Source organism: Spartinivicinus ruber (genome assembly GCF_011009015.1).
GTDB classification, from domain to species: domain Bacteria; phylum Pseudomonadota; class Gammaproteobacteria; order Pseudomonadales; family Zooshikellaceae; genus Spartinivicinus; species Spartinivicinus ruber.
Genome location: NZ_CP048880.1, coordinates 1 through 52,994, shown reverse-complemented (window position 1 = coordinate 52,994; position 52,994 = coordinate 1). Strand labels below are relative to the sequence as shown.

The 52,994-nt window shown below is 39.8% G+C and carries 67 protein-coding genes and 3 pseudogenes (1 of these 70 running past the window's edge); 35 read left to right on the top strand and 35 right to left on the bottom strand.

Going from position 1 to position 52,994, the window contains the following annotated elements; all coding sequences use genetic code 11:
• The 3 genes in view from G4Y78_RS29760 to G4Y78_RS29750 are tightly spaced (at most 4 nt apart) and all read right to left on the bottom strand, a layout consistent with a single transcriptional unit that may run on beyond the window.
• On the bottom strand, positions 1–292 hold the 5' portion of the coding sequence (locus G4Y78_RS29760) for a hypothetical protein (RefSeq protein WP_163836853.1). 29 nt of this gene lie to the left of the window's left edge; 292 of the gene's 321 nt are visible here — the first part of the coding sequence; it begins with the start codon at positions 290–292; its stop codon lies off the left edge, out of view.
• Positions 293–296: 4 nt separating this feature from the next.
• The gene (locus G4Y78_RS29755; RefSeq protein WP_163836852.1) at positions 297–605 is read right to left on the bottom strand and encodes a hypothetical protein; all 309 of its coding nucleotides are present in this window, start codon (positions 603–605) and stop codon (positions 297–299) included.
• Positions 605–820, bottom strand: coding sequence for a hypothetical protein (locus G4Y78_RS29750; RefSeq protein WP_163836851.1), 216 nt, complete (start codon positions 818–820; stop codon positions 605–607). The genes G4Y78_RS29755 and G4Y78_RS29750 overlap by 1 nt, the downstream gene beginning before the upstream one ends.
• Positions 821–999: 179 nt before the next feature.
• Here G4Y78_RS29750 and G4Y78_RS29745 point away from each other — a divergent pair, with 179 nt between their 5' ends.
• From G4Y78_RS29745 to G4Y78_RS29735, 3 genes are all read left to right on the top strand, one after another.
• Positions 1,000–1,185 carry a hypothetical protein gene (locus G4Y78_RS29745; RefSeq protein WP_163836850.1) on the top strand — a complete coding sequence of 62 codons (186 nt, stop codon included), beginning with the start codon at positions 1,000–1,002 and terminating at the stop codon, positions 1,183–1,185.
• Positions 1,186–1,257: 72 nt separating this feature from the next.
• Positions 1,258–1,446, top strand: coding sequence for a hypothetical protein (locus G4Y78_RS29740; protein ID WP_163836849.1), 189 nt, complete (start codon positions 1,258–1,260; stop codon positions 1,444–1,446).
• Between the two features lie 217 nt (positions 1,447–1,663).
• Complete coding sequence (locus tag G4Y78_RS29735; RefSeq protein WP_163836800.1) at positions 1,664–1,825, top strand: hypothetical protein; 162 nt, start codon at positions 1,664–1,666, stop codon at positions 1,823–1,825.
• A 559-nt stretch (positions 1,826–2,384) separates the two neighbouring features.
• Here the strand turns inward: G4Y78_RS29735 and G4Y78_RS29730 are convergent.
• Entirely contained in the window at positions 2,385–3,083 is a 699-nt protein-coding gene (locus tag G4Y78_RS29730) for a substrate-binding periplasmic protein (protein ID WP_163836848.1), read from the bottom strand.
• 187 nt (positions 3,084–3,270) lie between these two features.
• Positions 3,271–3,882 (bottom strand): annotated as a pseudogene (locus tag G4Y78_RS29725) (replication protein P); the annotation flags it as partial.
• A 249-nt stretch (positions 3,883–4,131) separates the two neighbouring features.
• Between G4Y78_RS29725 and G4Y78_RS29720 the strand changes: the two are divergent.
• Positions 4,132–4,485, top strand: a complete 354-nt coding sequence (locus G4Y78_RS29720) for a hypothetical protein (protein WP_163836847.1) — start codon at positions 4,132–4,134, stop codon at positions 4,483–4,485.
• 164 nt (positions 4,486–4,649) lie between these two features.
• Here G4Y78_RS29720 and G4Y78_RS29715 read toward each other — a convergent pair whose 3' ends face one another.
• Entirely contained in the window at positions 4,650–4,814 is a 165-nt protein-coding gene (locus G4Y78_RS29715) for a hypothetical protein (protein WP_163836846.1), read from the bottom strand.
• Between the two features lie 22 nt (positions 4,815–4,836).
• Between G4Y78_RS29715 and G4Y78_RS31840 the strand changes: the two are divergent.
• Positions 4,837–4,953 (top strand): annotated as a pseudogene (locus tag G4Y78_RS31840) (hypothetical protein); the annotation flags it as partial.
• A 60-nt stretch (positions 4,954–5,013) separates the two neighbouring features.
• Here the strand turns inward: G4Y78_RS31840 and G4Y78_RS29710 are convergent.
• From G4Y78_RS29710 to G4Y78_RS29680, 7 genes are all read right to left on the bottom strand, one after another.
• Positions 5,014–5,886 carry a HEPN domain-containing protein gene (locus tag G4Y78_RS29710; RefSeq protein ID WP_163836845.1) on the bottom strand — a complete coding sequence of 291 codons (873 nt, stop codon included), beginning with the start codon at positions 5,884–5,886 and terminating at the stop codon, positions 5,014–5,016.
• A gap of 156 nt (positions 5,887–6,042) precedes the next feature.
• Complete coding sequence (locus tag G4Y78_RS29705; protein WP_163836844.1) at positions 6,043–7,167, bottom strand: helix-turn-helix domain-containing protein; 1,125 nt, start codon at positions 7,165–7,167, stop codon at positions 6,043–6,045.
• Positions 7,154–7,756 carry a hypothetical protein gene (locus G4Y78_RS29700; protein ID WP_163836843.1) on the bottom strand — a complete coding sequence of 201 codons (603 nt, stop codon included), beginning with the start codon at positions 7,754–7,756 and terminating at the stop codon, positions 7,154–7,156. Before G4Y78_RS29700 ends, G4Y78_RS29705 begins: the two co-directional genes overlap by 14 nt.
• 120 nt (positions 7,757–7,876) lie before the next feature.
• Positions 7,877–8,599 (bottom strand): replication protein P, encoded by a 723-nt coding sequence (locus tag G4Y78_RS29695; RefSeq protein ID WP_163836842.1) that lies wholly within the window; start codon positions 8,597–8,599, stop codon positions 7,877–7,879.
• Positions 8,600–8,602: 3 nt separating this feature from the next.
• The gene (locus G4Y78_RS29690) at positions 8,603–9,466 is read right to left on the bottom strand and encodes a replication protein (RefSeq protein ID WP_163836841.1); all 864 of its coding nucleotides are present in this window, start codon (positions 9,464–9,466) and stop codon (positions 8,603–8,605) included.
• Positions 9,467–9,886: 420 nt separating this feature from the next.
• Positions 9,887–10,510, bottom strand: coding sequence for a toxin YdaT domain-containing protein (locus G4Y78_RS29685; protein ID WP_163836840.1), 624 nt, complete (start codon positions 10,508–10,510; stop codon positions 9,887–9,889).
• A complete protein-coding gene (locus G4Y78_RS29680; RefSeq protein WP_163836839.1) occupies positions 10,488–10,712 on the bottom strand; it encodes a Cro/CI family transcriptional regulator in 225 nt (74 codons plus the stop codon). Before G4Y78_RS29680 ends, G4Y78_RS29685 begins: the two co-directional genes overlap by 23 nt.
• Before the next feature lie 76 nt (positions 10,713–10,788).
• Between G4Y78_RS29680 and G4Y78_RS29675 the strand changes: the two genes are divergently transcribed.
• Positions 10,789–11,406, top strand: coding sequence for a helix-turn-helix domain-containing protein (locus tag G4Y78_RS29675; protein WP_163836838.1), 618 nt, complete (start codon positions 10,789–10,791; stop codon positions 11,404–11,406).
• On the opposite strand, the gene G4Y78_RS29670 is transcribed toward G4Y78_RS29675, so the two are convergent.
• The gene (locus G4Y78_RS29670) at positions 11,403–12,161 is read right to left on the bottom strand and encodes an NYN domain-containing protein (RefSeq protein ID WP_163836837.1); all 759 of its coding nucleotides are present in this window, start codon (positions 12,159–12,161) and stop codon (positions 11,403–11,405) included. The genes G4Y78_RS29675 and G4Y78_RS29670 overlap by 4 nt on opposite strands.
• Before the next feature lie 232 nt (positions 12,162–12,393).
• Here G4Y78_RS29670 and G4Y78_RS29665 point away from each other — a divergent pair, with 232 nt between their 5' ends.
• From G4Y78_RS29665 to G4Y78_RS29610, 12 genes are all read left to right on the top strand, one after another.
• Positions 12,394–12,954, top strand: coding sequence for a hypothetical protein (locus G4Y78_RS29665; RefSeq protein WP_222937786.1), 561 nt, complete (start codon positions 12,394–12,396; stop codon positions 12,952–12,954).
• A gap of 139 nt (positions 12,955–13,093) precedes the next feature.
• Complete coding sequence (locus G4Y78_RS29660) at positions 13,094–13,408, top strand: hypothetical protein (protein ID WP_163836835.1); 315 nt, start codon at positions 13,094–13,096, stop codon at positions 13,406–13,408.
• Positions 13,409–13,411: 3 nt separating this feature from the next.
• Complete coding sequence (locus G4Y78_RS29655) at positions 13,412–14,455, top strand: YqaJ viral recombinase family nuclease (protein ID WP_163836834.1); 1,044 nt, start codon at positions 13,412–13,414, stop codon at positions 14,453–14,455.
• Between the two features lie 61 nt (positions 14,456–14,516).
• Entirely contained in the window at positions 14,517–15,323 is an 807-nt protein-coding gene (locus G4Y78_RS29650) for a recombinase RecT (protein WP_163836833.1), read from the top strand.
• A gap of 859 nt (positions 15,324–16,182) precedes the next feature.
• Positions 16,183–16,344: a hypothetical protein gene (locus G4Y78_RS29645; protein ID WP_163836832.1), complete on the top strand. Its 162-nt coding sequence runs from the start codon at positions 16,183–16,185 to the stop codon at positions 16,342–16,344.
• 2 nt (positions 16,345–16,346) lie between these two features.
• Positions 16,347–16,640 (top strand): hypothetical protein, encoded by a 294-nt coding sequence (locus tag G4Y78_RS29640; RefSeq protein WP_163836831.1) that lies wholly within the window; start codon positions 16,347–16,349, stop codon positions 16,638–16,640.
• Positions 16,640–17,038, top strand: a complete 399-nt coding sequence (locus tag G4Y78_RS29635) for a zinc-finger-containing protein (protein WP_163836830.1) — start codon at positions 16,640–16,642, stop codon at positions 17,036–17,038. Before G4Y78_RS29640 ends, G4Y78_RS29635 begins: the two co-directional genes overlap by 1 nt.
• Positions 17,035–17,394, top strand: a complete 360-nt coding sequence (locus G4Y78_RS29630; RefSeq protein ID WP_163836829.1) for a hypothetical protein — start codon at positions 17,035–17,037, stop codon at positions 17,392–17,394. Before G4Y78_RS29635 ends, G4Y78_RS29630 begins: the two co-directional genes overlap by 4 nt.
• A complete protein-coding gene (locus G4Y78_RS29625) occupies positions 17,391–17,768 on the top strand; it encodes a hypothetical protein (RefSeq protein WP_163836828.1) in 378 nt (125 codons plus the stop codon). The genes G4Y78_RS29630 and G4Y78_RS29625 overlap by 4 nt, the downstream gene beginning before the upstream one ends.
• A gap of 85 nt (positions 17,769–17,853) precedes the next feature.
• Complete coding sequence (locus tag G4Y78_RS29620) at positions 17,854–18,393, top strand: hypothetical protein (RefSeq protein ID WP_163836827.1); 540 nt, start codon at positions 17,854–17,856, stop codon at positions 18,391–18,393.
• A 150-nt stretch (positions 18,394–18,543) separates the two neighbouring features.
• Positions 18,544–19,374, top strand: coding sequence for a TIR domain-containing protein (locus G4Y78_RS29615; protein WP_163836826.1), 831 nt, complete (start codon positions 18,544–18,546; stop codon positions 19,372–19,374).
• A gap of 5 nt (positions 19,375–19,379) precedes the next feature.
• The gene (locus G4Y78_RS29610) at positions 19,380–20,048 is read left to right on the top strand and encodes a DUF4145 domain-containing protein (protein WP_230425793.1); all 669 of its coding nucleotides are present in this window, start codon (positions 19,380–19,382) and stop codon (positions 20,046–20,048) included.
• Positions 20,049–20,064: 16 nt separating this feature from the next.
• On the opposite strand, the gene G4Y78_RS29605 is transcribed toward G4Y78_RS29610, so the two are convergent.
• Entirely contained in the window at positions 20,065–20,757 is a 693-nt protein-coding gene (locus tag G4Y78_RS29605; protein WP_163836825.1) for an SOS response-associated peptidase family protein, read from the bottom strand.
• A gap of 42 nt (positions 20,758–20,799) precedes the next feature.
• Entirely contained in the window at positions 20,800–20,907 is a 108-nt protein-coding gene (locus G4Y78_RS31835) for a DUF4113 domain-containing protein (protein WP_163836914.1), read from the bottom strand.
• 21 nt (positions 20,908–20,928) lie between these two features.
• Between G4Y78_RS31835 and G4Y78_RS29595 the strand changes: the two genes are divergently transcribed.
• The 4 genes from G4Y78_RS29595 to G4Y78_RS29580 all read left to right on the top strand — a co-directional run bounded on the left by G4Y78_RS29595 (position 20,929) and on the right by G4Y78_RS29580 (position 23,342).
• The gene (locus G4Y78_RS29595; protein ID WP_163836824.1) at positions 20,929–21,771 is read left to right on the top strand and encodes a substrate-binding periplasmic protein; all 843 of its coding nucleotides are present in this window, start codon (positions 20,929–20,931) and stop codon (positions 21,769–21,771) included.
• 88 nt (positions 21,772–21,859) lie between these two features.
• Positions 21,860–22,621: a hypothetical protein gene (locus G4Y78_RS29590; RefSeq protein WP_163836823.1), complete on the top strand. Its 762-nt coding sequence runs from the start codon at positions 21,860–21,862 to the stop codon at positions 22,619–22,621.
• Positions 22,622–22,718: 97 nt separating this feature from the next.
• On the top strand, positions 22,719–23,033 hold the full coding sequence (locus G4Y78_RS29585; RefSeq protein ID WP_163836822.1) for a type II toxin-antitoxin system RelE/ParE family toxin: 315 nt from the start codon (positions 22,719–22,721) through the stop codon (positions 23,031–23,033).
• 36 nt (positions 23,034–23,069) lie between these two features.
• Positions 23,070–23,342: a helix-turn-helix domain-containing protein gene (locus G4Y78_RS29580; protein ID WP_163836821.1), complete on the top strand. Its 273-nt coding sequence runs from the start codon at positions 23,070–23,072 to the stop codon at positions 23,340–23,342.
• 278 nt (positions 23,343–23,620) lie between these two features.
• Here the strand turns inward: G4Y78_RS29580 and G4Y78_RS29575 are convergent, their stop codons facing one another.
• The 4 genes from G4Y78_RS29575 to G4Y78_RS29560 form a co-directional block, all read right to left on the bottom strand.
• Positions 23,621–24,133 (bottom strand): hypothetical protein, encoded by a 513-nt coding sequence (locus tag G4Y78_RS29575; RefSeq protein WP_163836820.1) that lies wholly within the window; start codon positions 24,131–24,133, stop codon positions 23,621–23,623.
• A gap of 13 nt (positions 24,134–24,146) precedes the next feature.
• On the bottom strand, positions 24,147–26,927 hold the full coding sequence (locus G4Y78_RS29570) for an RHS repeat protein (RefSeq protein ID WP_163836819.1): 2,781 nt from the start codon (positions 26,925–26,927) through the stop codon (positions 24,147–24,149).
• Positions 26,928–27,028: 101 nt separating this feature from the next.
• On the bottom strand, positions 27,029–28,573 hold the full coding sequence (locus G4Y78_RS29565; RefSeq protein WP_163836818.1) for an RHS repeat protein: 1,545 nt from the start codon (positions 28,571–28,573) through the stop codon (positions 27,029–27,031).
• 271 nt (positions 28,574–28,844) lie between these two features.
• Positions 28,845–29,078 (bottom strand): hypothetical protein, encoded by a 234-nt coding sequence (locus tag G4Y78_RS29560; protein WP_163836817.1) that lies wholly within the window; start codon positions 29,076–29,078, stop codon positions 28,845–28,847.
• Between the two features lie 270 nt (positions 29,079–29,348).
• On the opposite strand from G4Y78_RS29560, the gene G4Y78_RS29555 reads away from it, so the two are divergent.
• A complete protein-coding gene (locus tag G4Y78_RS29555) occupies positions 29,349–29,855 on the top strand; it encodes a GNAT family N-acetyltransferase (RefSeq protein WP_163836816.1) in 507 nt (168 codons plus the stop codon).
• A 215-nt stretch (positions 29,856–30,070) separates the two neighbouring features.
• On the opposite strand, the gene G4Y78_RS29550 is transcribed toward G4Y78_RS29555, so the two are convergent.
• The 4 genes from G4Y78_RS29550 to G4Y78_RS29535 form a co-directional block, all read right to left on the bottom strand.
• A complete protein-coding gene (locus G4Y78_RS29550) occupies positions 30,071–30,451 on the bottom strand; it encodes a type II toxin-antitoxin system VapC family toxin (RefSeq protein WP_163836098.1) in 381 nt (126 codons plus the stop codon).
• The gene (locus G4Y78_RS29545) at positions 30,441–30,707 is read right to left on the bottom strand and encodes a hypothetical protein (protein WP_163836099.1); all 267 of its coding nucleotides are present in this window, start codon (positions 30,705–30,707) and stop codon (positions 30,441–30,443) included. The genes G4Y78_RS29550 and G4Y78_RS29545 overlap by 11 nt, the downstream gene beginning before the upstream one ends.
• Before the next feature lie 438 nt (positions 30,708–31,145).
• Positions 31,146–31,400 carry a Txe/YoeB family addiction module toxin gene (locus G4Y78_RS29540; RefSeq protein WP_163836100.1) on the bottom strand — a complete coding sequence of 85 codons (255 nt, stop codon included), beginning with the start codon at positions 31,398–31,400 and terminating at the stop codon, positions 31,146–31,148.
• A complete protein-coding gene (locus G4Y78_RS29535) occupies positions 31,397–31,651 on the bottom strand; it encodes a type II toxin-antitoxin system Phd/YefM family antitoxin (protein WP_163836097.1) in 255 nt (84 codons plus the stop codon). The genes G4Y78_RS29540 and G4Y78_RS29535 overlap by 4 nt, the downstream gene beginning before the upstream one ends.
• 110 nt (positions 31,652–31,761) lie before the next feature.
• Between G4Y78_RS29535 and G4Y78_RS29530 the strand changes: the two genes are divergently transcribed.
• Positions 31,762–32,418, top strand: a complete 657-nt coding sequence (locus tag G4Y78_RS29530) for a type II toxin-antitoxin system HicB family antitoxin (RefSeq protein ID WP_163836101.1) — start codon at positions 31,762–31,764, stop codon at positions 32,416–32,418.
• Positions 32,419–32,445: 27 nt separating this feature from the next.
• Here the strand turns inward: G4Y78_RS29530 and G4Y78_RS29525 are convergent, their stop codons facing one another.
• From G4Y78_RS29525 to vapB, 3 genes are read right to left on the bottom strand one after another with little or no spacing between them, the layout of a single operon-like run.
• Complete coding sequence (locus tag G4Y78_RS29525) at positions 32,446–32,628, bottom strand: hypothetical protein (RefSeq protein WP_163836815.1); 183 nt, start codon at positions 32,626–32,628, stop codon at positions 32,446–32,448.
• Positions 32,629–32,657: 29 nt separating this feature from the next.
• A complete protein-coding gene (locus G4Y78_RS29520; protein ID WP_163836103.1) occupies positions 32,658–33,071 on the bottom strand; it encodes a type II toxin-antitoxin system VapC family toxin in 414 nt (137 codons plus the stop codon).
• A complete protein-coding gene (vapB, locus tag G4Y78_RS29515; protein WP_163836104.1) occupies positions 33,071–33,304 on the bottom strand; it encodes a type II toxin-antitoxin system VapB family antitoxin in 234 nt (77 codons plus the stop codon). The genes G4Y78_RS29520 and vapB overlap by 1 nt, the downstream gene beginning before the upstream one ends.
• A 113-nt stretch (positions 33,305–33,417) precedes the next feature.
• On the opposite strand from vapB, the gene G4Y78_RS29510 reads away from it, so the two are divergent.
• A complete protein-coding gene (locus G4Y78_RS29510; RefSeq protein WP_163836814.1) occupies positions 33,418–33,717 on the top strand; it encodes a helix-turn-helix domain-containing protein in 300 nt (99 codons plus the stop codon).
• A 47-nt stretch (positions 33,718–33,764) separates the two neighbouring features.
• Here the strand turns inward: G4Y78_RS29510 and G4Y78_RS29505 are convergent, their stop codons facing one another.
• Entirely contained in the window at positions 33,765–33,974 is a 210-nt protein-coding gene (locus G4Y78_RS29505) for a cold-shock protein (RefSeq protein ID WP_163836913.1), read from the bottom strand.
• A gap of 610 nt (positions 33,975–34,584) precedes the next feature.
• On the opposite strand from G4Y78_RS29505, the gene G4Y78_RS29500 reads away from it, so the two are divergent.
• Positions 34,585–35,823 carry an ATP-binding protein gene (locus G4Y78_RS29500; RefSeq protein ID WP_163836813.1) on the top strand — a complete coding sequence of 413 codons (1,239 nt, stop codon included), beginning with the start codon at positions 34,585–34,587 and terminating at the stop codon, positions 35,821–35,823.
• Positions 35,824–35,982: 159 nt separating this feature from the next.
• On the opposite strand, the gene G4Y78_RS31230 is transcribed toward G4Y78_RS29500, so the two are convergent.
• On the bottom strand, positions 35,983–37,305 hold the full coding sequence (locus G4Y78_RS31230) for a hypothetical protein (RefSeq protein WP_163836812.1): 1,323 nt from the start codon (positions 37,303–37,305) through the stop codon (positions 35,983–35,985).
• A 1,057-nt stretch (positions 37,306–38,362) separates the two neighbouring features.
• Here G4Y78_RS31230 and G4Y78_RS29490 point away from each other — a divergent pair.
• From G4Y78_RS29490 to G4Y78_RS29480, 3 genes are all read left to right on the top strand, one after another.
• Entirely contained in the window at positions 38,363–38,710 is a 348-nt protein-coding gene (locus G4Y78_RS29490) for a hypothetical protein (protein WP_163836811.1), read from the top strand.
• Positions 38,711–38,943: 233 nt separating this feature from the next.
• Positions 38,944–39,477 carry a hypothetical protein gene (locus G4Y78_RS29485; protein ID WP_163836810.1) on the top strand — a complete coding sequence of 178 codons (534 nt, stop codon included), beginning with the start codon at positions 38,944–38,946 and terminating at the stop codon, positions 39,475–39,477.
• Positions 39,478–39,934: 457 nt separating this feature from the next.
• Entirely contained in the window at positions 39,935–40,228 is a 294-nt protein-coding gene (locus G4Y78_RS29480) for a hypothetical protein (protein WP_163836809.1), read from the top strand.
• 153 nt (positions 40,229–40,381) lie between these two features.
• Here the strand turns inward: G4Y78_RS29480 and G4Y78_RS29475 are convergent, their stop codons facing one another.
• A complete protein-coding gene (locus G4Y78_RS29475; RefSeq protein WP_163836912.1) occupies positions 40,382–40,609 on the bottom strand; it encodes a DDE-type integrase/transposase/recombinase in 228 nt (75 codons plus the stop codon).
• Between the two features lie 55 nt (positions 40,610–40,664).
• Between G4Y78_RS29475 and G4Y78_RS29470 the strand changes: the two are divergent.
• The 3 genes and pseudogenes from G4Y78_RS29470 to G4Y78_RS29460 form a co-directional block, all read left to right on the top strand.
• Positions 40,665–41,051: pseudogene (locus G4Y78_RS29470) on the top strand (IS6 family transposase); the annotation flags it as partial.
• An 87-nt stretch (positions 41,052–41,138) separates the two neighbouring features.
• Complete coding sequence (locus G4Y78_RS29465; RefSeq protein WP_163836808.1) at positions 41,139–45,461, top strand: hypothetical protein; 4,323 nt, start codon at positions 41,139–41,141, stop codon at positions 45,459–45,461.
• Between the two features lie 179 nt (positions 45,462–45,640).
• On the top strand, positions 45,641–48,238 hold the full coding sequence (locus tag G4Y78_RS29460) for a proprotein convertase P-domain-containing protein (RefSeq protein ID WP_163836807.1): 2,598 nt from the start codon (positions 45,641–45,643) through the stop codon (positions 48,236–48,238).
• A 448-nt stretch (positions 48,239–48,686) separates the two neighbouring features.
• Here G4Y78_RS29460 and G4Y78_RS29455 read toward each other — a convergent pair whose 3' ends face one another.
• The 4 genes from G4Y78_RS29455 to G4Y78_RS29440 form a co-directional block, all read right to left on the bottom strand.
• A complete protein-coding gene (locus tag G4Y78_RS29455) occupies positions 48,687–49,067 on the bottom strand; it encodes a type II toxin-antitoxin system VapC family toxin (protein WP_163836806.1) in 381 nt (126 codons plus the stop codon).
• The gene (locus G4Y78_RS29450) at positions 49,067–49,261 is read right to left on the bottom strand and encodes a type II toxin-antitoxin system VapB family antitoxin (RefSeq protein ID WP_163836805.1); all 195 of its coding nucleotides are present in this window, start codon (positions 49,259–49,261) and stop codon (positions 49,067–49,069) included. Before G4Y78_RS29450 ends, G4Y78_RS29455 begins: the two co-directional genes overlap by 1 nt.
• A 211-nt stretch (positions 49,262–49,472) precedes the next feature.
• Complete coding sequence (locus G4Y78_RS29445; RefSeq protein WP_163836804.1) at positions 49,473–50,135, bottom strand: Bax inhibitor-1/YccA family protein; 663 nt, start codon at positions 50,133–50,135, stop codon at positions 49,473–49,475.
• A 46-nt stretch (positions 50,136–50,181) separates the two neighbouring features.
• The gene (locus tag G4Y78_RS29440) at positions 50,182–50,529 is read right to left on the bottom strand and encodes an HPF/RaiA family ribosome-associated protein (RefSeq protein ID WP_163836803.1); all 348 of its coding nucleotides are present in this window, start codon (positions 50,527–50,529) and stop codon (positions 50,182–50,184) included.
• A 199-nt stretch (positions 50,530–50,728) separates the two neighbouring features.
• Here G4Y78_RS29440 and nhaR point away from each other — a divergent pair, with 199 nt between their 5' ends.
• Positions 50,729–51,640: a transcriptional activator NhaR gene (gene nhaR, locus G4Y78_RS29435; RefSeq protein WP_163836802.1), complete on the top strand. Its 912-nt coding sequence runs from the start codon at positions 50,729–50,731 to the stop codon at positions 51,638–51,640.
• Here nhaR and G4Y78_RS29430 read toward each other — a convergent pair.
• A complete protein-coding gene (locus tag G4Y78_RS29430) occupies positions 51,610–51,789 on the bottom strand; it encodes a hypothetical protein (RefSeq protein WP_163836801.1) in 180 nt (59 codons plus the stop codon). The genes nhaR and G4Y78_RS29430 overlap by 31 nt on opposite strands.
• A gap of 219 nt (positions 51,790–52,008) precedes the next feature.
• Between G4Y78_RS29430 and G4Y78_RS30700 the strand changes: the two genes are divergently transcribed.
• Both G4Y78_RS30700 and vapC read left to right on the top strand, forming a co-directional pair.
• A complete protein-coding gene (locus tag G4Y78_RS30700) occupies positions 52,009–52,311 on the top strand; it encodes an antitoxin (protein ID WP_329604990.1) in 303 nt (100 codons plus the stop codon).
• On the top strand, positions 52,312–52,713 hold the full coding sequence (gene vapC, locus G4Y78_RS30695; RefSeq protein ID WP_178124488.1) for a type II toxin-antitoxin system tRNA(fMet)-specific endonuclease VapC: 402 nt from the start codon (positions 52,312–52,314) through the stop codon (positions 52,711–52,713).
• Positions 52,714–52,994 lie beyond the last annotated feature (281 nt).

Genomic DNA, 52,994 nt, shown 5'->3' with positions numbered 1-52,994 from the left:
TGTCAGCAACTTGATCTAAGATGCTTAAAGCCTTTTTAACTTTCAGGCTATCAAGGTTATTGTTCTCCTTCCATTCCCCTCTCATTTGCTCTTGATACTCAATTCCATCTGTAGTTTGCTTGTTTCCCTTACATAAGCCAAACTCTTTACCTAACTTGTCGTACTCTTCTTTAACTTCAGGGTTCTTAAAGAGCCGCTTTTTAAATTCATCTAGTTTTGAATCACTCATTAAACCAGCCCTATGTAAGTCTTCTGCTCCTTCGATTACTACTTCCATGATTGACTTGTTCATAAGCTCACTTCGTACCATTACTACTAGGAAAGTAGAAAGAAATGACCAAAGTAACCAGTGGTAAAGCTCCTATCTTCACCAGCTCAAATACACCTTGTAAAGCTGCATTCTCTGGATAACAGGCATAACCAATAAATACGCCAATACAAATAACAGCTAGCCAGCAAAGAACTTGCTTACCAAATCGAAGGCGTTCCCCTTCGTCAATTGTTACACCGCCTCCAAACCTATCCCTAACATCAAACACGCTGACCGAATTACTAACAGCGCTAAGGTCAATATCATTATTTTGATTATTCTCAGAGACAGCCATTAAACCCCCACAACTTTACCAATGGCTTTAAGGCCGTCTTTTCCAGCGTCTTCAATGATTCCCAAGCAACGCCCCTTGCTTTTTTCTTCCTGAGCAATAGAAAGCAAAGCGAAAGCCCTGCGCATTACTTCAGCCTTAGATATACAGTTAGCCTTAGCGATGGCGTCTAACTCGCTGTTTACCTCATTTGATAGATCAAGTGTTACTCGTGGCATGGTCTGCACTCCTCATTAGATATGCTGCATACTTACTGAAAATTTACTGCATATATGATGAGATAGCAATGATGTTGTTTTGTTCCTTTTCCCCACCCCCTGCCACAAAACCTTAAACCTCTCCATTTCCCCCTAACCTATACTGAAACCCGCTAACACTCACAAAGGACAGCCCAGCTATGCCAGGCAAGGAACACCAGCCGACACCCAAAGAACTAAGAAGCAGAAAAATAGCAGAGCAAACCGCCGCATTCTTGAAGGCTGGCGGTAAGATAAAGGAAGTATCACCAGGGGCAAGCGGGCTGCCCAGTATCAAGGACGTTAAGCGGTCTTATCAGGTGAGTATTAGAGGGTTTCTTTCCTAGCTCGCTTATAGTTAACAGTCAATCCTCCACTGCTTGATGTATAATACCTGGCTAACCAAAGCAGGAGCGCTCATGGCACGTAAAAAGCAAGACGAACTATCAAGTGAAACCCGCCAGAAAAATATTGACGATCAAGTGGCGGCCTTCCTCAAAGCGGGTGGAGAAATCCAAGAAATACCCAAAGGTAAAAGCGGCATAGCAAAAGGCAATAACACTCGCATAGGCATAGTGCTTGGCAGCCCTTCTGCACAGAAAAAATAGCTAGGTGCTATAATTAACAGTGCAAAGGCAATTAAGCCTTAAGCAGCTAGCGGCCTGCTTTATCACTCATATACTTTTCGCAGGCCGCTCAGCCAATCTTGTTCAACTCCAATAAGTCCCTAACCAGCATCTTAGTCAACTCCTATTTAAACTAAGAGAGCATCGTCAACTGAACTAAAATTAGTATATAGAGCACTATAAATTTATGAGTTTGGTTATGCCTACTAGAAAAGAAGTTCCCCGAGAAACCCATCAGAGCATTGAAGAACAAACCGCTGAATTCCTTAAATCCGGTGGTGAAATTACAGAAGTACCAACAGGTACGAGCGGCAAGAAAAGTATTGCTGATCGCAATCGTGAAAAAGAATCAAGTTCGTAATTTGTCACTATTCAAATTCTAGCCAACACATCCTGCTAATCGCTATAACAACAACGCTTTACCTACTCGAAACAAAACCATCTAACAAAGTTCTTTTGTCTTGTAGGCAATGTTGATTCAGGATTAATTAATGGCTTTTTGATCGATGTAGATTAGATTCGCACAAAAGTGAAATGGACTACTTAGTTCCAGTAAAGTAGCTTTTTTTGTCAGAAACTCTTAAATGACACAGGAAATTTGACTTGATTTATTTGTATTGGCTCTTATCTGATCTGACATTACCCGATTTTTCAGGTGCCCTGTCAGGTTAGATTTGGGTTGAATTTTTCTCAGCAACAATCTATTTATCATCAAATTTTAAATAATTACCATAAACTTTTTACGTCTGTTAAAGAAAAATCGCCCCTGCGCTATGTATGGATGTGAGATGCTATTGCTAATTTCACAAAATGTAAAAAAAGTGAAAGAAAATGGTGTCTCATCGGTAAGTATGTGGAACCAGAAATATTAAGCGATAAGCAATTACTAAGGGGACGCATATTTACCAGCAGTGTACTTCTTATTTACAACTGCTGGTTGCTGTATTATTGAATTTTTCCAAAAAGCCATTATTTTTGGATAGGTAATTTTTTGATATATACATCCCCATGGGCTTGTGAATACCTTTAACTATTTTAATCTTATCTAATATTTTTAGTTTTTTTAGATCGGCTTCAATAGCGAAATTGCTGCCAAAAATGGCATCCATCCGCTTGGATTCTAGCATTTTACTTAGTTGTTCAGTGGTCCTTGCATTGTATTTGGCATTGTATCCGTTTTTCTTTAGCCACTTTAGTGAGTTTGAGCCAGACCAACTTCCTGTGATTGCTTTTGATTTGAAACCCTCATCATTTGGGTCTAACTGGCTGTCTTTTGAAAGGTACCAGTTCCAATATTGGTCCGCTATTGTGGCTGTAAGTACCGCGTATTCATCGCGAGAGGAGTTCTTAGACGCAGCGAAAAAAGCATCAGCATTGCCTTCTTTGGTCTCAGCTTGTGCTCTTTTCCATGGTGTTATTTCTAGGCTGAAGTTAGCATTCATTGCATTTAAGATGCATTTGACCTTGTCTGCTGCTACTCCTACGATTTCCCCGTTGTCATTTTTAAATTCAAATGGTGGTCTGTGGTCAGTTAGTATGCTTATTTTTTCAAATGCTTGGGTTTGCTGGCTTGTTGCGGTAATACTAAGGATGTAGGTTAGAGTGACAATATGTTTCATTTCTTAATACTTCTGCTTGTTGAGTTATTGGGTGTCATAAAACCCATGAAAAGGGTATGGTTTACACCTGAAATTTGTATGATGCTTTATGAATAATTATAGAATATGCTTAGGCTCATTGTTTGAGTAGTTACATTAGATATTACTGCCATCTAAGTGCTTTCAAACTAAGTCTAACTTACCCTGTTCAAACCACACCCCCAACCATCGCCCGCATTTTAGCCAATGCATCCCGCCCATTAGTCAAATGCCCTAACCCTGCCTGTTTAATCTGCTCCTTCTGTCGTGCATCATGATAGGCCTGATTCCTCTCTGCCGCCGTTTTCTGCACTTCCCCCGGCAAAGCCTTTGGCACATTCGAAAGCGGCTCACCAGCCATCACACGCCGTGTAATGATCTCGTAGTTACGCTCAAACAACGGCAGTATCCGCTTTTCCTCCATGGTCTTGAGTTCAAACCATCCTGTTGCCTTAGCTGCTTCGTATACTGCTTCATGCGACCAGCTAGCCCCAGTTGGGTTATGGCTATGGCTGCAAGCTTCCCGGTAGGCTATTTCAACCTCTGGCAGCCCAAAGTCTTCGGGTTGCGGCTTGCAGTACTTAACGAACTCCCCAGGCGTTGGCACATATGCGCTGCCTAGCTCGCGCACCTTAGCCATGCCAATATTAATTTGCTGGTCTGAGCTGATACCTTGCTCGATAAACGTTTTAACCCATTGCAGTTTGGCTGCCTTGATCTTGTCATCATCTGAAAACGTGTAAGCCCATGCGGTGCAGCAGCCTGCAAGCTCTTTGAAAAGCCCGTTAAAAAGAGTGGAAGTTGAGTTTTAAAAATAAACATCAAGTAAAGTATAAATTAATAATCATATAACCTCTGCACTATAAATATGTATCAGAGGTTGTAGTTAATATTTGCAAGCATATTTAAACTTGGCAACAGAACTAGTTGTTGAGTGTTAACTGAATATTAACATTGTTTCTCTTGTGGAAAGTTATAATTAATCTGACTGGTTTTTTTAAAATTATTATAAATAATTAAGGGAATAATTATGTATATGTTCAGTATTTTTCGCAAAGAATGTGCCTTCATGTTAGGCATGTTACTATGCTTAACTATTGTCCAAGTTACGGCTCAAGAGGCTAACCGTGGTATCACCCCAAGTATACTGATGGAGGCTAACCATGGTATCGCCCCAAGTATACTGAGTGACAAGCCATGCAAGCTCGACCCAAATGTTACTGTTGCGCTTCGAACGTCCTGTACCGACGACTGTGATGAAAACTGTGGTGGGTCATGTGTAAATGAGTGCTATGCCTCTTGTGACTGTGGCAACTGTCCATTAGGGCAAGGTGTTTGCTGTGGTTTCCCAGCGACTGGATGCAGTAGTTGGTCATGCCCTTAACGAATAGAATAATAGTGAACACATGGGGAGTGGATCAAACCTGTGTTCATCAAATGTTTCGCCCAAATTCATAGCGATTAATATAAAGACCTATAACAATGTCATGCATTTGGTTCTGTTGCAAAAATTCTGTTAATTCGAAAAGTACTTTTCCTTGGGCACAATTATCCTGTTAATGCATAAAATTTTTCATCTGGTGATAAATTGCCACGATAGTGTTTTTTCATTTGCCATTTTTTAATCATATGAATCAATTCAATACCCGCTAAGGTTTTCTGCGCTGAATGAAAATTATAAAACTCCATCGCCGGTCGGGTAACCTGCTTCATACCACGATGATCTTGCTTAGCTGCATTCCTGAAGGCTGGCGGTAAGATACAAGAAGTTCCACCCGGAACTAGTGGGCTACCAAGTATCAAGGACGTTAAGCGGTCTTATCAGGTGAGTATTAGAGGGTTTCTTTCTTAGTTGGTAGTTGTTGCCACCTTTTTTGAAAGCTTTCTCTTTCTACCTGGCCATACGTACATACTAGAAAGACTCCTTCATCGATTCTGAATTGTGAATATGCTCTACAAGAGTAAGTATCTGGTCCATTAAGTCATTAATTTGGTTTATTGTTAGATTAATTATATTTCCTTCCTTATCTTTTCCATTCCTATGTACTAGGTCATGCCGTATATGCATAGCCTCTTTAAGAGGGCCTGCTTTTTCTTTAAACTCTATTTCGAGAACTTCTTTAAACAATGCTTGGACCATTGGTATGTTGTGCCAAAGTATGCGAGAAAGGTCTTGTTTGACCTTGTTTTTTAATTTTTCTTGCTTTTCAAAAATTATAGATAAACTAATTTTTTCAGTCTTATAAGGCTTATAGCTTTCTATAAATCGACGGAAGTAATATTCATCATTTTCAACTTTTGAAGTGAATACCTCAAAAAGGTAAGCTTCTAATGAAGTTACAAGGTTCACATAGGCCATTTTGAGTAATAGCTCTTTGCTAGCTGCATCAGTATTGATATTCAACAAGTTTTGTAGATTTTTTATAAACACCTGAAAGTCAAGATAGGGATTTGAAAGGCTTCCAATATCTTCAAAGAAGTAAGGGTCATCGTAGTAATCAGGTTTTTTGTAATCTCGCCCAGACCACTCTATGCAGTCTTCTTCTACTTCTGCAACAAGAAACTCTATTAATTTGTCATCCACACTTCCACCAAACTTGCTACCCAGCTCATCCGCTGCATCATACGGTCCACCATATATATACTGATACCCACCTTCTTTTGATATATAAGGACAGCTATGAACTGGGTTTTCATAGTTTTCAAAAAACCATGACCTCATTTCTTCTAGTTGTTTTTCTTGCTCTTCAGTTAAATCATCAATGTCGAGGGTATAATCATCCATAACTAGTTACCGTATTTTTGGTTGCTTCTTAAAAAAAGCTAAATATAGTGTATGAGGCTTCGCCGACTAAGCATAGCCTACATACAGCTAATAGCGTCTTGTTTGATAGCTATTTTCATTAAGAAGATATAGGCCGGAGTTAGCCAGCCTTAGAGGCTAAGCTGTAGCCACGATGTTCTGACCGTCGATACTAGCAAGCTGCATTGGAGATTGAATGGGCCGCAACCCATATCTTTCGGTTAGTATCTTTGAGGTTAATCCTGCATTACTGACAACATCTTTCCAAGTTCGGAAATCAAGCAGGTCAATAGCTCTTTGTATTAAACTCGGGTATTCCTGAGGCACAAGCTCATCGAATTTTTCAGTTTTTGTTTGCCCATGTCGAGCAAGTGTAGTAAATCCAGTTCTAGCTTGATCGTTGGTGATAATGCCTAGTGTCTTTGCTCGATAGATGATTGCTTTTAAGCTAACTTTCCATCTAACTTTGCAATCTCCAAGAGCATCCCAATTCAGCCTAGACCCTCTCATACGTGGAAACTCTGCGGGAAAACTAGTTCTAGGCATTAATAAGGCACTAGCAAATTGGTTAGCTTGGTCTTCTGTTCTCTTACAGCCAGTTTCAACGCCGTTATGCATCACCAAGTGACCTATTTCATGTGCAATATCAAACCTTAACCTACATGGGCTTTCCTTTGCTGTATTTCTGATAATCATAGGGCGCTTGTTGTGTATCGAGAATGCATCAACTCTATCGTCTGCCCCGGAAATATTCGCGACTACAATACCCAGGTTTTCTGCTAGTTTTACTGTGTCTGAAATCGGGCCAATGCCTAAATCAAATTCTCTTCTAAAAAGCTCTGCTGCTTTTTCAATATTTTCTACCTTTGAGTAGTCTAGCCCAAAGTCTGGAATTATATCGGCTGGTAGCTCAACCTCTTCTTCAATCTTATTAACTAAGCTATCAAACACTTCAGCACGAGCCATGATCATATTTTTTAGCGCCTGAGTGCTAGACCTAACACTTCTGAAGTGACACATACTCGGCTCTATAGGAAAGGTTCTATGTTGAAAAAAGAATGAGGGAGCAACCATATAAAGGTTAGCAAATTGCTCTATTTGACTATCAGATGGGTAGCTACTTCCCGTCTCTAATTTATGCACATACTGTCGTGATACATCAATTACGCTTCCAGCTTCCTCTAACGACATCCCTGTCGCAAGTCTTGCAAGCTTTAGTTTATCGCCAATAAATATCTTTCCAAAAAGGTCATTCGTCGTCATTGTCTTTTTCTTTGCGCTTCCGCTTAGTGCGTTTCAGCGGCTTATCTTCAATGAGCTTAGGCTCTGGTAAATCAACTGGATTGACTATAGGCCCACCTGCTCTATCTGAATGCCACTCGCACAGCATGTCATAATTTTCAGTATAACCAATAAAGCTAACTACTAACTTATCTAACTCATTTTCTGGTTTGTTAATGAAAATCCACCAGTAAGTGACCTTTTCGATTGGGTCTTCGAGTTTTAATGTAAGTTGTCCAGGAGCTTGCTTATTTAGCCCCTTAAATCTGTGTTGCTTTTGAGGGTTTTGGTAATCATCTTGAACTACTTCTATAGGTGTGTCGCCAACTTTGATAACATAATCATTAGTAGTTCTTGCCATGTTTATCCATTCAATCTCAGGATCATCACCCAAGTTTTCAAACTTCTTTTTTACTCTTCCAAAAACATTTGTTCCTTGAGTGTATGGGGTATCATTCTCAGTGGAGCAGTCGTTTTGGCTTTCACCTACAACACTAATAATCTCGTTTGCAATAAACTCCAATCTTTCTTGAGTTAGGTCTTTCGAGTAGGTCTCTAATTGGTGCGGCATTTATACTTTATTTCCTTTTAGTTTGCAAAATTTAAAATACGTCAACCATTGTCTTGCATATTTTGAATTCTGTCAACTAATTGTGTAAAATTCATTCAAGTATAAATTACAAGCAGTACATCACGCCGCCCCCTTTAACATATCCCGCATACGACTAATTGCGTCTTTCCCATTTAACCCACTCAACCCAGCTTTCTCCACCTTCTTAGCCAACTCCCTAGCGTGGTACTCGTCGTTTTTCTCGGCTAATGTCTTATGCCTTCCTGGTAACGCCTTATGTATCACCAGCTCTTCACCGCTCATCACTTTTCTACAAGCTACCTCGTAGTTTCTTTTGAAAACCGGGTAAATCTCCTGCTCTGGTCGTCTTCTCAGCTCATACCACCCGGTAGCCTGTCCTGCTGCAAATACGGCGTCATGCGTCCATTGTGCCTGGCTTGGTACTTGTGCATTTCTGCAAGCCTCATAGTAGGCCGTGTGGCTCATCGGTAGCCCAAAGTCTTCAGGGTCAGGCTTACACCAACTGATGAATTGCCCGCAGCTTGGAAAGTAGGGTGAAGGGTCTTTACGCACCTTACGCAACCCAGCTTTAACTTGCTCTATCTGAGTCACCTTGTTTTCGATAAACGCTTTAGTCCATTCGCGCTTGGCCTGGCCTTCTGAGCCGTCCTCAGTAAATGAATATTTCCAAGCAGGCTTAGCCCCCTTGATGTAATCAAAAACCTTGTCGATGATCTGCTTAGCTTCCTCGCCTATGCTCAGCTTGGGTTGTTCTGGTGCTGCCTGGTGTTGGTGAGCAGCGCTAAAGCTCATCTGAGTAATTACCTGGTTTCCTTGCTTCATGGCTTACCACCCTAAGTCCGTATTCCAGTTGGTTTGTGTTGTTGTTTGTTGTGCTTGCATCGGTACGACAAGACCACGCTCGTTAGCGAATTTCTGAGCGTTGCGCATCCAGTTTCGCCAGGCTGAGGCCCAGCACTTGAACGTTGAGCCCTTGGCACGGTGGTAATCCAAAAACTTCTCTGTCTCGATCACCAGGTCAACCTGAATAGATTTTTCACTCGCCCACTGGATCAACTCAGCTGTAACCGGGAAGTCTTCAGGGGCTGCCGTGGCTCGTTTTTTGGTCGAACGGGGTTTAGGTTTAACCTGCTCAGTTTTTGGGCTGGTTTCCCCAGCAGGGGGACTACAGGGGGTAATATTGTTTGTTGTATGTATTATTGTATTTTGTAGGTGGCAGGTTTCTGCTACTTTTTTTAGCGGTTTTTCGCTAGTATGTTGGCTGTTTTCCGCTAATGAATTACCCGAATTACTAGCAGTTTTCTGCTTATTTTGTGGCACTTTTCTGCTAGTTTTAGCTACTGGTTTTTTAAGCTCCCATTCAGAAACGTTTAAATTAACACCAATAGATTTGCCATCAGCTACAAGAATGTTTCTTGATTTCAATACACGCAAGTCAGCGTATATGTGTGAAATATCACCATCATAATCAATTAGCTCGGCTATCTGCTGAGGGGCTAACCAATCAAAGTCACGATTAAAGCCTATCGTTTTACGAATCACAGCGTTAAGTATATTGTGTTGTCTGCTGCTTAGTTTTACTTTGCAGGAAGCCTCTAATAGCTCGTTGGTTATCATTACAAAACCTTTTTTTCCTTCTGGCTGAGCAGTCGGAAAAGTTACTATATTTGCGTCTTGTTGCTGGTACATACTAAAAACTCTTTTACTTTGATGCCTTGCAGTTACCGCCGTTCTAGGTCATTAAGCGAGTACATCAACCTACCCTGATGCCTGCTTGTTTACTGGCCTGGCGGACCTCTAATCTAAAATCTGCAATAAACTTGTTGTTATTTTGAACAACTGGGCGCATACTCGGCTAGTTCCGTTGATGGGGTTGCCGCCAAGCCTTTTTCATCCTCACAGGCGTTAATAGTCTTGCTGGCAATCCTATTAGCCCACCATCCACATAGATTAATTAACAAGCAAATCAGCATATCTATATAACGTAAACATTGTTGAAAAATTGATCATTTTTTAGCATTCTGTTTGTGGTTGATAGGGGTATCGCTGGGCCGCTTACGTCCTGCCAGATAGAAAAGCTTTACAGCCATACCCCTATTAGCCGCCACTTCATATGGCCTTAGCCCATTGGCGACAGTCTTTGCTAAAAACCCCAGGAAACTTATTTTCTAAATACTCAATAGCGCCCAGCGTCGTACCGACTGACTCGGCTAACTCTCTGTAGGTGTTCTTGATCTGCTCTATGGTTGGATTTGAGCCAAGCTGAAACACGGCTATCTGAGCCTCTGAGTTCTCTTTAGTGATGGATGCCGCCACCTGGTTAATGCAGCCCCCACCCCCTGACTTTGGTTCATTTCCTTGCTTAACACCGATATACACATCGCTACCGGCGTACACTTCATTGAGGTAAGCAATCTTTAAATCATTGGGCATAGCCGCAACTATGGCGGGCTCAAGGTGTAGTAGTTTCTCGATAGATGGCGGTTGTTCTTCGTAGTATCCAAGCCACCTAAACAGCTTTTGACTGTTAACCCGCATTGCATTTATACAGTCTTCATCGTTAGTGGTCTTAAACTTGATAGATTCATCGGTTAGAATCTGGTCAAGATTTAAGTTAAAGAATGCGGTTACTACTTTATCTGTTAGAATCGCCCGATTTAACTTAGGTAAACTTAACCAGCGGTTGACGTATTTTTGGATTAGGCAAAACCTAGACTGTGATTGTGCGTTCATTTTTTCTCAATCCTTTGTTGTTAGTGTTTTGCAGGCTTAAGCCATCGGCTTTGAGTGCACCATTTGTGATGACTTGAAGTTGGTAAGCTCTAGAGTTAGGCACTGTGTTGCCCCACTTGCTAATAGCAGAGGGAGAAACACCGATAGCCTTAGCTAATTTAACCTTATTTCCAAAATGGTTTATCGCTTGAGTAATGTTCATTGAAGCACCCTTAATGTGAGTTTTGTATAATTTAATAATTTTACTTTACTCAAGTCAACAGGTTTGAGAGTAATTGATGAGTGATTCTTTAGGCGGGCGAATTCTTAAGAAAAGAAAAGAGTTAAAAATTACACAAAAGGAATTAGCCGAATATATTGGTATATCTCATGGCGCTGTATCCCGCTGGGAAAAAAACGAGACTACCCCAAAAGGCAAAAACCTAGACTTGCTTTCGGAAAAGCTAGAGTGCTCTATAGAATGGATTCTTTACGGAAAAAATAAGGTGGGTAGCTCTAATAGTTCTGCTTCTAAAGCTTATAAAAAGATACCCTTATTAGATAGTGAGCAGCTATTAAACCCTGACTCAGAGCTATCCGAATGGTGGCAAACTGGCGCAAATGTAGGGCCGAACTCCTATGCATTTAGGTTACGAAGCAGCTCTATGTTTCCAAGCACTGGCAATGTTGTTCTTCCAGAAAGCTCAATTGCAATAGTAAACCCTGATGAGAAAGCCCGACCTCAAGACTTTGTACTAGTACATATCAAGGATGCACTAGACGCAGTTATAAGGCAGTTAGTAGTTGAAGGACCTGATTACTATCTAATACCTGTGAACTCAACATATAAATCCATTGAGGTTACTGAAGACTGTAAAATATTAGGCGTAGTAAACCGAATTGAAATCGATTTTTAGGTGGTATTTTTCCACCACTCTGGTTTTTTGTGAGGCTCGCATTTACATATATCCTTAATTATTGAAGCTAAATCAAAAGTATTTAAACCATCAATGTGCTCATGCAAGCTTTGATCAATGTTATTTCTTAGGTTGTCTAGAACAAAATCTATGCCATGAATTCGTGCTAATTTTGCTGCTGGGACAAAATCGCTGTCACCTGCAATAAGAACAATTTGATCTACCAATTTTTCATAAGATAGGGTGGCAATATCAAGCCCAAGCTTAATATCTACACCTTTTTGTCTTATTTCAAAATAGAAGTCACCATTAGTAATATCTTCAAACCTTCTTTTCTTGTTAATTAAGTCGTCCGTTGCATAACTAGTTAGTTTCCACCCCTTACTTTTGTCATGCTTGACATTTCCAAGACGTACAGCGTACTTCCTTTGTTTTTTTAGATGGCTAAATAGCTCACGTCTTATGATCGACTGTTTGTCGGTTTTATAATCCTTCACTGGGCGCCGCCCATTGTTGTCTGCTATGGGATAGTGAAGCTTTTGCTCCAATGGCATGGCATCATAATAAAAGACGCGATAAAGATATCTGTATATATTGCCATTGCTCTTAAGGTGTTTTGTAACGACCTTGTCTAAGCAGGCTAATATTTCTTCAGAAGTGAGTGTTTCTATATTAGGAAAGTACGTTCTTTTGTAGTAGAAAAGTCGCTTTAAGAAAAATGATCCATCAACGAGAATAGCAGTTCTTATATCCATTAGTAACAGCTAGTTAATTTTTAAGCTACAAACAAAAAAGCCCAAGGGTCTGGCTTAACCGTTAACAAATTAGGTATAAGCTTAGCCTTGGGCGCTTAGTATCTTTATAGCCAAGACTGTCAGCAAAATCAAGAATTAGTTAATTAATGACTTCTTAATTTAGATTTTATGAACGATATTCCTATGATAAATTCCACTCGGTTCATAAATAAGCAATATAGGAAAAAGTTAAATGAAATGGTGTTCAATATTTATACTATTGTTTTTGTCGGGGTGTACTTACGTAGTTGAGCAAACAAGGCTAAGCACTCCTATGCAAGTAAAAGAGTTTAACTCAATTGCTTCTAAGTACTATACAAGACCAACTTTTGCAGCTCTAAATAAAAAATCAAATGGAAGTTATAGTCTTATAGTGCAAGTAGACACATACAAGTCGAGCCCCTCTGGATTAAGAAGCTTAATTGGCTTCGGACAGGATCATGCTAACCAATATATTACTTATATTGATAAATATCTTAAGTGGGAAAAGCTAGCAAGATCACGTAAAGATCAATTTGAAAAGAAAATAGGCAGTGCATCTGATAGTACAGGATTAGTTGACTTAACTTTTAGCTTTTACAGTGGTAATCAATACAACCACCTTCTAGAAATTGCTACTTGTAACCTTATGTGCACTGATGAAAGCTCACACCATTATTATGATGTGGCAAACGCAAAGCATCTTAGAAGCTTATTAGTAAGGCTAAGGGATGGAAAGATAAAGAGTACAAATATAAACCAAATCTATAACTAAACACCTTAAGTAAAAGGCCTGTATCAAGCAGGCCTTTTTTTATCTTGAAATTATACTTTACTCACACTTGACATAAAAATGTGAGTAAAGTTAAATAAGCCCCACACCAACGACGCAAACCAACCAAGGAGCTAAGACTATGTTGTGTGGGAATACTGCCGCTTTAAATAACTACGAAATTGAACAACACAGATTAGAAAGCCAGCCAGCATTTTCAGATAGCGCTGAGATTGCCAGAGAGTTAATGAAAGGTGGGACGTACAGCAACAGCGGCCAAACTTGGTCAATGGACGATGTAGTAGACCAAATGCTGGAGTGCGGGAACCTCAGAGATATTTTAAAAAGCTTGGCTTTAAATATCGAAAACCCGTTAAAGCAAACCAAAACAGTTGAAAGATTAAACCGCTTAATTCAAGAGTACGCCATTTGTGTGGCTGAAGAGTTGGAGGTTTAATCAATGGCAATGAAGGTTAAGCCCGAAGAACTCAAGCAGCACGACAATTACATTATTCGAGTTAAAGCCAGCATCCCGGGTTATTCCGGGCTGCAAGGCCGCGTGAAGTTTCTAGCAGATCGACGACTAGGCATTGGCGGCAGTGATGTTGCCGCAATACTTGGGGTGCACCCATACAAAACGGCACTCGAAGTATGGGCAGAGAAAACCGGAAAGGTTGAGCCGAAAGACTTAAGCAATATTGAGGCTGTGCATTTCGGTATCGAGCTAGAAGAAGTCGTGGCAAAAGAGTACATGCGCCGTACATTACGCGAAGTACGACAAGTTAATAAGACCATGATTTGTAAGGCTCAGCCGTGGTTAGTCGGTAATTTAGATAGGCGTGTAGTGGGGCTAAAACGAGTACTTGAGTTAAAAACGGCTGATAAATCTGTTGTGCAATATGGCAAGCAGTGGGGCGACGGCAACGTCTACAGCATAGACGAGCAGGGCAATGTTATGGCCGTCATTCTATGCGATGAAGTACCCGACACATACCTACTGCAGTGCTTGCACTACATGATTGTCACTGGCTGGAAAGTGGCAGATTTAGCGGTTTTGATCGGCGGCAATCAGTACCGGGATTACACCATTAAGTTTAATGAGCAGTTAGCGAGTGTTGTATGCCAGCGTTTAAAAGAATTCTGGTTTAACAATGTGATTGCGGATATAGCGCCAGAACCACAAAACACCACTGATCTAGATATGTTGCACGCCCAAGATAACGGCGAACCCATCGAAGCAACCGAGGAAGTTTTAGAACTGGTTCAGCGCACCAAACAAGTAAAACAACAAATTAAATCACTCAAAGACGAGCTAGAAAGCAATAGCTTTGAAATTAAGCAGTTTATGGGCGAGTACTCAGTATTAACCAGCAACAGAAAAAAGCTTTGTAGTTGGAAAGCTCAGAGAACCAGACGAATTGATACCACTGCATTAAAAGAAAACGAGCCGTTATTAGCCGCAGAATATACGAAAACTGTGGAAAGCAGGGTGTTTAGGGCTTAACTACGCTCTCTACAGCTATAAATCAGAGAGCACGGCAAGCCTTTTGACTGAGGAATTAATTATGAATGAAATAGCAGCAAATACAACAGTTACACCAATTAAAACTAATGCAAAACAAGATATTTTTTCACTAGCACCGCGTAATCTACAAGAAGCGATGCAATACGCTGACTTGATAGCTAAAAGTTCGTTAGTGCCTAAGTCTTTTCAGGGGCGAGCCGGTGACGTACTGGTTGCTGTTCAAATGGGCGCAGAGCTAGGGCTACCACCAACGCAAGCATTACAAAATATTGCGGTAATTAATGGTCGTCCGTCTCTATGGGGGGATGCCGTGTTAGCCGTCTGCAAGGGTTCTCCTCTGTGTGAATACGTGCGTGAGCGCTGGGATGATCAAACCAAAACAGCAACCTGTATTGCCAAACGTCGCGGCGATGATGAGGAAGTTATCAGAACGTTCAGCTTTGAGGATGCTAAAAGAGCCGCACTACTAGGCAAACAAGGGCCTTGGAGCCAATACCCGCAACGTATGGCTGCTATGCGTGCTCGATCATGGGCAGTTAGGGATGCTTTCCCAGATTTACTAAGGGGTATCGCTGTACGTGAAGAGCAGATAGACGCTGTTGAGAAGGATGTAACGCCACCTAAGTCAGTAAAACTGCAAGACAGAGCTAGTCAGTTGTTGGGCAAGCTGCAAGAGCCTAACCAGGCTGAAACTGACCTACAAAACATCTTAACGGCGATAGATTCATGTGTAGAGTTAAGCGAGCTAGACGAAGTGGTAAGTGCAGCAGCAAACTTGCCGGAAGAGCTGAAAGGTCAGGCTAGGCAAGCTTACGGGGCTAAGGCTAGTGAATTAAAAAATAATTAATTTTAAATATAGGGTCAATTTTTATGGGTTTTGGAAGGTTAGGGAGTTTGTGGAAACAGTCCACCCATTAAACTTAAGTACATTATAAAGCCGAATGAAGCAAACAAAACCCCAGTAGTTGCAAAGCAAACAAAGAATGATTTTGAAATATTGAGTAGAGATAAAGATTCGTTGCTAATTTTTCCTAAATATTTTACGGAAATTATGAATATAAACAAGGCTACTATGGTGACTAATAATCCTAATAAAAAAATTAATTCTTGATTCATTAAAATAACAGCTCACATAACAAAGTCCGATTGCAGTATAAAGATTGATCAGATGCAAGTCAAACGTTTGTTCAAATATTGCTTGATGTACCATTAATAAAGGTCTGCAGAGGAATGAGTGACTATCAGGAGTACCGATGACGAAGGCAAGAAGCAGACGAAAAACTACAGAAAATAATCAAGAAATACCAAGCAGGTTACAAAGGTGTTCATGTGTAAAAAGGGGAGGAAGTTTTTATTTATAGAAAAAAATGTTTAGCACCAACGGCCAGATGGTAAAAAGAAGATAACTGCTAAGATAACTATTAAACTTAAAATAGAAATAGCTACTAATACTTCAACTATAAAAAATAAAACAACTTTTCTGGATGGCTTGATATATTTTCTAGAACAAATAAATTGAGTAATAAAGGCTGATATTGCTGACGATATTAAAATAAATCCTGCAATATATGTTGCACTAGTAATTATAAACATGAGCTATAAGGCTTATCTAACTAAAACCAGTATATTTTAATGACTCAAAGGATAATTGTCAAACAATTGTTTGAAATTGGGTCAATGCCAGGTATGAAAAGGGCTGAAGCGGAGTGAATGACTATCAGGAATACCGACGACGAAGGCAAGAAGCAGACGAAAAGCTACAGAAAATAATCGAAAAATACCAAGCAAAACATTCAATAAAATCAAGAATATTATTTTTTCTCGAATTAATTTACCACAAATTAGCGAGAGAACCGGCAGGTTATTAGCTATGGAACTAGAAAATACTATTTCAGTTGAACGAATAAATAGAAATAAACAGTTGTGGTTAGATAGGGTAGGTAGTCGGTTAGTCATGATCGTCACCCAGGACAACCAATTCGTAAGCCCTCATGATACGGGGTTTACAAGGAATATCGATTACGGCGGCAACTTCACATTAGACACAGCCTTGAGAATTTGCGAGTTAAAAAATAAAGAAAATTTATTCTGTTTTTTCGTAGGAAAAGAATTAGAGGAATTTATTAAAGCGGACAACCCTTTCGAATATTGGAGTAAAAATTAATGATTAAATGCCCATATTGCAGCAGAGAAGCAAGGCTAGTAACCGGCAATGTAATCTACCCGCACAAGCCAGAACTAAGCAGTAAGTATTTCTGGCAGTGTGCGCCATGTGACGCCTATGTTGGCTGTCATGCGCGCAACTTGAAGTATGGTAATGACGGCACCGTGCCACTCGGAAGGCTTGCAAATAGGGAGCTGAGGAAGGCTAAGAGCTTGGCGCATGTGTACTTTGACAAGATTTGGCAGAAGGGCCACGCCTCGCGAGAAATGGCTTACCACTGGTTAGCGGCCAAGATGCAGATAAGCCGCGAAGAGTGCCATATAGGGCTGTTTGATGTTGAGCAGTGTTTTAGAGCAATAGAGCTGAGCAGGGAGTTTTTAGAGGGGGGTAGGGTGTGAAAGCATGGGAATGTTATTGTGATTCTTTAGAGTCGTCTTACGTTGTGTTCGCCAACACCGAAGCAGAAGCGAGAGAAATAGCTATAGCCAAGCAAGATAATGACGAATACTACATCGATGTAAAAAGAGTTATCAGGTTTGACAAATTTTACCCCCAGGTACCCCCAAAAGTATTGATAGAAGAAGAACATTGGTGGTGGAGATGTAGTAACTGCTCTCAAATGCTGGGCAATGATATAGATGACGATGATTTAGATATGAATGACGTTGTCTATGGTGATGATGAGCTGGTTTTTTGTAATTCAGGCTGTCAGGCAGAGTATGACAAAAAACTAGAAAGGATGGGCATCAAATGAAGTTTGAAACATCAATCAAAGCCATAGAGCGCGAGATAAGTAGGCTTGAAAAGAAGAACCAGGCAATACAGAGTAATATTGATGAATACTTCGACTATAGCAGTTTGGAAAAAAATCTAATGAATAAGTCATTTAGACAAGGAGAATTAGAGTCAGCCATAAGGTGGCATGAAACCAAATTAAAAAAACTATCACCCAAACTACTACAGGAGCACAAAGCAGAGCTGGTAGAGGTTAAAAAGGAAATGGCCAGAATCCGCAAGGTTTGGCATCTAGATATAACTAAGGAGTCAGACAAGCAATTTAAAATTAAAGATCAAATAAAAGAGTTACAGAGCGAACTATTTCATTTGCAGATAATTTCTAGCCGATAACACCACCAAAATAACAATATTTTTAAACGCTCTGGACAGAGCAACGGGCTTGTTTTGTCTGGAGTTTGAGCAGAGAGGTTAAATTATGAACGAAGTAACAAAGGTTAAAGCAAGCATTAAGGGCATTATTGATGCAATATTTCATAGTATTGATAAGGAAAACACCCTAATTTACGAAAGTGCTAAAGATAGTAAATTTTTAAAGCAAGCAGTATTGGCGGCAAAGGAAGGAAGCGTAGAAGACTTTTATAACAGTCTTATTTTTCCTATAGAAAGGTTTACGGAAGGGCTGCTTAATTATGAAGTATCCCCAGATGACAGAACACACTTTTTGTTTATGAATTCCCGGTTTATTGAAAGCCATTTTCAGCAGGTTATTAGAATGAAAGAGGGCTCAGCTTGCTGTACTGACAAGTCAATCAGCATTATGTTAGCGCTATCTAGGTGGCTGCTAAAGGATGTGAGGATAGAGTTTGATTACAACGCAGAGTATACCTATCACCTACCCAAGACAGTATTCACCACTCATGAAGATATAGAAGAATTCTTTATGGCTTTATACCGCCTGCACTACGGGAATAGCAAGGATTTTATAGAGCTGATGAATACGAGGTATACAAAATAGTTAAATATGGCCTGCGTTTAGCGGGTCATACATTGGTAAAAAATAATATGGTCGACCTGGTTGTAATTTTCAGTAAAACTACATCATATTCTTTTAGTAAATTTATTAAGTAAATATTTACTTTAAATGACAATTGCATTGAGGCAGCTAATGAGAAAACCAAGATTATTTATTGCATCTTCAGTAGAAAGCTTGGATGTAGCAGAAGCTGTCAATGTGAACCTTGACCATGACCTTGAAGTAACTATTTGGAAAAATGGAACATTTAGGCTTTCATCTTCGACTATTGACGACTTAGTGAAAAAATCATCAACGGTTGATTTTGCCCTTTTTATATTTACTCCTGACGATATTGCAACCATTAGAGATGCTCAGGAGCATGTTGTAAGAGACAATGTTTTGTTTGAGCTTGGGTTATTTATTGGTGCTATAGGCAAAGAAAGGTCTTTTATATTGAAGCCTCGCAATGTTGAAATGCACTTACCTACCGACTTGTTAGGCATTACAGCAGCGGACTATGAGGCAAACCGGTCTGATGGTGACCTGACTTCAGCAACGAATAGAGCATGCTCATTAGTTAAATCAGAGGTATCTAGAATTGGCTTAATTAATCATGCAGCTCTATCTGAAACCAAAAGCTTAAACGCTAATCCTGCTAACTATCAGCTAACAGAATTGGATTTAGGTTTTTTGGCATCTTGCTTGAGGACTCGAACAGAATGGCCAGAAAGACTTTCTTATCATCAAATAGAAAATGACCTTAAGCATATGAATAGTCAATTGTTACCAATTTCAGCTATCAAGCTTGAAAGAATGGGTTTGATAGATAAGTGTGTATGTACAGATAACCAAAGTGGAGATGACTATTTTGGTTATGAAATTACCGAGTTAGGTGTTGATATAGTATTAAAGAACCAAGATCAATTACCTAAAAAAATTGAAGCTAAAACCAATAGTTATGATGAAGCATCTTTTTTATAAAAATATTGGCTGAGAAACTAAATGAAATAGTTATGGTAAAGATAACACTCCCTGCTCCTAAAAAAGATGCATTTCACTGCCCTACTTGTCATGTATATGCTAAACAACACTGGTTTGATATGACTGGTACTGGAAAACAATACAGAATGGAAAGCCACACATTCGAAAAATTCGAGATTACACGCTGCGAGAGGTGTAAAAGTCCTGCGATTTGGAAAAAATCACAAATGATATATCCAAATACTGGTGTAGCTGAGCCTGCTAATTCTGACTTACCTGATGACATTAAAGATGATTACGAAGAAGCTAGAGTAATAGCTGCGCAATCCCCTCGTGGAGCTGCAGCATTATTGAGACTGTCAATACAGAAACTTTGCGCTCATCTTGGCCAACCAGGAAAAAATATTAATGATGATATTAAAGCTCTAGTTGCTAAAGGCCTTCCCTCGCAGGTACAGCAGGCTTTAGATACAGTAAGGGTCATTGGTAATAATGCAGTCCATCCTGGCTCAATTGACTTAACAGATGATGTAGATACAGTTAACTCTCTCTTTAAGCTTGTTAATTTTATTGCAGAAAAAATGATCACTGACCCTAAAGAGATTGAAGCAATTTATAACAGTCTTCCTCAAAAAAACTTGGATTCAATTTCAAAGCGAGATGAAAAGAAATAGTTCCTTAAAGAATTATCTAATCTGTTCCAATTTGGAAAGCATCACCCACAGACTCAGGCAAGCCTGGCCGCTCTATTGTCTGAGCCTGCAGTGACTCATGAAGTAATGGCTGTAAAAGTGATTCAAAGCCCTGCGTATCTTGGATTGATGGGTTTAACCAGTTGTGCGCTATCTCTGGCTGATCGAGCGGAAGCATTAAAGGTAATGAGTTTTTGTGAATGGCTTTTAGTTTGGGATGACCAGGCAAAGTAATGATTGAAGCTGAAAAGCAGTGCTCACCTGTCTTAGAGTGTGTCCAAGTGCGATAGATACCACCGAATGCAATCATACCGCTGTCAGGTTTGAGCAGGTGATAGTAGCGCTTGCCTTTAGGTCCATCACCCTCTACAAAATGGCTTGCAGGGATGATGCAGCGGGTTTGCTTGAACGCTTTCTTAGTAACAGGGCTAGAAGTTAAGCGGCTAGATTTTGAATTAAACGTTGCGTATTTGGAGTTAGCTTTAAAGCCGGTTTCAGTCTCTTCTAACAATAGCCACCATATAGCGTCTCTGACTTGATAGCAGTCTTGTTGTGTAATGATTGATATGGTGTTGGTGGGCGCGAAAGCGTCTTTAAACCGTAGGTTAGGGGCGTCAAAATCGTTTAACCCTAACCGCTTTGTAAATTTGCACCAATTGAACGCTTCAGCTAGCCCAAATTGCCCGCACATTGCTTTATTCCTATTTGCCCACCTATTGCAGTATAACGGCTGTTAGAGCCTCACAAGGGGTATTTCAGCCCAGTCTGTCATGTAGTTAGGCGAAAGGTGTTGTCTAGCCATTTGCCAGCCTTGATTAGTTCCAGTACTGGCTAGAAACAGAGCTTTAGAGGGGGGGAGGGTGTGAAGTTTGTTATACTAAAAAATAATACGACTAATAATATAGTAACCATGAAATACTCAGTCGCTTTACTGCTTACAACTGCATTTAGCTGTGCTTTTGCTACAGAATGCAAGACGATCAAAGTCTCTGGAGATGTGGACTACCCACCTATTACCTGGCAAAACCCAAAAGATAAAAATGAAATTAAAGGGCTAGCTATTCAACTGGTGTATGATGCTTTCTCAGACTCGGGGATAAAAATAGAGTCGGTTTATGCCGGTGACTGGGGAGAGGTGCAGAATAACGCGAGAATAGGAAAGATTGATATTATTGCTGGGTTGTACATTAATGAAGAAAGAAAGCAGTATTTAGACTATACAGAACAACCATTTTTGATGGACCCTGTAGCTATATTTGTTCCAAGCAAAAAAGCTTATGATTTTAAATTTTCGAAATGGGAAGACTTAAAATCACTCCAAGGCGTCACAACCGTTGGCAATAGCTTTGGACAGAAATTTGATAAATTCTCAAAAAAACACCTAAAAATTAAATATAAGGAATTGATGGAAGAAACATTTGATGAGTTGTTGTCAGGAAACTCTGACTACTTAATTCAGGGCTTATATCCAGGTCTTGCAGGTCTTGCAAGAACTCGGCTATCTATAAGAATCACGCCTAATCCGGTGCCTGTAGTGGAAGAGGGTCTATATATAGCATTTTCTAAACGATCACACTGTAAGCAGCATATTAAACTGTTAAGTAATAAAGTTAGCTCATTTGTAAAGGATAAGATATCAAGCTCTCTTGTAGATAAGTATTTTAAAGTGTGGAAAGAAGACTTTAACTTAGCAGACCTTAAGTAATCCACCCCAATTTAAACGATGATTTTTGTATGCTCTGGACAGAGCAACGGGCTTGTTTTGTCTGGAGTTTGAGCAAAGAGGTTAAACAATGAACTTTATTACACCGTATCAGCGTGAAAAAGAGTACAAAAATCGCGCAGCGGAAAGGCTAAAGGATCATCAATTTACTTTGTTGGTGGATACAGACGAGGTACAGATATACCGCTGTAGTAGACCAAATACCATAGTTTACAGCTTTGATATTGTGTTAGCTCCAAATTGCATTGCTATCAGTGGCGATATAGGGCGGGTGCTGTATAGCGTGGGTAGAGGTTTGGGCTTTCTCGCTAACTATGGCTGCTCAGATTACGGGTTTGAGAAGCTAGATAGTGCATATAGTGAGAAGAGAGAAGTTAGCGCTTATCTGGTTGCTGATACTTTCTACAGATTGATTTATGAGTTTTTAGCGTTTGAGGAAATAGAAAGCGACGAAATACCAAAGGCTTTTAAAAAACCTTCAGAGGTTGAATCAGAAGAGTTAGAAGAGGCTTTAGAAGAATTAAGAAAGGCACTTACAAGCCTTCATGACACGCTTGATGATAGTAATTTACCTAAGTGGTTGAAGGGGTTTGAAGCCAATGATAACACTATAAGGTGTTTTCACGATCTGATTGAAGCATTAGCTGGACATAGCTATGAGCCAGACGAGCAACTACTAGGCCAAATAATTCAGGATACTGGCTACTCTGATTTCGATTATGATTGGTGGGATTACAGCTACACGCAACCTGATTCTAATGTTATGTGGGTTACAGCCTGCGCAGAATATGCGGCTGGTAGGATTTTGGAGCGGCAGAAAGAAGCTGTGTAATGATAAAAACGACATAATGGTTATATAAGTACTTGTATAAATATATCTTTACTTGTATATTATACAGTTACTTGTATAATGGAACTAAGAAATACAGATGAAGCCAATCAAGTTTGTAGGTAAGTCGTTAGACAACCTTAAGTGGTTTCCAGTAGAGGCCAGGCAGCAAGCGGGCTACCAGCTTCACAAGGTTCAAAGCGGTGAAGACCCAGACGACTGGAAGCCAATGAAAACGGTAGGTACAGGGGTAAAAGAGATAAGGATTAAGGAAGGTGAACAATACAGGGTTATCTATATCGCCAAGCTAGAAGATGCTGTTTATGTACTTCATGCCTTTAAGAAGAAAACGCAGAAAACTAGCCAGCATGATATAGAGATAGCAAAACAAGCATTAAAACAAATCCAGCCTTAGCGCTGGATTTACCAAGCATCAACAGAGGTTTACAGAATGACAGAGCAATATGAAAGCGTTTGGGATGCTTTGGAAGAAGACCCAATAAAAGCGCAAAACTACAAATTACGATCTGATTTAATGATGGCTGTGACAGCTCAGATTAAGCAGAAGAAACTAACCCAAGCCGATGCAGCTGAGCTTTTAGCAGTTTCTCAGCCTAGAATCAGCAGCCTATTAAACGGCAAGCTAGACCAGTTTCGTATAGATATGCTGATTGATTTTGCCCATAAGCTTGGGCTGCATGTAAGCGTGGATGTGGCGGCTTGAAATAAGCTAAGGGGCTCAGCACCCCTTACTGTTATGGCCAGTACAAGGCTGGCCAACACTAACAAAAACCCACCGACAGAACAAGTTTTGTACACCTCTTGCTGTGTAACAGTGCTACGTATTGTTTCCCGTGGAACATTTTGTGTTTCACAGGGCAAGTCACTACAGCTGAGCGTGAACAGGTCACGGCGGTGTATTTGGGGAGGTGAGGGAATTAAAAAAGCCCCCGGAGGGGGCTTTATAGTGGGGTCCTATTCATTCGATTTCAGCCCCCATAGTCAGGATTTATTGATTTCCTTCATTAGCTTAACAGCCTTATTTACCATATTGTCATTATCTTGATGCTCTAAAGACAATGCATATAAGCCAGAGAAACAGAAGTGCCAATTTTCGTGAGGACATTCCCTGTATTTTTTTTCAAATAGACAGTACGTTTGATTAGCAGGGTATCTTCTGGCAATTAAATCACTTAAAGCAGTAAAATACTCATCATTTCCATAATTGAAGTAATTGATACTTTCTATTTTTTCAAAAAGCACTTCTGCTTGATCTTTCGATAGCTTATCGAACTCCAGATAGGTTTCATAAACAAAAGCTCCTGAGTTTTTAGTTTTTGCAAAACTCTCATTAAGTATGAGATTACAAATCTCGTTGAACTCAGTTGCGTTTAATTTTGATTCATCTTTCATAGTAAGAAATAGGCCAAAATCTGTTACAAGCTCACTAAGCTGTCGGCTGTTATTTTCCTGAACAGCTTTGTGAGTTTTTTGAATTATTTCATGTATTTCCATAGTTTTTATTTTTTTACGGGGCTATTGCATTAGCTGGTAAAGTTGGCCATAAAGGAGGTAGTAGAGATGGTATTAAGCGAATGCAGCGATAGGCAACATAACCAGCCCCAATGGTTGCAGCTGTTTTAGCTGCGGCACACCCTGTGTCACAGGAATCGCCAGTAGGATCATCGTCATCATCTTCACACTCTTCATGATAGCGTTGCTCATATTTGCGCAGCAAAGTGTAATTATGGTTGATTAGTGTTCTATGTCCTCGAACTGTTTGGCTAAGTTTTTCTCCAGGCCCTATCCTTTCTGGTAGGTTTTGGGGATTGTTTTGTAAGTCTGGCCAGCGCTTGTTATATAAGTCATCTTCAAGATTTCTTATTTTTTGTCGAAGCCCTCTGCATACAGGATGATTAGCTGGAAACTTTTTCTTAAGTCCATCAGGATCTATAAATTTAAGCGGATTATTAGAAACATAAACAAATGTATTTAGACCGCCCGCTAAACCAATTGGATCACTCTCAATGTAGCGTCCTAGTGTTGGATCGTAGTCTCTATAATAGTTGTAAAACAGCCCACTCTCAGTGTCGGCTAGCTGCCCTGGAAAACGTAAGGAAACAACTGTCTTCTGGCTGTTTCCATCGACATCCTCATTAGCTTCACCCACTCCAAAGGCATCAGACTCCCATGACCAAAGCGTCTGTTTCTGCTGATTGGTGGCCAGCCTTGGCGTATTTAAATGATCACTATGAAGGTACGTCACTTGTGGTGCATTTAGGGTTGCGCCATTAGCAACTTGCTCGATCATTGTCAGTGGTAAACTACCTAACCACACATACTGACGGGTTAACTGTTGTTGCCAGATTTTGCTGTATTTGGTTTCTGCAAGGATTTGGCCTGATTCGTTATAGGTGTAAATCCAGTGAGCTGGCTGCTCATTGCCAAAATGAATGGTTTTATGAATCCGCTCACCGATGGCATTGTATTTATAGCTAGCTAATAAGAAGTCGCCTTCTTTAACTTTGCTTAGGCGGTTATTTGCTGCGTATTCAAAGTTTAATGGGCCATTGCCTGTGGTATTGCCAGCTTCATCAATGCGCACTGGCCCCATGTAAGAGGTGGCTAAACGGTTACTGTTTTCTGCATAAGTGCTTTCCTGTGGACTCACCATATCTTGCAGCGTTTCTTTTTTGCTTAATCGATTGCCTACCGCATCATAGGTATATTCAGTGGTTTTTAAGCCATCAATTTCCTGGAAAAGTCGGTCAAGTACATCGTACTTAAACTCCCTTTTATCCGTTTCGCTTTTGGCTATTTCGGTAATATTGCCATTAGGGTCATATTTGTAATTCAGCTGTTGTAAGCCTGCGATAGCTTGCTGAGTGAGCTGACCATCTAAATTAAATTGGCGGTTTAAAGTCAGGCCATTACCCCAAGTCAGTGAGGTCATGGGACCAAACGCTTGATAGCTAATGTCTTTGGCTAACTCGATGGTTTGGGCTGCATCACCCGTTCCCCATTCAGCACTAACACTGGTGATTTGCCCTTCGTTATTACGCTGGTAGTTAACTTTTAAATTACTAGGGTAGGTAACTTGGGTGAGTTGGTTACTTATGTTGTATTGATAGCCAATACTTTGCTGAATGCTTTGGCTACCCGTTTCGATGGTACGGCCTAAATTCACAATATTGCCGCGATCATCATATTGATAGGCAATCACACCTTTTGTATCCTTAACCCCTGTGAGCTTGCCAATACCTGGATGATCATCGCTGGTATCGTCGTATAAATACTCAATGGTTAATTCTGGGGCGCTGGGATATGATTTTTTTGTTAGGCGATTAATCGCATCGTAGGTGTACTCAGTGACTTTGCCGTTAGCATCCGTACGCTTGGTGATGTTATCTGCCAAGTCATGCTCATAAGTCGTAGTCCCTGAATCTGGGCTGACCTGCTTGATTAAGCGGCCAAACTCATCATATTCGTATTGGGTGGTAGTGCCTTTAGGATCAACGACCTTGGTGACCTGATCACTCTGGTTGTACTCCAGGCGAGTGACACCTTCTAACGCGTCTGTCGTTTGGGTTAACCGATTTAACGCATCAAAGCCATGAGTGGTTTTATTTTCATTAGGATCAGTAAAGCCCGTTAGATTGCCATTAAAGTCATACTCATTTTCAGCGGTTTGCTCATTGGCTCCCACACTACGCAACAAACGGCTTAACTCATCGTATACCCAGCTTTGTTGGCTTACGATCTCGCCAGTAGCAGATTTAATGGTTTGCTTAGTTTGATTACCTGCATTGTCGTATTCATATTCGATACGCTCGCCTAAGCTGTTTTCTATCGCCATTAAATAGCGAGCAGGGCTGTATTCGTATTTAACGACACTGCTATTTGGCAGGCTAATTTGAGTGACTTGCCCTACGTTGTCATAGGTGAAACTAGTTGTAATATCACCTGATTTACTCTTAACTGTGATGGTTTCGGCGTCCCCATCATCGTTATAAGTAATTTTGGTAACGGTGCCATTGGCATCAATCAGGGTTTGAGGGCTACCACGGTAGTTGTGGTCTTTTAGTTCTGTGATATGGCCAAGGGCATTAATGGTTTTAACAAGCTGACGTTTATCGTCGTATTCATAACGCGTGATGTCCTGAACATCAGTACGAGGACCATCAACCTGCGTGAGGTTGCCTTGGCTATCATGTTGATATAACCATTCCCGTTCGAGTGGTGTATTTGCCTGAGCAGAAAAGGCTAATCCTGCTGCCAATAACCCAGAAAATATTCGATTAAATTTCATAAATCTACTGCCGTGTTTTAGGTTAAACTTCATCCAAATAAACATTAATTAAGTTTGTTGTTGGCACTGCAAGGGAGAATATGCAGTGCCAGTTACCGAGGTTATTTTGCAGATGGTTGGCTCACCTGCTTTTTACTAGCTAGTTTTCCTTGCTCATCGTACTGATACAGCGTTTCCAGTTTTCCATCTGAAGACTTCAACGGTAAGCGTTTCTCAACATCCCACTCAGTCGTCACCGTGCGCGCTTGAGAAGTTCCCACGGCTTCTGTCTTCTCGATTTGCAAGCCCTGGTCGTTGTACTTGTACTCAGTGGTGTTGCCTTTCCAATCGGTTTTAGTCTTGAGCAAGCCGGTAGGGTAGTAAGTGTACTCCTTATTCGCTGCAGCACAGTTAGCGGACTGGTGACCTTCCACCTTCACCACTTTATTCACCCCATTAAAAGACTGAAAATGGTAAGTGGTTTTCTTGCCAAGCGGATTAGTAACAGTTGTAGAGTTATTGTCGTGGAATTCCAGCGATACTTTTTCCTTGCCGCCAGCATGTTCACTGGAAATAGCACGGCCTTGATCATCATAGGTCCAGGTAGCAAAGCGAACACCGTTTTCGTCGGTGATGCCTGTTAGTGCAAGAGGAAACTGACTATTATCGTAATGATACTGGCGGGTTTTGCCACTTGCTAACGTTACCTTTGATAGCCTGGACAAATAATCATACTCATACTTAACAGGTTTATCCTGATTTAGCTGTACAGAAACTAATCGTTGAAAACCATCAAAAGTCAGAGTAACTTGGTTATTTTTGTCATCTTTAATAATTTGTTGATTATCCGTCCACTCACTGATTACTACTTCACCACTCGCTTTTTCCAAGCGAATTAATCGACCTTGGTCATCATAGTATTCTTTTTGTTGTCCTGAAGTGACTAACCAAACAGCACTGTGCTTAGTTGTTGTAGAAACAGTTAAACCTGATCCGACTTCTGTTTGCCATTGATCACCCTTCAGTTCAATAGGTAACTGTTTTCCATCTGGACGAGCTAAATATTTAACTGATTCAGATTTAATGGAGTTAATTATTTTATAATTAAAACTATGGCTCCACTCTTCTAGTAAGCTGTTATAAAAGCGTTGGAATCCAATTTTACTTACAATATCAGTTTCAACTTGATATTTATTACCATTAGAAATACGAACTGGATTACCGGTTGAAGGATCTGAGCAAGAGCTACTGCCTGTATTTTGGGTGCCTTGGCATAATTTTGAATCTTCCGGGCATTCAGGCACTTTGCTTTTTTCAAGTGTATAAAACTTTGCTGTCGTTAAGTGCTCTTGTAATGAGCCAATTCTATTTTTATAGGTAAACCCTATATGACAGGTTTGTGCACCATAATACCGGCTATGTGGTTGCACTATACCATTATAAATTTTTTCAACCCTTGCATAGTCTCTAGGAAACTTTTTTATATGGTAATTTAATATACAGGGGGTAGCAATTTTGCAGGCAGCTTCTTTAGTGGAAGCAAGTCTGAGGGTACTTTTACATACTTGTGTAGTCCAAGCAGACTGATAATGAACTATGTATCTATTGTTATCTGCATTGGCCAGGCTTGCTAATGTGATGATTAAACTGGGGGCTAGTTTTTTCATTTAATACTTAGTCACTTCATACCAATCAAGTGCCGCCGATTATATGTGAAACAGTAGTTGTACAACAGGTGAAATGTTTCACTGCTGTGTTGGTGATTATTTAGACGGATTTTTCTGGGCAAACTCTTTACCAAACGGGCATTGGGTAAAGGGTTATAATGACGCCTTTCGATCAACACGGGGCTTCAGGGAGGAACAAGCAGGATGGCCAACCCGCTTTTTGTCAAAAGTCAGTTCTACGCAGGCTTATGTATCTCCGCTAGAGCGTGAGTTATTTATAATCATCTACGGTAATTTGTCCTGCCTCCCGACAACGGGCCACGAGCCCAGCCAGTTTGATTTGCTGCTTATCCAAGTCCATCAGCTGTCTTTTATAGCCGTCTGCTGTCGCCACCAGCTCCAATGATTCAAGCAAATCAATCAGCTCAACTAGTGCCTGACGGGCACCACCTGCTTTCCCCATGACATTATCCAGCTGGGCTGGTGTAGGTAAACTCTGTGACATGGTGAAATACTCCTTTCGTTTCAGTCATACGGCATGATACCGCAAAAAATAACAACCACCTAAGTAAACGACGCCTGTCTTTTATCTCTGCCAGATTAACAATAGGTATTTGCTTGTTTTGGTGATTTTTGGGGAGTGTGGGGGAAGGAACAGTGAGTAAATTTAATAACCTTTAGGTTAAAATACGCCAATTAGTTATACGTCAATGCGACATAGTATTTTGTCTCAGAGTGACGTTCATTAATTGTTAACCGCAAAGGAGATACAAGATTGACTATTAGTATCCGAGAAGAACAACCAAGCGATATTCAAAGTATTCATGAGGTTACTGTTGCTGCATTTCTTGAAGCGCCGCATACTGACCATACTGAGCAATTTATTGTTAAAGCTCTTCGTGAGTCATCCGCATTATCGATTTCACTTGTTGCCGAAGAGGCAGGTAATGTCGTTGGGCATGTGGCACTTTCTCCCATCAGTATTTCTGACGGTACAGATGGCTGGTATGGTCTGGGTCCAATATCAGTTCATCCGAACAATCAGAATAAAGGTATTGGTTCAAAACTTATGAATGCAGCTATTCAAGAGCTAAAGAATATAAAAGCAAAAGGTTGCGTATTGCTCGGAGACCCTAATTATTATCATCGTTTTGGCTTTAGACCTAGAGAAGGATTGGTACTTCCAGATGTACCAGAGGAATATTTTCAAGCGCTAGTATTTCAAGACGATTTGCCTCAAGGAATAGTCACTTATCATAAATCCTTTTCTGCAAAGAGTTAATCTGGTAAGAGCTGGTATCTAGCCAGCCCTCCACAAACCATAAATACCAAAATGATGGACATATCTACAGAAATTCAAAATTACATGCTCTCTGGCGTTCAAAACACCAGCAGGATATGAGCAGCTATGCGCCTAAATTCCTAATGACAAGTGTCCACTAAATGGGGGGAAAGATCAGGCCGCTTAAAATCCTGATGAGTAGAGCAGGGTAGCAGTTATTCAACAGAAAATTGCTGTAACTCAATACCAGAAATAGGCTTAAAGTGCTTTAGGTTGGTTGTGCATAGTGTTTCACCATAGCGAACAGCTGTTGCGGCAATTAAAGCATCGCCCATTTCTACACTATGGCTAAGCGCAAACTGTTTTGTATAGCTGCGTGCATTGATAGAAATTTGTGGGTCAATTTCATAGATTTTGAATTGCTGATTTTCTAGCATTTTTTCAAAGTGCTTTAGTTCCTGTTTATTGCGGCAAAATGGCACAAATTCCATGTAGGTAACAGCTGAAATAGCCCGTTCTGGTGTATTTAAGATGATACTTTTAGCTGCTTCATACCCACGAGCCGCATAAATCAGAATACTGGTATCAAATATCATCTAAACGCGCCCTTCTTCCTTTTCGTAGTTGGCGTATTTCATCCTCAACTTGTTCAACTGAAGTGGTGTTGTCACCGTGCATACCAAAAAAAGCATCAGCCTCTTTATCTGCTTCTATAGGCTTAATGCTTGATGATTTGGGATGAACCACCCCTAAAACCTCACCATGATAAGTAATCTCTACTAGCTCACCGCGCTTTAGCGCATCTATGAGCGCTTTGTGCTGGCTTTGTAGCTGTGATGCAGTGATTTGCATGTCACTCTCCTTTAAAATATATATTTTAAATTATATATTTTAATTAAGTGCCCGTCAAGCCTCCCACCTCAAAAAGGTGACTGCTCCCCGCCAGCACTGGGCACAGGTTTACGGCACTTTCACTAAGCTCAATCAAATCAGGTGGGGTTTGTAGCAATAGCAAAGTTAGAGGGTTTAGAGAATGATTAATCACGAACATTACACATATAGGGTTACTTGGTCTGAGGAAGATCAGGAGTATGTAGGCTTGTGCACTGAGTTTCCTAGCCATGAGAACGGCTGAATCTGGTGTTAGTTTGAATAGGTATGTTAGTTCTAAGTTGGTGTAGTTTGTAGTGCAGGTAAGCTTCAATGCCTTTCGTTGTCCCGTGTCCTAGGACATGGGACAAGCAGAAAGTTAAGGTAAACTGAGAAAGCATCTGCTAACAATAGCCTTGCTTAGTAATGATAACGACACTGAACAACAATAATAGCTGTGTCTGTTACCTTGTATACTAGGCGGTGCTCTCTATCGATCCGCCGAGACCAGTAGCCAGACCAGTTATGTTTTAGTGGTTCTGGGTCGCCTAAGCCATCGAACGGCTGGTGCTTTATATCTTTAATGAGAGTATTAATCCGCTTGAGCGTTTTTTTATCTGTTTGCTGCCAATATAGATAATCCTCCCAAGCCAGTTCTGCCCAAGATAGAATCATTCTTCAATCAATCCACGCTCAACCGTTTTACCATCTTCAACTTGAGCAATGGCTTGATTCAAGCGCTCTGCATTACGTTGGCTAGCCATAAGGTAAGCTGTGGCTTCATAAGATTTGAAGTCTTCCAGAGACATCAAGACAGCCGGTTTGCCATTCTGGCGGGTAATCAAGACAGGCGTATGGTCATCGTTAACCTTGTCTAAAGTCCCAGCTAGCTTACTTCTGAAGGCTGAATAACTGATTGTGTCCATAATAACACCTTTCTATGCATTGTACTTGTTATTGTACTTGTACTTAATCTTGTACGCAATGGTATACTTGACCTGTATAGCAACAACTACATAGAGCTGGAAGCGTTAAAATGATGCTGTTTGAAGAAATAAAACAAGGATTTGATGACTTGAAAGAAGAGAGAAAAAGTAAATTAGCATTATACCCTGTTTATATTCATACCGATGAAAATGGCGCGGTTGGCGGGTTTGCGCCTGGAGTATTTGGATTGTTCTTTGCTGGTAAGGATATTGAGGATTGTATCAAGGATGCTAAAAGCGCTTTTACTGGACATTTTGATTTGCTGATTGAAGATGGCCAGGAAATACCAAGCCCTACCGCAGTAGAGCAGCACCTTGATGATGAAGACTGTAAAGACGGCTTTTGGTTTATGGTTGAGGTTGATGTCAGTAAATACCGAGGGCAAAATTCTATACCCGATTGCGTAAGGCCAGAGTTTCAAGTAACGATAGACACTTCAGATACTGCCAGTGTTTGGCGAGAACTCCTTAATGATGACCCAATAATAGCCAAAAACTATATGCTGAGGTCTGCTTTAACTAGTGCTATTACTGAACAAATTAAACGACGTAAGCTAACTAATACTGACGCAGCCAGGTTGCTAAATATTTCCCATACAGCAGTAAGTGTGCTTTTAAATGGCAATATGGGGGATTTTAACTTGGATGAGCTTGTCGATATAGCTCATAAGTTAGGGTACAGGATTTGTTTGGATATAGCATGTTGATCTTGTTACCGTGTAACAAATGCTGGCTTATTCTTCTCTGCCCTCTGGCTTCATGTCTAGCCAGTCTCGATCATCACCAGTTACTAGACTATCTTTGGGGCTGTCTGAAAGCAGCTCTTTGAGTACATCTTCTGCTTTCTTTTTGCCTTTGATTATATCATCGGCTTCATGGATGCTGGCCAGAAGTTCGTCAAATTGTTTTTTGTCCATAAGGGTGTAGTTAAGGCGGGATAATCCGCCTACTTTGAATTCCAGTTGTCTAATTTAATATCAGGCACTTTGCTAAAATGTCGCTGATTATTTGTCACAAGCATCGCATCAACACTTAAGGCATGACCTGCTATCATAGTGTCATTTGAGCCTATTGGTGTACCTTGAGAAAATAAATAGGCTTGTAATGTAGAAAATGACTCAGCCGCTTGAGCATTCCAAGGCAACACTTTATCTATTCGCTCAATTAAGCCATGAATTAAATTTAAGTGTTTTTCTCGCGCTTGAGAACGCTCAGCCCCCAGCAAAAGCTCTGCATAAGTAATAGCAGAAATGCAAATGCTAGCCCCGAATTCAGACTGCTTTTGCAGGGTTTCCAGTACTGAGATAGGGCGCTTTCTAATAATGTAACTACACATATCTGTATCAAGCATGTACAGCATTAGAACTCAACCCTATTTGTTTCCATTATATCGGCGCGCTCAGCCATAAAGTCATCATCAGCGGCTGGTAATTCAGCAAAGGAAAGCCACGACTTTCGTTTAGGTGTTAATATGATTGAATCACCTTCTTTGCGGATAAAGACTTCGTCAATACCGCTAAACTCAAACATCTTTGGCAGCCTAACGGCTTGATTCCGCCCATTGGTGAATAGCTTGGCAGTTCTATCAGGCATAGTAAGTACCTCCCTTTTTTGCTTCAATATTGGTATATGCCTAGCATATGTCATGATTTGGCATAGGTCAAGCATATGTCATTGAGTCTGCGTTAGTCATGGAGCAAGGGTAAATGTCATCAAAATTTGAAGAGCTAGCCGATATTAAAGAGTATGACGAGATTAAAAAGGCCATTAAAAATGGCGAAACAGAGCTAGTGCCTGATGCTGTTGTAACTCGTCTGCTGGATGGTGAAAACCCTGTAAAGGTCTGGCGTGAACATCGAGGGCTTAAGCAAAAACAACTAGCTGAAAAGTTAGAGATTATGGCAGCTTATTTGTCACAGATTGAAAAAGGTGAAAAGTCTGGCTCTGTAGATGTGCTTAAGCGTATTGCTGAAGTGCTTAATGTTGATTTAGATGATTTGATGTAAGTCAGCGTCCAAGCTAAACGGCTGTTACCGTCTAGCCTGTGAAGAACCTATAAAGGCACTACGTTTTCAGCTTGTGGGCCTTTAGGGCCTTGGCCTTGAGTAAATTCAACTTGCTGGCCTTCGGTAAGCACTTTGAAGCCAGAAGTTTGGATAGCACTGTAATGAACAAAAACGTCTGGGCCGCTTTGCTGTTCAATGAAACCAAAACCTTTAGATTCGTTGAACCACTTTACTGTGCCAGTTTTTTGATTAGACATATTTTCTTGATCTACAAATAATAAATTGATAGTGACTAAGGGGCTCAGCACCCCTAGCGTCCTACGCCAGTTATGGCCTAGCGTAAGAGTGCGGGATGGCATTGTCTGGGCAAGTTTCATACAGGACGAAACAGGTTGTTAGTGTTGGCCAGCCTTGTACTGGCCAACACTAACAAAAACCAACAGGCAGTACAAGTTTTGTACGCCTCTTGCTGTGTAGCAGTGCTACATATTGTTTCCCGTGGAACATTTTGTGTTTTGCAGGGCAAGCCGCTAAATCATGAGCGTGTTGGGGAGATGGGGGAATTAAAAAAGCCCCGGAGGGGGCTTTATAGTGGGGTCCTCAGCCCCCATAGTCAGGATTTATTGTAGCTTAACAGCCTTATTTATCATATTGTCATTATCTTTATGCATTAGCAGGTTAAGTGTGTCTTGAAAGCAGGCATTTTTGAAACTGAGAAAAGTTTGCGACAGAACCCTCTTAGTAGAGGGGCTTATCATTAATAATAGTCAATTAGACGTTTTTTTAATCAGTAAATAGACGGTTTACTAATAGTCAACTGGACGGTAAAATAATAGTCAATTAGACGATAATTTGACTTGTACAACCATGCCTCAAAACCTATACCCTCGTTATATTGAGCCTTTGATTCGTCAAGCCTTAGCTGATACTCCTGTCATTTGTTTGCTAGGGCCGCGCCAAGTAGGCAAAACTACGCTAGCACTATCAATAGAGCCTAATCGAACTTATATTAATTTTGATGACTCTACTTTATTGAATAACGCTAAAACAGATCCTTCTGGTTTTGTGCAAAACTTGCCTGAAAGAGTCACTCTAGATGAAGTGCAGCGGGCACCAGAATTATTGCCAGCGATTAAGGCTGCTGTTGACAAGGATCGTAAACCAGGGCGCTTTCTACTCACTGGCTCCGCTAATCTACTTTTATTGCCTGGAGTGCAGGAGTCATTGGCTGGTCGAGTTGAGGTATTACAGCTCCATCCTCTCTCTGAGCAGGAAAAGCATCAGAGCCGTAATACGTTTTTGCAGCGCCTGCTTGATGGCAATATCACGCCTCAAATTTTTGGAGAACAACAACAAATATCAGGGGTTGCTGAAGCTGTATGTAAAGGCGGGTATCCAGAACCAAATACTCGCAATGAGAAAAGAGCAAGACAATGGCATCGACAATACCTAAATGCAATTATCCAGCGTGATGTTAAAGATATTGCTGCAATTCGAGATAAAGACGACATGATGCGTCTAATTGAAATACTGGCTTTACGTACGGCTAATTTACTTAATATTAGTGGTTTAGCAACTGAGTTAGGCATTCGCCGTGAAACGGTCGATAAGTACGTTTCTATCCTTGAGCGTTTATTTTTAATTCGTCGTTTACCTGCTTGGCATAAAAATCAGGCTAAACGGCTTGTTAAAACGCCTAAAGTTCACCTTATCGACTCAGGTCTAGCTGCTACGTTGAGCGAGCTGAAAGTTGATGAATGGTATGATTACAGCACAAGCTTCGGTGCCCTGCTGGAAAGCTTTGTAGTACAACAGTTGATATGCCAGGCTGGTTGGATTGATAGTGAGCTTCGTTTTTCGCATTACCGAGACAAAGACCAAGTTGAAGTAGACCTTGTGATAGAACAAGGACGAAATATTTGGGGAGTAGAAGTTAAAAAAGCTGCGAGCGTACAACCCAAAGATGGAGCAGGTCTATCAAGGCTTGAAGGCCTTGCAGGTAACGCTTGGCGAGGTGGAATATTACTTTACACTGGAAACAACTACATATCACTGTCAGGAGTTGAAAACGGCATTGCCGTACCAATGAATGCACTGTGGAAGTAGCAAAGAGAAAGGGGGCCTTTATACTGCCAGCTGTGTAGCAAAACCCTAAGTGACTGATTTACTTGAGGTAAACCCACTAACTTTTATACAAAAGTTAGTGGGGTTTGAAGTTTAATGGAGCCACTGGAAGACCCCATTAAAGGTAGGTAGCCCTAAGATCTATTGGGTTGTTTTATTTGTAATCCAAAGGTGAGGAGTTATTGTGCCAGCATCTTTATGATAGCCATCCTGCTTTTCAATAAAACATTCATTTATGCCTTGCACATTAAGCATATCGGCCATCTCATCCATATCTATAAATACTCCTGCTTTATGATTTTGGATAGAAGTATGGATTTTTTTATTAAATATAGATGATAAATTTATCCTTTTATATTTATCTAGATAAGCATTTGACATTTCATGCGTTGCCCTAGTATTACCATAGTTATCAGTTAATCCAGTACAAAGTATATGTATGCGGGGATCAGGTTCAGTACCGTCGTTATAGAGACTATTATCACCAACAAAAGAATAATCTAATGTAGGCAGAGACTGTAAATTTTTGACTTGTAGAGTAAGGTCATTGTTGTCATTACAGAAAAGTGGTGGTTGAATTTTAATATCTGGATTGAACTTAGCTTGATTACAGATTTTTTCTTCAGCTTCTTTTCTCTCCATCATTTCTTTAATTTCACGCTTCCAATCTTGGTCTAAAATCTGCATTTTGATTTTTACCCATGTACATATTTTTTCATAACGGCGGTTGTAAGAGTGAATATATTTGTACTCATATGCATAACACTCCTGACGTAACTCTGTTTCGCTTAACTGCGATAACTCATCAAGAGTGTTTACACTTGGTGTATAAAATGATACTAGCTCCGGCGTATATAGTTTGGGCTTATAACGAGGTACCTTTATTACACCCTCTTCTGAAGGTTTAACTTCTGTAGGTTTAACTTCTGAAGGTTTAACTTCTGTAGGTTTAACTTCTGAAGGTTTAACTTTGATTTGAAGGTAGCGATCTTTTTCAAGCTTTGAGGTAAATTCAACTAAGCAGGCTCCTCCTTCAGAGATGCTACTTGCAATTTCATTTAATTTATAAGACAAACCATGTTGTAATGCATATCCTTGTTCTACTTCTTGAGTGCCATCAGGTTTGCAGAAAGTATTGACATGATGAGCATATGGGCTATCTGGAATTTTAATTTCTTGATCACCTATAAACTCAACCGTTAAAACCGGAATGGTTCTTCTTTTCTGTTTCCAATAAGGACGATAATTAAGTCGTTCAGTTAAGCCATGACTTAATAAAAAACCTCTCATTGCAAAATGTTTCAAACAGCTCCATGATGCTGTTCCTACTTTTTCATCGCAGCTACTAGGATACTCGATTACATTTGTTGAAGTTGTTTCTACGGCAAAACTACTGAATGATACAAGGCTACTGAATAATCCTGCATAGGCTGGTAGATATAACTTACGAAAGTTTGCTGACATGTACTACCCTTTGTATTTTTATTTAATTTAAAGATATAGTTTTATTAGTAATAACTATATCCCGAATATTTTTTGAATTTCAAAGTTAAGGTTTCTGCTATTTGAGGTATCTTCTTAAAACATACTGTTTTCAGTTATTCATACGCCCAGGCAAGTTGATTTGGTTATGTGCTGTTTTCTTTTTTCACAATTGCTCATGCTCAGGGAAAATACTAAAGAAGATAAATCAACTAACATTAAAAATTTTTATATTGACATCGTTTGCATTAAAAATAGATAGAGTATACTCCTGAAATAAGTGTAAGTTTCATTTGCTCTGGTGTTTCATCAATGACTCAGTGTTTGTAAGCAATAACTATTGATCGTATTGTACGCTACTTTCCTTGAGGATTTGTTATAGATAAGTCTTTTTACAAAAAATTTACTTTCTTTACATTTGGCGGGATTATGGTTTATCTAATTTATCTGTAGTGTATAAAATTTAACCGCTTAGCTCTAAGGTTGACTGAGTGCTTCATGTCATCTACAGCCTATTCAAAACCCGCCGATAACGCCACTTATCGGTAGTTATCAGGAAACATATGACAGATTGTCTGTAGCTTGATCAGGCTAGATAGCGGTGAACCCTCACAGTGTCTAGTCCAGAATGAATATGAAGCTAGCCTACAGAAAAATAACGTAAAACTTTAATTTTCTAACACGCAAGTAAGCATGTACTAAAATTAAGAGACCGTTAACTACTAAAGGTAATGGAAATAGAGAAATAAAATAGCACTATTATTTTTAATAATAATTTATTCGGTTTTATTCAAGCCGACACGCTAAGTGAAAGGCGTAGTATTTGCAGATTTACAGCTGTTTTAAAAAGGTTAATGGCAGTATCAGACATGAAGAGTGGAAATATTTCTTTGAGATTAAAAAAATTCCTTCACCTCGACTACTCGGCCGCAAGCAACCGAGTTTACGCCGACCTGATTGACCTTCGGTCAAACGGAATTTTTACAGTTACACTCGGGAGCAAGCTCCCGAGATATCTTTCTTTATAAAAGGAATTGATATGAACAAGCGAAACCTTACTCAAAAGCACCTAGGGATATCACCTATCAAAATAACTTTATTCTGCTTATGTTTTATGTTGTCAGGCATGAGCTATGCTGGCGAGGTAGCTGATCAGCAAAAAGCAACCCAATCATTCCAAGATTATTCTTTCCCTGTCCCAACGCTTGCTTTTACGTATGTCCTACTCCCGGACCCATTGGCGACCGACCAATCCAGCTGTACTAGCGAGTGTAATGGGGCTAGTCATTGTTCGGACTGTGGGGCGGTGTGTGCTGATACGGGCAGTGGTTGGGGCTATTGTTACAGTGTTCAAGATTGTATAGCACCAACGGGTAGTAGTTGTTAGGCCTACCACAAATGCTCCATTGATGCCTCCGGTCTTTCGGAGGCTTGCCCTCAAAGACTTAACAGCAGTATCCAAGGCTCTCAGCTGCTTTCTTATCCACCTCTTCTGTTGTCTTTCCAGAATCCTCTGATAGCCACCACTTATCGGGTTTTCAAGGGTGAAATTGATATGCTCTTTTAATGAGCTGCTAATATTACTATTGAGGTCTAATTATCTAAGTAAGTAGGCTTGTTATGTTGTATCAATTTAAAGTCGCAGTTTCTATAATTACTGTTTTTCTTCTTGGTTTTTTCTTCTCCGTTGCTTCGGCTATGGAAAAGCCCCTAGCTTGCAAGGGTAAACTAACTGTTGTGGATGGAACAGTTAATACTATCAATACTTCCTCTACTCAACAGAGTGGACAAATCAACATTGTGCTTTCTCCTTTAGGTGGCGGTGCTCCTATCTTTGCTGAAAATGGTATGATTCTGGGTGAAGTTCAAAAGCAGTTACGTATCCAAACGCTATTAAACCATCATATAGAGTTTGCCAGTGGGGGTATAAAGACTGAGAATGATGTTGCAATTTTAAAAATGCCACCCATTGGCTTCGAAGTAGATGGCACGCCTTGTGCTTTTGGTGTATTTGAATCTATTTATAATATATCTGGTACAGGCTTGTTTGATAAAGCGAAAGCGCTAATTACTGCTGAAGGAACTGTCTCTTTTTGTAGTTACAACAACCAAAATAACTTCACACTTAATGGGGTAATTTGTTTAGACGGCTAGTGATGGAGTCATAGTTAACCTATAGGTGGTGCATTGAAGTACTATTTATAAAAACGATTATCATGCACTCTTTCACTGAAAGCCTTTAATTATATGGTCAGTACTCCATATAGTTTTGCTGATTAAATTGTTTTTTTCCTTATTCGATATAATAAACCCGGTGCATTCAAACATACCAAGGCTGGCAGTATTCTAATTACATTAAAGTGTAATATTTATTCCCTTTCTCCCTCCCCTGATGCCCTTATACTTCAGTCCAATCAAAACCCGCCGATAACTTCAGGAATCGGAGGATTTCATACAAAACCTGTAGTATGTTATCAAAAACCGTAATACGTATTCCTTATCTTGATATTGGCTAAATTAGTTTATTCTAAACAAAAATAGCCCATAGCCCCCAAAAACCCACAAAATGCTACCATTGACTTTTTTCAACCAGTGTCGTGGAGTACAACGGATGCAGCAGCCGACGAATAAGCAACTGAAAGCGATGCGAAACCAAGCCAAGTTTTTAGTGGATACCGCTAACGATTTAGCAAACAAACTGGACAGTACTGGGTTTGGGGCCGAAGCGGCGGTTTACCATACCTTGAGTGAAAAGCTGGTGAATAACCAGGGGCGAGTGAATAAACGGCTCTGTCGCAAAGTTTGTCCTCTCGTGAGAGCCTTTTCCACTCCTGCTAATACTCTGTGTTTTGTAGTTACTCTACTGGCTGTGACACAACCAATTCAAATCATGCCCACATTCTAATGTAAAGATTTTGTAAAATAAAAAATATACAAGAAGAGTAGTGTATTATTTTCGCTCTAGTTATTACTTACAAACACTCTACTCGTTATGTAAAAATCAGAACGAGTGAAGAACTGAAAGCAGGGTGTTTCAAGAAGATGAATAATGGAGCTACTAGTGAATAAGCTTTCTATGTTGACGTATAATAATCGGCGTCTCTATTTCTTGATTATTTGCTTCAATTCCCGCCTTATTCGCTGCACTGCCATCAATGGTGATCTTCTCTGGCACGCCATTCGCACGAATGGCCTTCTTGAAAAAACGTTTGGCAGCCTTAGTGTTCCAGTGTTTGATAAATAAAAAGTCAATGGTCCGCCCTTGTTTATCGACGGCCCGATACAGATAGTACTAGTCTTTCTTTACCCAGATATAGGTTTTACCCTTCGATAAAGTAGGCCAAACCATTGACCTCTTATTCACAAAGCGCCGAGATACCAAAGCCGTTAAACATTTTTTCAAAAAAGCCATGCGCCAGCATGGAAGCCCTGACACGATTACGACTGATGGCAGCTCAGCGAATAATGCCGCGATTGAAGAAGTAAATAAAGAGCTGGAGAAGCCTGTTGTTATAAGGCAAGTGAAGTACCTCAATAATAGGGTTGAGCAGGATCATCGGTTTATTAAGCGCATGACTCGACCCATGTTAGGCTTTAAATCATTTAATAGTGCTCGATCGACACTGATGGGTATTGAGCTGATCTATAGGTTTAGGAAAGGTCAGTCTGCTGACCCAGCAACAAAACATAAAACACTATTTGAGCAATTTTGTGCATTAGCAGGTTAAGTGTGTCTTGAAAGCAGGCATTTTTGAAATTGAGAAAAGTTTGCGACAGAACCATTGTGAGTATCAATATAGATAAAAGGTAATGTAATGAGGTTAAAACCATTATTTTTAGCTGTATCGTTAGCAGCTTTGAGTGTCAATAACATTTATGGTAACTCAATCCAAGACGTAGGTTCTATTGATATAATTGAAATAGCTTCTTCTCGGGTTAATTCAGAACTGGCTCTTACTACGAAAGATTTACCTAATATAAATGCCAGAGTAGACAAAATTCTTATTGAGCACTTTACTTCCGCAGGTATTACTGAACCAGAAAATATTGTTGTCACCGTTGGTATAATGAGAGAAGCCAATATTGATGTTCCATCAAATGCAGCACTGTTAAGCGCTGACTGGCTGAGTCGACAGACACGGCCAACAACCTTTGAATGGACTCAAATGCCATTACTTAGCCTCGCTAAAATGCGGGCATTTGGTAGCTCTGCACCCGCAAATCGTTTTTACCTTGCTGGTGCACATCGAACAGGACAGCCGATATTCCCTACTCCATCTGGTGGACCCACCTCAGTACTGTTAGATAAGCAGGGTAAACGGATCGAAGGCCATCCTGAGTGGCCTGATATACAGGTCATTGAACAGGCTGTACAAAGTACAATGGACATTAAGATTGAGGATCACAACCTTATCGACTTTTCAAAGATACATTGGCGGCAACGGTATGAGCTTCCTATAGGTATCTCTCTTTCATCTTATGCTTCTCCACCCACTAGAAAAGAAGAAAACACGGGTAACATCGCAGAAGAACGCCAACAAACACGAGCAGGAAATGGAAAAATTGTTGGAGATACCAGTGATTTTAAAGTGTGGCATATCGCTAATCCTTCCGTCACGTTTAGTTCTGAAGCTACAAATGCATTTCTCAGGGCTTCAAAAAACCAGAAGTTAGATGCCTCTGATTGGGCGTACATGATTACCGCTCAAATTAGAGGGGAAAATACTCAAGCTTTCAGTCAGTATTTTAGCGATCAATTACTTTATTCGGCACAACTTGCTTACCGTTCAATGAGTGTGAATTATGAACAAGGTGAATTAACCCAAGAAGATGTATCAGTTATTGAACGTTTTCTTAATGGCGATAAAGACATTGAAGCCTTCATTCCTCATATGCCTGCTCGCAAGAATATCGCAGCCATAACCTCAAAAAACCATCTACTCATCGCTGACAAAAAAGCAGCAAAATATATTTGGCACTTTGCTAATGGGCCTAAACAAGGTGTGCATGGTGGCTTTACCAGTAAAACCGACGCCTTATCTTGGTATCGTGATTGGGTTGTCAATAAAGGAATAAGACAAAGTGCTGATCATAAAGGAGAAGTTTACCACTATTATGACGTTAATTTTGAAAATGCATTTGTGTTTAGTCTTTCTGACTTTATGTATCCAAGTGAGCCTTTTCCTGGTGCTAATAATGGAGTAATAAAACAAAAGCTTAGAGAAACAGTTAAAAAATTAAAGTTACATGCTATTCGTAATGGCAAAAAATATGGCCGTGAAATGTCAGACCAGTTTTTTAAAGCTGCACGCGCCGACATTGATAGTCAGTTTAAACAGCGTAATGAGCAGTTTGCCGAAAACTTACGGTATTGGTTTGATTTTGCTTCTTCTTTTGCTGGCATTATTGGTGTTGGTACTTCAGGAAAAATAGCAAAAGCACTAGACTTTGCCGTTATTTTGGGTGGTGTCGGTGTGGGCGGCGTTACGATTGCTAATGCCGATAATCCTAGTGAAAAACTTGAAGGCATTGGCGCTATCATTGAAGCAACCGCTGATACCTTAGAATCAACAGGCGTGGGCGATCGGTTATCTCGAAAATCATCAGCTATTGGTAGTTTATTTCAAGGAGCATCAACAAAAGTCCGTCAACGCCTTGCTCAAACTGAAAGTTTGAGCAAGCCAGTTCCTGTTGTTTTACAAAGAAAAGCGTCAGTAAATTTACAAAATGAACTGAATCAAATTTGGAATACTCCACAGCCAGAAACTATCTATCAGGCGAAAAAACTAAATATCATAAAAGACGATAAGCAATTAGAAGTTATTCTTTACCAAGGTAAAGCATATGCTCGCTTTTCTAATGGCTACTGGTTTGGCTTTAAGCTCGATGTAACTTCACTTGACGCTCATACTATTCCATCAGATGGAAATAGTAGTAACCTGTCTTTTGAGTCAATATCTCAGCAAGCTCAAGATAAATTTGGTGACAATGTTAAAGTGGTTACACGAAAGCCCAATTTAGAAATAATCACTGATATTGAAATCTATCTGGACGAAAAAAATAATAAATTAGAAATCTATATACCTGATCAAGATTCACCTCATGCAATTTCATCTCTTGAAGATGCAGAAGCACATATATATGGTTATATACAACGTCGAGAGTCACTCCGACAAAAAATTGATAAAATAAGTACTTTAAGAAGAGAGGTAGAACAAAATCTTGGTAATGATATCACGGTATTAAGTCAACAACCCAGCTCAGTTGATTATGAGGCCAGATTACTTATTTGGCCCTCAGCAGAAGCAAACGGTACATATCAACTCTATATTCCTGGCGAGGGTAAAAATTTTAAAACCTTTACTCAATTAACAGAGGCGAAATCTTTATTAGCCAGTTACCGAAAAAATGAATTTATCTTTAACAGCGCATGGTTTCTAGGTGATGAGGTTAAAGTCATTGATGATGTTTCTAAAAGACAGGACTCACAATATACAGTTTTGTTTGACGCAAATTCATCAGATCAAGTAACTTTATATATACCCAATAGTGAAACACCATTATCATTCGATAGTTTTGAAGAAACGCGGGACTACCTAGTACAAAATAATGTAGTTAACCGAATCAAAGTCAATGATGTTTTTTTATCATCTGAAAATATTAATACCCTTGAAACTCGCTACAAAATAAATATTTCTAGCCTAAAGCTTAATGGACAAGAAATTGCTCTAGCCTACCACAAAACAGCAGCAGTCTCTGATACATTTGTATTATTAGCACATGGCTCTGGTAAAGAGGCCATCATGTTTATAAAACCCGAAGGATTGGCCTTGGACTTTGCTACTCCAGCAAATACTATTTTACAATCAGGTGGGCTAGGTGATGATGCATTTGATTTACTAAACAGATTAAAAGAAAATAAAGTTCGTTATAAACATGAGTCACAAGTCTATGATATTTCACAAATCAAAATGAAAGACTATAGCCTTTCCTCTTCTAACATTGAAAGTCATGAAAGTATTGCTCACTATATCTCAAGACAAAAAAATACTGACGAATCAACATCACAACCAAATAGCTCATTCACTATCATCAATTTAAATGAAAATGCCCTAGGATTGAGGTTATCTGATGTTATTGACGCCCTGAAAGAAACCTATGGACCCAATACTCCTACCAAAATGATTTGTCACTTTTGTCGAGGAGAAGATAACACAGCAGAAATTTTTGATATAAAAAATAATTATATTAGTAATTCTCCATTAAGAATGGAACATCAAGAAAGCCAATCCAGCTACGAAGCTAGAATTGAAGATATTTTGAGTGAAAATAGTTCAATAGAAATCATTCCTAAAAAAGAGGCTGGTAGAATTGCTTTAGAAAGACAACAGAGAATTTTAGAACAAGCAGCTATAACTGTTACTGATGAGGAATCAGCAAACCTTCAACTTTATAGTTATGACTCAAATATGTTTGTTAATAATTTTTTACGCTACGGCAAAGAGTATAGTATTCCGGCTACTTTTAGTAATACATTTACTTTTGGGGAAACAGCTGCAGAGCGTGTAGTAGATCTAGCAAAAATTATTAACAAATTACCCCAAAGTGCATCAGATGTTCTTTATCGAGGAGGGAGCGGAGCCAGAGGAACTTCTGGCGTAGCTTTTAGAGTCGGAGCACTAAATAAAGGAAACATTTTAGTTAATACAGATTTTCTATCATTCACAGAAAACCCTGGCGTAATTCGTGACTTTGCTGGTGGCGAAATAGGTGAAACAGGAAAGCAGTTTGATATGACCTCAATTATTTTTGAGATACGTCATCCTCAAGACGCTAAGGTTTTTGCTCCTTTCTCGTGGCGAAATGACGCAGGTGAGGCTGAATCTGTTTATACACCAGGGAATGCGTTTCAAATTGATAATATACGTAGAACTAGCACTCGCTTTGATGGAAAAGAACAGCCCGTTGTTGTAGTCACTATCAGCGAAACATCGTTACCTCAACCACATGTTGAAAATGATTCTTTAACACCCAAAATTACGCTTGGTCAAGGAGTTTATGACTTTAGAACGGGAGAGCTTGTAGATTGGGGTATATTTACCTCACGCTACCCCATTGAATCAATAAGTGTAGAGTAAAAAACATAGCCACTGGCAGTGCCAGTAGCTAAATACTATAACTCCATGTGTTTATATATTTTATTTACACTTTTCACTTCAATTATGTTTAGAAATAAGAAGCACGTTAATTTCTCAAAAGAAGTCAAGCTATCCATTAAGATTAAATTAAGTATTTTATCTAACAATCAGGTATCTATATGAATTATTACTTATCGCCGTGTGTTTTAGGTCTATCGATATTGGCACAATCTGTGTCAGCCTCATTAACTCATCATAGTGATTTTCGTAAAACTATTAAGCTAGACTTACAACCAAGTGTTTCCTTGGAGTTATCAGGTAATAATGAGCAGCGAGCACTTCAATTTTTAGAACAAAGTAAAAGTAAATATGGTTTAAACGCTATCTTCGAGAGTTTAAGATTAACTAAAGTAAAGACAAGTCTTTTAGCTAAACATTTCTATTTCCAACAGTATTTACACGATATTGAAGTAGATGGTGCTGAGATTATTGTGTCAATTGACACAAACAATAGAAATGTTATACGTGTCTACAATAATACTTATCCGGCATCTGCTAATTTCAGTGTTTCGGAGCATGCTAAACGATCTAAAAGATCGATTGGGTTGGGTATTATTGATGAGCAAACTGCAAGCGAATTATGTTGGGATTACTTGCAATCTGATGGGAAGCTATTGGCACGACCACAGGCAAAGCTTGTTTATATCAATAAAAACTCTGAATTTATTAAAGCTTTCAAGGTTAACATATCAATTGGAACTCCTCATGGTAGTTGGGAGTTCTATGTTAATGCACTATCTGGAGAGATTATTAAGGCATACCGAGTCGACTTGCCTTACTTTAAAAATGCAAATGACGAAGGGGATGATGAAAAATGGACTCGATTTCCTGTTAATAAAAATCACAAATCTCTGGATACAGCATTAGAGGAGTTAGATTCATCAACAGATAATGAGAATGTCCAAAATGATAGGCGTGCTTTGGCTGAAACTACAACAGTGGATGGCATGGGACTTGTTTTTGACCCAAACCCTAAAGTCACTTTGCAAAATGACACTCTAGAAGATACATCACCAGCTGAAAGCTTTGAAGGAGCTTACGTTTCTAAAATCCTGAAAGATATTACATTTAAAAATGGAGTTTATTATTTAACGGGACCCTGGGTAACTATTGAAGACTTTGATAAACCAAACACTCTACCAAGTACAACTGCTGATGGAAATTGGTTTGCAAAACGAGGTAATAATGCCTTTAATGATGCCATGACTTACTATCATATTGACCAAAACCAAAGGTATATTCAATCATTAGGTTTTACTGGCAGTCGAGGCATACAGTATCGCTCTATACCTGTTGATACAGACGGTATTAGAGGTCGAAACCAGTCAAGATATTTACCTGATATTAGAAAACTCTCTTTTGGGCACGGGTGTATTGATGATAATGAAGATAGTGATGTCATTTTACATGAATATGGTCATGCTCTTACTTACGCAATTAACCCTAAATTTAAAGGTGGGGATACAGGAGCTATTGGCGAGGGGTTTTCTGACTACTGGGCAGCCTCCTACCGTTACACTACACCTAATGGTTTAACATTTCACCCTGAAAGAGCTATCAGTTGGGATTGGCATCCTGATTGCCGTAAAGCCGGTCCAGAACGTCGTTTTGATCGTTTAAATTTTCGTTATGATCCTTCTCGCAAATATAGAGCCCATAGGTATGTCAATGGAGTTAATGGTGATGACCTTTGGTCAACGCCTCTTGTGCAGTCTCATCTTGAATTGTTAAAGCTTGGAGTAAATCGTAGCGAAATTGATACAGTTATTTTAGAGGCTCAGTATGGTTTCGCAGAGGGAGTTACTATGCCTGAAATGGCTGCATCAATTGTGAATAGCGCTGAGAATTTATATCCCAATGGCCCACACGCTAGAGTTTTTACAAAATATTTTTCAAGAATGAATATTTTGCAGCCTACAATTGATGTAGTTGAGTCTTCAGTAAGTGATCAAAATGGAAAAAACTATATTCAGCCAGGTAAAAGTATTAATGTGACAATACCTTTGAAAAACACGACTAATCAAGAGATTTCGAATATTACAGCAGAGCTATTAGCTACTGAACCCTCAATAAATATTGAGGAACCTGTTACAAACTATCCTAACTTAAATCCACATTCTACTCAATTTAATCAACAGCCTTATGTTCTGGCTTTATCAAATGAGCATGCATGTGGAGACGATATCCCTCTAAAGCTGAAAGTAAACTATTTTGAAGGTGACCTTAGAAAATCTTATGTTGACTATTTTACTCTACCTGTTGGTGAAAGAGGGGTTGTCTACAAAACTTCAGAAAATGCAGTTGCTTTTCCTCAGGCAACTGGAAGCAAACTTTATGATCCAGTATCAATAACTGATCAAATAACAATTTCAGATGCTAGACCTAATAGCAAAATTTCAGTAGGTATAAACTTAAACTATGACAATATTAAAGATATATCGATTACCTTGACATCTCCTTCTGGGACAACTGTTGTATTAAAAGAAAAAACTCATTCAGAAATAATTGAGATTGAGTCAGGTGCTTATGCAAAAGAGTTTTTTGGTACATACCCTGAAGATTTGACCCCAGCTGAAAGCTTATCGGCCTTTGAGGGAGAAAACCATAATGGCACATGGACTTTAGTTGTTACTGCAGACAGGTCATATACTAATCCAGGCGTATTAAATAGCTGGTCTATTAGTTCGGTGTCAGAGGCAACTTGTGAGGATTTGTGAGTACGGCATGGTTCAGAAATGGTTGTGTCGAAAATTTTTTTCAGATTCAAAAATGCCTACTTTCAAGACACACTTAACCTGCTAATGCATAAAGATAATGACAATATGGTAAATAAGGCTGTTAAGCTAATGAAGGAAATCAATAAATCCTGACTATGGGGGCTGAAATCGAATGAATAGGACCCCACTATAAAGCCCCCTCCGGGGGCTTTTTTAATTCCCTCACCTCCCCAAATACACCGCCGTGACCTGTTCACGCTCAGCTGTAGTGGCTTGCCCTGTGAAACACAAAATGTTCCACGGGAAACAATACGTAGCACTGCTACACAGCAAGAGGTGTACAAAACTTGTACTATCGGCGGGTTTTTGTTAGTGTTGGCCAGCCTTGTACTGGCCATAACAGGATGAGGTTGCTAGGAGGGGCTGAGCCTCCTAGCTTAATCAGTATCTAGTGTAAATTTGGCTGGTATCTCACATCAAAACGCTCAGCTAAATTTGCAAGACGTTTATCTAATGTCCATAACTTTGCACCTGGCGTGATCAATGTTGATGCCAGCAATGCTGTATCTACCAACCCACACCCTAGCCCATACAAATTTTCACGCTTGATGAACTCCATTACTTCGCTCAAGCTTGCCTGATTAGCTGGTTGTAATAGCCCTATATCGCTGAGTGTTTGTGCGCGTGGGGCTGGAGGTGTACCACAAGCAAGCTCAACTAAAACCATCGGGTGAGTCAACGCCAAGTCAATCTGAATAAGATTAACCAAGGCGTTGTTTCGGTTTCTGAAGTGATCTACCCATACAGAAGTATCAACAAGCACACTCATTATTCAGTACCACGGCGTGGTATATCCTGCATTTCAGGTGCTGCACCACCTAAAGCTGCGAGGCGCTTAGCTGCTTGTACTCTTACGAATGTTTTGACTGCTTCTCTGAAAAGCTCTGACTTATCCATATTAGGGTCAGCCATTTCCAGAGCTTTGTCATATAAAGCATCATCAATAGTAACGGTTGTACGCATGGCAATATCCTTGAATCAGTATTGATGTAACTATGAATCAAATTAAGCATCATGGCAAGATGGGTTTAAGCCACAGGTATTGCTATGCGTCTAATTTCCTAATGACAAGTGTCCGTGGGGGGGGATCACCATAAGCGTTTGATCCGTCAGATAAGAAACTGCGCATCAGTAAGCGCAGTTTCTTGTTAGGCGGCTATAAAGTATTTATTGACTACTCTGACTGAGCAAACCCTAAGAGATGCATTAGGCTCGTAAACAAATTGAATATGGCTACGAACAGAGAAACAGTTGCCATAATGTAGTTGGTTTCCCCACCTTGAACAATCTGGTTGGTTTCATACAGGATCAGCCCAGACATTAATAGGACAAACATGGCAGACACAGCAAGAGACAAAGCCGGTATTTCAAAAAATATTGCGCCTATTCCAGCAAGAAAAGCCACCAGTATCCCGATAAACAATGACTTTCCTAAAAAACTAAAGTCACGTTTAGTAGTTAATGCAAATGCCGACAAGCTAAAAAACACAAGGGCCGTGCCACCTAAAGCCTGCATAATCACAGTAGGGGCCATCGACCAGTAGGCTCCAATGATCGGCCCGAGGGTATAACCCATAAATCCTGTCAATGCGAACACACAGTAAAGTCCATGAACACTATTTCGAAATTTAGTCGTTAAAAATAACAAGCCAAAGTAGCCTGCTAAGGTTAATAGCAAACCAGGGTGTGGCAGATTTAAGGCAGCACTAAACATTGCTGTTAGTGCACTAAAAAACAATGTGGCTGATAATAATAGATAGGTATTTTTCAATACACGGTGAGATGATTGATCAACCGCAACTGATTGTGTTTTTGATGCACGTTTTGTAATGTCCATAGTTATTGCTCAACCTCGCAAGATATATAATTAGTTAAGCTATTGCTTAGAAGGCTGACAACACAGTATGCAAGGTAGCTTTTGGTTGTCGTTTCTTAAATAGTACTTGTTTCCGGTTCAAGGACTGGCTAGCCTTGTAAAAGCATTGATCGATGGCTTCACGGATATCCTCCCGCCTTTCAGCAACAACTATTTTCCTGAGGCCAACTGGTTTAAGTATTATTTGGCACTGCTTATCTATGCCACCTTTGGGTCCATTGATATTCGAGAGGGTGATCATTGCTTTTTCAATCTTGTCACTCATCCTGGAGAAAGCAAATGCAAACCGGTGATCAATATAGTTAATGACTTCTCCATTGTCTTTCAAATTTCTAAACGTGATCGTAAAGTTCATGAAGGCTTCTCCTAACTGTTTAATAAAGTGATAAATTATTGATGATTCAGTGTTAACAGTTTCTAGCCAACAGTCCTTTTGTTAACCGCTTACAGTACAATATATGAGTAGTCTAAGATCAATAAAAGTCGTATTTATTTGATATTTACTTCGAAAAAAACGTATTATCGAGTTGGATGTTTTCGTGGGGAGGAGACCGATGACTCAGCAACTTAATTACAACCATTTACGCTACTTCTATACCGTTGCAAGCGAAGGTAGTATCGTAAAAGCATCGGAATTACTTCATATATCTCCACAGACAATAAGTGGTCAGCTCTCTGTATTTGAAGACTATCTGGGCGTTAGGTTATTTGATAGAAAAGGTAGACGCCTTGTGATGAACGATATCGGCAAACTTGTATACAGTTATGCGGAGGATATTTTTGCACTGGGTACAGAGTTGCAGCAAAGCCTGAAGGCACAGGATACTAACTTACAGTTTGTATTTAATGTCGGTGTCATTGATGTTATCCCAAAAATTTTAGCAGTGAATATTCTCGAAAGCAGCTTTCAGCTGGAGGGGCCTACTAAGTTGATCTGTCAAGAGGGAGACTTTAATGCATTATTATCTGACCTAGCCCTCAACAAGTTAGATCTTATTTTATCTGACCAGCCGCTAACACCTGGTATACCTATACGTGCTTATAATCATTTTTTAGGTGAATGTGGCTTAAGTTTTTATGCTAAAAATAAAATTGCTAAAAAACTCCAAAAAAATTTTCCACAGTCATTGCATCAACATCCCTTTCTTATTTGTGGAGATAAATCTAACCAAAAAATAAATTTGCAGTCTTGGTTTAATCAGGAGCAAATTTCTCCTACTACAGTTGCTGAATTTGATGATAGCGCTATGATGAAGCATTTTGGTCAATCGGGCTATGGTGTATTTTGCACACCCAGTATTATTGAAGAGCATGTAGCAGAGCATTATGGAGTATCAATTATTGGTCGTACAACACAGGTTACTGAACGCTTTTACGCTATTTCACCTGAGCGTAAAGTGAAGCATCCTGGAGTTAAGTTATTAGTCAAGGCTGCTCAGGAAATATTCTCAGATGCGCTAGGATAAAACTCATTAATATTGGCTAACATTGCGTTTACAGTGGCTAAATCACCATTGTAAGCAGCATCAATAAACTGTTCTTGATCGCCAGCAAACAAAAAAGACGAGAATAAAATACATAAAATAGCGGCTGCTTTTGTTGCAGGTTTAAGCATTATTACTACTCAGGGTGACTGATTACATATAGCTGGAAATCTATAATCTGGCATAAATAGAATGCCTCTACCCCAGATATATTCTGTTTGTTAAGCATATTGACTATGTCACTTTATGATTTTCTAGCTATAGCAGTATAGACAGGGCTAGTGAATATTAAAGTATCTACACAGCCCTTCACCCTCAACACTTAGCCTCGGTTGATACGATGTATATACATGTATTTACAACAACCTAGTTATAGTATATACTCGTATATACAAATAAACATCAAGGCTATTCCTATGTCACTAACCAAAGTATTCAAAAGCGGTAACTCTCAGGCTGTGAGGATTCCCGCCGAACTCCAGTTCGACCGCCTAGATATGGATTACGAGATAGAGCGTATTGGTGATGAGCTACGTATACGCCCAGCTAAACGCCGTTTAACCAACCTAATGAAGAAATTCGAAGGTTTTTCTGATGACTTCATGGCACAAGGCAGAGAATCAGACGATGAGCCAGAAAGGGATATGCTGTAGATGAAGTACATGCTAGACACTAACATTTGTATTTACTTGATGAAAAAGCATCCCAAGGAAGTCGCTGACCGTTTTGCTGATTGCTACTACGGTGATGTCGTCATTTCATCTATCACATTAGGCGAGCTTGAGTATGGTGTAGAAGTCAGTGCTGAAAAAGAAAGAAATGCCCAAGCACTGAAGTTACTCCTAGAAGATATACCCGTAATGCCGTTTGAGGATAAAGCAGCTCAGTCATACGGCGTTTTACGGGCTGGTGCGCCTAAACGCAAAGGTGATGCTCTGGATAAGCTAATAGCAGCTCATGCAAAGTCGTTGGATGTAGTGCTTGTTACTAACAATGTTAAAGACTTTCAAAAATACCCTGGCATTACTATAGAAAATTGGGTGAATAACCACTGATATTGCTCAAGACAAGCTATTTAGGCCAGAGAGCCGCTAAGCGGCTTTTCTAAAACTCTAAAGACTGATCAGTCAAACAACTGACGCATATCAAAAAATAAATCCAAAAATAATCCTACTATTCTTACGAGCAAAAATAACACGGCAGGAGTAGTATTTTATGTTTAAAAAAATATCTCTTTTTATATTTTTAGGACTATTGTTTTCGAATTTTGCTAGTGCAGAGTTTAAATGTTTAAAATATGTTAATTCAAAGTGTGAATTAATTGACATAAACAGGG

Bases quoted from the DNA above. Each gene is read 5' to 3' on its own strand.
- G4Y78_RS29755 (WP_163836852.1), bottom strand. From the start codon at position 605: ATGGCTGTCTCTGAGAATAATCAAAATAATGATATTGACCTTAGCGCT.
- G4Y78_RS29750 (WP_163836851.1), bottom strand. From the start codon at position 820: ATGCCACGAGTAACACTTGATCTATCAAATGAGGTAAACAGCGAGTTA.
- G4Y78_RS29745 (WP_163836850.1), top strand. From the start codon at position 1,000: ATGCCAGGCAAGGAACACCAGCCGACACCCAAAGAACTAAGAAGCAGA.
- G4Y78_RS29740 (WP_163836849.1), top strand. From the start codon at position 1,258: ATGGCACGTAAAAAGCAAGACGAACTATCAAGTGAAACCCGCCAGAAA.
- G4Y78_RS29735 (WP_163836800.1), top strand. From the start codon at position 1,664: ATGCCTACTAGAAAAGAAGTTCCCCGAGAAACCCATCAGAGCATTGAA.
- G4Y78_RS29730 (WP_163836848.1), bottom strand. From the start codon at position 3,083: ATGAAACATATTGTCACTCTAACCTACATCCTTAGTATTACCGCAACA.
- G4Y78_RS29720 (WP_163836847.1), top strand. From the start codon at position 4,132: ATGTATATGTTCAGTATTTTTCGCAAAGAATGTGCCTTCATGTTAGGC.
- G4Y78_RS29715 (WP_163836846.1), bottom strand. From the start codon at position 4,814: ATGAAGCAGGTTACCCGACCGGCGATGGAGTTTTATAATTTTCATTCA.
- G4Y78_RS29710 (WP_163836845.1), bottom strand. From the start codon at position 5,886: ATGGATGATTATACCCTCGACATTGATGATTTAACTGAAGAGCAAGAA.
- G4Y78_RS29705 (WP_163836844.1), bottom strand. From the start codon at position 7,167: ATGACGACGAATGACCTTTTTGGAAAGATATTTATTGGCGATAAACTA.
- G4Y78_RS29700 (WP_163836843.1), bottom strand. From the start codon at position 7,756: ATGCCGCACCAATTAGAGACCTACTCGAAAGACCTAACTCAAGAAAGA.
- G4Y78_RS29695 (WP_163836842.1), bottom strand. From the start codon at position 8,599: ATGAAGCAAGGAAACCAGGTAATTACTCAGATGAGCTTTAGCGCTGCT.
- G4Y78_RS29690 (WP_163836841.1), bottom strand. From the start codon at position 9,466: ATGTACCAGCAACAAGACGCAAATATAGTAACTTTTCCGACTGCTCAG.
- G4Y78_RS29685 (WP_163836840.1), bottom strand. From the start codon at position 10,510: ATGAACGCACAATCACAGTCTAGGTTTTGCCTAATCCAAAAATACGTC.
- G4Y78_RS29680 (WP_163836839.1), bottom strand. From the start codon at position 10,712: ATGAACATTACTCAAGCGATAAACCATTTTGGAAATAAGGTTAAATTA.
- G4Y78_RS29675 (WP_163836838.1), top strand. From the start codon at position 10,789: ATGAGTGATTCTTTAGGCGGGCGAATTCTTAAGAAAAGAAAAGAGTTA.
- G4Y78_RS29670 (WP_163836837.1), bottom strand. From the start codon at position 12,161: ATGGATATAAGAACTGCTATTCTCGTTGATGGATCATTTTTCTTAAAG.
- G4Y78_RS29665 (WP_222937786.1), top strand. From the start codon at position 12,394: ATGAAATGGTGTTCAATATTTATACTATTGTTTTTGTCGGGGTGTACT.
- G4Y78_RS29660 (WP_163836835.1), top strand. From the start codon at position 13,094: ATGTTGTGTGGGAATACTGCCGCTTTAAATAACTACGAAATTGAACAA.
- G4Y78_RS29655 (WP_163836834.1), top strand. From the start codon at position 13,412: ATGGCAATGAAGGTTAAGCCCGAAGAACTCAAGCAGCACGACAATTAC.
- G4Y78_RS29650 (WP_163836833.1), top strand. From the start codon at position 14,517: ATGAATGAAATAGCAGCAAATACAACAGTTACACCAATTAAAACTAAT.
- G4Y78_RS29640 (WP_163836831.1), top strand. From the start codon at position 16,347: ATGGAACTAGAAAATACTATTTCAGTTGAACGAATAAATAGAAATAAA.
- G4Y78_RS29635 (WP_163836830.1), top strand. From the start codon at position 16,640: ATGATTAAATGCCCATATTGCAGCAGAGAAGCAAGGCTAGTAACCGGC.
- G4Y78_RS29625 (WP_163836828.1), top strand. From the start codon at position 17,391: ATGAAGTTTGAAACATCAATCAAAGCCATAGAGCGCGAGATAAGTAGG.
- G4Y78_RS29620 (WP_163836827.1), top strand. From the start codon at position 17,854: ATGAACGAAGTAACAAAGGTTAAAGCAAGCATTAAGGGCATTATTGAT.
- G4Y78_RS29615 (WP_163836826.1), top strand. From the start codon at position 18,544: ATGAGAAAACCAAGATTATTTATTGCATCTTCAGTAGAAAGCTTGGAT.
- G4Y78_RS29605 (WP_163836825.1), bottom strand. From the start codon at position 20,757: ATGTGCGGGCAATTTGGGCTAGCTGAAGCGTTCAATTGGTGCAAATTT.
- G4Y78_RS29590 (WP_163836823.1), top strand. From the start codon at position 21,860: ATGAACTTTATTACACCGTATCAGCGTGAAAAAGAGTACAAAAATCGC.
- G4Y78_RS29585 (WP_163836822.1), top strand. From the start codon at position 22,719: ATGAAGCCAATCAAGTTTGTAGGTAAGTCGTTAGACAACCTTAAGTGG.
- G4Y78_RS29580 (WP_163836821.1), top strand. From the start codon at position 23,070: ATGACAGAGCAATATGAAAGCGTTTGGGATGCTTTGGAAGAAGACCCA.
- G4Y78_RS29575 (WP_163836820.1), bottom strand. From the start codon at position 24,133: ATGGAAATACATGAAATAATTCAAAAAACTCACAAAGCTGTTCAGGAA.
- G4Y78_RS29570 (WP_163836819.1), bottom strand. From the start codon at position 26,927: ATGAAATTTAATCGAATATTTTCTGGGTTATTGGCAGCAGGATTAGCC.
- G4Y78_RS29565 (WP_163836818.1), bottom strand. From the start codon at position 28,573: ATGAAAAAACTAGCCCCCAGTTTAATCATCACATTAGCAAGCCTGGCC.
- G4Y78_RS29560 (WP_163836817.1), bottom strand. From the start codon at position 29,078: ATGTCACAGAGTTTACCTACACCAGCCCAGCTGGATAATGTCATGGGG.
- G4Y78_RS29550 (WP_163836098.1), bottom strand. From the start codon at position 30,451: ATGATATTTGATACCAGTATTCTGATTTATGCGGCTCGTGGGTATGAA.
- G4Y78_RS29545 (WP_163836099.1), bottom strand. From the start codon at position 30,707: ATGCAAATCACTGCATCACAGCTACAAAGCCAGCACAAAGCGCTCATA.
- G4Y78_RS29540 (WP_163836100.1), bottom strand. From the start codon at position 31,400: ATGATTCTATCTTGGGCAGAACTGGCTTGGGAGGATTATCTATATTGG.
- G4Y78_RS29535 (WP_163836097.1), bottom strand. From the start codon at position 31,651: ATGGACACAATCAGTTATTCAGCCTTCAGAAGTAAGCTAGCTGGGACT.
- G4Y78_RS29530 (WP_163836101.1), top strand. From the start codon at position 31,762: ATGATGCTGTTTGAAGAAATAAAACAAGGATTTGATGACTTGAAAGAA.
- G4Y78_RS29525 (WP_163836815.1), bottom strand. From the start codon at position 32,628: ATGGACAAAAAACAATTTGACGAACTTCTGGCCAGCATCCATGAAGCC.
- G4Y78_RS29520 (WP_163836103.1), bottom strand. From the start codon at position 33,071: ATGCTGTACATGCTTGATACAGATATGTGTAGTTACATTATTAGAAAG.
- vapB (WP_163836104.1), bottom strand. From the start codon at position 33,304: ATGCCTGATAGAACTGCCAAGCTATTCACCAATGGGCGGAATCAAGCC.
- G4Y78_RS29510 (WP_163836814.1), top strand. From the start codon at position 33,418: ATGTCATCAAAATTTGAAGAGCTAGCCGATATTAAAGAGTATGACGAG.
- G4Y78_RS29505 (WP_163836913.1), bottom strand. From the start codon at position 33,974: ATGTCTAATCAAAAAACTGGCACAGTAAAGTGGTTCAACGAATCTAAA.
- G4Y78_RS29500 (WP_163836813.1), top strand. From the start codon at position 34,585: ATGCCTCAAAACCTATACCCTCGTTATATTGAGCCTTTGATTCGTCAA.
- G4Y78_RS31230 (WP_163836812.1), bottom strand. From the start codon at position 37,305: ATGTCAGCAAACTTTCGTAAGTTATATCTACCAGCCTATGCAGGATTA.
- G4Y78_RS29490 (WP_163836811.1), top strand. From the start codon at position 38,363: ATGAACAAGCGAAACCTTACTCAAAAGCACCTAGGGATATCACCTATC.
- G4Y78_RS29485 (WP_163836810.1), top strand. From the start codon at position 38,944: ATGTTGTATCAATTTAAAGTCGCAGTTTCTATAATTACTGTTTTTCTT.
- G4Y78_RS29480 (WP_163836809.1), top strand. From the start codon at position 39,935: ATGCAGCAGCCGACGAATAAGCAACTGAAAGCGATGCGAAACCAAGCC.
- G4Y78_RS29465 (WP_163836808.1), top strand. From the start codon at position 41,139: ATGAGGTTAAAACCATTATTTTTAGCTGTATCGTTAGCAGCTTTGAGT.
- G4Y78_RS29460 (WP_163836807.1), top strand. From the start codon at position 45,641: ATGAATTATTACTTATCGCCGTGTGTTTTAGGTCTATCGATATTGGCA.
- G4Y78_RS29455 (WP_163836806.1), bottom strand. From the start codon at position 49,067: ATGAGTGTGCTTGTTGATACTTCTGTATGGGTAGATCACTTCAGAAAC.
- G4Y78_RS29450 (WP_163836805.1), bottom strand. From the start codon at position 49,261: ATGCGTACAACCGTTACTATTGATGATGCTTTATATGACAAAGCTCTG.
- G4Y78_RS29445 (WP_163836804.1), bottom strand. From the start codon at position 50,135: ATGGACATTACAAAACGTGCATCAAAAACACAATCAGTTGCGGTTGAT.
- G4Y78_RS29440 (WP_163836803.1), bottom strand. From the start codon at position 50,529: ATGAACTTTACGATCACGTTTAGAAATTTGAAAGACAATGGAGAAGTC.
- nhaR (WP_163836802.1), top strand. From the start codon at position 50,729: ATGACTCAGCAACTTAATTACAACCATTTACGCTACTTCTATACCGTT.
- G4Y78_RS29430 (WP_163836801.1), bottom strand. From the start codon at position 51,789: ATGCTTAAACCTGCAACAAAAGCAGCCGCTATTTTATGTATTTTATTC.
- G4Y78_RS30700 (WP_329604990.1), top strand. From the start codon at position 52,009: ATGTATTTACAACAACCTAGTTATAGTATATACTCGTATATACAAATA.
- vapC (WP_178124488.1), top strand. From the start codon at position 52,312: ATGAAGTACATGCTAGACACTAACATTTGTATTTACTTGATGAAAAAG.